The organism is Herbaspirillum hiltneri N3 (genome assembly GCF_001267925.1).
GTDB lineage: Bacteria > Pseudomonadota > Gammaproteobacteria > Burkholderiales > Burkholderiaceae_D > Herbaspirillum > Herbaspirillum hiltneri.
Genome location: NZ_CP011409.1, coordinates 3,263,430 through 3,318,518, shown reverse-complemented (window position 1 = coordinate 3,318,518; position 55,089 = coordinate 3,263,430). Strand labels below are relative to the sequence as shown.

The 55,089-nt window shown below is 62.0% G+C and carries 55 protein-coding genes, 3 tRNA genes and 1 riboswitch (2 of these 59 running past the window's edge); of the genes, 27 read left to right on the top strand and 31 right to left on the bottom strand.

The annotated features are described in order from the left end of the window. Together F506_RS15150 and F506_RS15145 are read right to left on the bottom strand one after the other, a co-directional pair. Positions 1–382 carry the 5' portion of a MipA/OmpV family protein gene (locus tag F506_RS15150; RefSeq protein WP_053198750.1) on the bottom strand. Its footprint begins 365 nt before the window's first position, so 382 of the gene's 747 nt are visible here — the first part of the coding sequence; it begins with the start codon at positions 380–382; the stop codon falls past the left edge of the window. Positions 383–491: 109 nt separating this feature from the next. Continuing rightward, positions 492–944, bottom strand: a complete 453-nt coding sequence (locus tag F506_RS15145) for a winged helix-turn-helix transcriptional regulator (RefSeq protein WP_053198748.1) — start codon at positions 942–944, stop codon at positions 492–494. 114 nt (positions 945–1,058) lie between these two features. On the opposite strand from F506_RS15145, the gene F506_RS15140 reads away from it, so the two are divergent. Further along, positions 1,059–2,357, top strand: coding sequence for an MFS transporter (locus F506_RS15140; protein ID WP_083457916.1), 1,299 nt, complete (start codon positions 1,059–1,061; stop codon positions 2,355–2,357). Here the strand turns inward: F506_RS15140 and F506_RS15135 are convergent. Further along, complete coding sequence (locus F506_RS15135; protein WP_235471163.1) at positions 2,329–2,997, bottom strand: S24 family peptidase; 669 nt, start codon at positions 2,995–2,997, stop codon at positions 2,329–2,331. The two genes, F506_RS15140 and F506_RS15135, sit on opposite strands and share 29 nt — an antisense overlap. A 110-nt stretch (positions 2,998–3,107) precedes the next feature. Between F506_RS15135 and F506_RS15130 the strand changes: the two genes are divergently transcribed. Together F506_RS15130 and F506_RS15125 are read left to right on the top strand one after the other, a co-directional pair. After that, positions 3,108–3,341, top strand: a complete 234-nt coding sequence (locus F506_RS15130) for a transcriptional regulator (protein ID WP_053198744.1) — start codon at positions 3,108–3,110, stop codon at positions 3,339–3,341. Between the two features lie 11 nt (positions 3,342–3,352). Next, positions 3,353–4,003 carry a hypothetical protein gene (locus F506_RS15125; protein ID WP_144424065.1) on the top strand — a complete coding sequence of 217 codons (651 nt, stop codon included), beginning with the start codon at positions 3,353–3,355 and terminating at the stop codon, positions 4,001–4,003. An 81-nt stretch (positions 4,004–4,084) separates the two neighbouring features. On the opposite strand, the gene F506_RS15120 is transcribed toward F506_RS15125, so the two are convergent. Beyond that, positions 4,085–5,608 (bottom strand): leucyl aminopeptidase, encoded by a 1,524-nt coding sequence (locus tag F506_RS15120; protein ID WP_053198740.1) that lies wholly within the window; start codon positions 5,606–5,608, stop codon positions 4,085–4,087. Between the two features lie 75 nt (positions 5,609–5,683). Here F506_RS15120 and lptF point away from each other — a divergent pair, with 75 nt between their 5' ends. From lptF to F506_RS15105, 3 genes are read left to right on the top strand one after another with little or no spacing between them, the layout of a single operon-like run. Beyond that, the gene (gene lptF, locus F506_RS15115) at positions 5,684–6,811 is read left to right on the top strand and encodes an LPS export ABC transporter permease LptF (RefSeq protein ID WP_053198738.1); all 1,128 of its coding nucleotides are present in this window, start codon (positions 5,684–5,686) and stop codon (positions 6,809–6,811) included. Next, positions 6,811–7,944: an LPS export ABC transporter permease LptG gene (gene lptG, locus F506_RS15110; RefSeq protein ID WP_053198737.1), complete on the top strand. Its 1,134-nt coding sequence runs from the start codon at positions 6,811–6,813 to the stop codon at positions 7,942–7,944. The genes lptF and lptG overlap by 1 nt, the downstream gene beginning before the upstream one ends. Positions 7,945–7,946: 2 nt before the next feature. Then, on the top strand, positions 7,947–8,321 hold the full coding sequence (locus F506_RS15105; RefSeq protein ID WP_053198735.1) for a sirohydrochlorin chelatase: 375 nt from the start codon (positions 7,947–7,949) through the stop codon (positions 8,319–8,321). A 6-nt stretch (positions 8,322–8,327) separates the two neighbouring features. On the opposite strand, the gene F506_RS15100 is transcribed toward F506_RS15105, so the two are convergent. The 8 genes from F506_RS15100 to F506_RS15065 all read right to left on the bottom strand — a co-directional run bounded on the left by F506_RS15100 (position 8,328) and on the right by F506_RS15065 (position 15,806). Continuing rightward, positions 8,328–8,699, bottom strand: coding sequence for a tRNA-binding protein (locus F506_RS15100; protein WP_053198733.1), 372 nt, complete (start codon positions 8,697–8,699; stop codon positions 8,328–8,330). 55 nt (positions 8,700–8,754) lie between these two features. Then, the gene (gene cobA, locus F506_RS15095) at positions 8,755–9,498 is read right to left on the bottom strand and encodes a uroporphyrinogen-III C-methyltransferase (protein WP_053198731.1); all 744 of its coding nucleotides are present in this window, start codon (positions 9,496–9,498) and stop codon (positions 8,755–8,757) included. A gap of 91 nt (positions 9,499–9,589) precedes the next feature. Further along, entirely contained in the window at positions 9,590–10,927 is a 1,338-nt protein-coding gene (locus F506_RS15090) for a sulfate adenylyltransferase subunit 1 (RefSeq protein ID WP_053198728.1), read from the bottom strand. Continuing rightward, positions 10,927–11,862: a sulfate adenylyltransferase subunit CysD gene (gene cysD, locus F506_RS15085; RefSeq protein ID WP_053198726.1), complete on the bottom strand. Its 936-nt coding sequence runs from the start codon at positions 11,860–11,862 to the stop codon at positions 10,927–10,929. Before cysD ends, F506_RS15090 begins: the two co-directional genes overlap by 1 nt. 110 nt (positions 11,863–11,972) lie before the next feature. Next, complete coding sequence (locus F506_RS15080; protein ID WP_053198725.1) at positions 11,973–12,707, bottom strand: phosphoadenylyl-sulfate reductase; 735 nt, start codon at positions 12,705–12,707, stop codon at positions 11,973–11,975. A 35-nt stretch (positions 12,708–12,742) separates the two neighbouring features. Then, on the bottom strand, positions 12,743–13,279 hold the full coding sequence (locus tag F506_RS15075; RefSeq protein WP_053198722.1) for a DUF934 domain-containing protein: 537 nt from the start codon (positions 13,277–13,279) through the stop codon (positions 12,743–12,745). Continuing rightward, entirely contained in the window at positions 13,272–14,966 is a 1,695-nt protein-coding gene (locus tag F506_RS15070; protein ID WP_053198720.1) for a nitrite/sulfite reductase, read from the bottom strand. Before F506_RS15070 ends, F506_RS15075 begins: the two co-directional genes overlap by 8 nt. A 66-nt stretch (positions 14,967–15,032) precedes the next feature. Then, positions 15,033–15,806 (bottom strand): sulfite exporter TauE/SafE family protein, encoded by a 774-nt coding sequence (locus F506_RS15065; protein ID WP_053198719.1) that lies wholly within the window; start codon positions 15,804–15,806, stop codon positions 15,033–15,035. A 129-nt stretch (positions 15,807–15,935) separates the two neighbouring features. Between F506_RS15065 and F506_RS15060 the strand changes: the two genes are divergently transcribed. Beyond that, complete coding sequence (locus F506_RS15060; protein WP_053198717.1) at positions 15,936–16,877, top strand: CysB family HTH-type transcriptional regulator; 942 nt, start codon at positions 15,936–15,938, stop codon at positions 16,875–16,877. A 41-nt stretch (positions 16,878–16,918) separates the two neighbouring features. Then, the gene (locus F506_RS15055) at positions 16,919–18,244 is read left to right on the top strand and encodes a chloride channel protein (RefSeq protein ID WP_053198715.1); all 1,326 of its coding nucleotides are present in this window, start codon (positions 16,919–16,921) and stop codon (positions 18,242–18,244) included. An 81-nt stretch (positions 18,245–18,325) separates the two neighbouring features. Here the strand turns inward: F506_RS15055 and F506_RS15050 are convergent, their stop codons facing one another. Then, positions 18,326–20,218, bottom strand: a complete 1,893-nt coding sequence (locus tag F506_RS15050; RefSeq protein ID WP_053198713.1) for a chemotaxis protein CheA — start codon at positions 20,216–20,218, stop codon at positions 18,326–18,328. Continuing rightward, positions 20,218–20,946, bottom strand: a complete 729-nt coding sequence (locus F506_RS15045; protein ID WP_053198711.1) for a protein phosphatase CheZ — start codon at positions 20,944–20,946, stop codon at positions 20,218–20,220. The genes F506_RS15050 and F506_RS15045 overlap by 1 nt, the downstream gene beginning before the upstream one ends. Positions 20,947–21,359: 413 nt before the next feature. After that, a riboswitch (cobalamin riboswitch) is annotated at positions 21,360–21,620 on the top strand. Positions 21,621–21,682: 62 nt separating this feature from the next. Here F506_RS15045 and F506_RS15040 point away from each other — a divergent pair. Genes F506_RS15040 through F506_RS15030 form a run of 3 tightly spaced genes read left to right on the top strand, consistent with a single transcriptional unit; the run spans position 21,683 to position 25,395 of the window. Then, positions 21,683–23,617, top strand: a complete 1,935-nt coding sequence (locus F506_RS15040; RefSeq protein WP_053198709.1) for a TonB-dependent receptor family protein — start codon at positions 21,683–21,685, stop codon at positions 23,615–23,617. 18 nt (positions 23,618–23,635) lie between these two features. After that, positions 23,636–24,628: a FecCD family ABC transporter permease gene (locus F506_RS15035; RefSeq protein WP_144424064.1), complete on the top strand. Its 993-nt coding sequence runs from the start codon at positions 23,636–23,638 to the stop codon at positions 24,626–24,628. After that, positions 24,625–25,395, top strand: coding sequence for an ABC transporter ATP-binding protein (locus F506_RS15030; protein ID WP_053198707.1), 771 nt, complete (start codon positions 24,625–24,627; stop codon positions 25,393–25,395). Before F506_RS15035 ends, F506_RS15030 begins: the two co-directional genes overlap by 4 nt. A gap of 13 nt (positions 25,396–25,408) precedes the next feature. On the opposite strand, the gene F506_RS15025 is transcribed toward F506_RS15030, so the two are convergent. The 4 genes from F506_RS15025 to F506_RS15010 all read right to left on the bottom strand — a co-directional run bounded on the left by F506_RS15025 (position 25,409) and on the right by F506_RS15010 (position 28,286). Beyond that, positions 25,409–26,299, bottom strand: a complete 891-nt coding sequence (locus F506_RS15025) for a cobalamin-binding protein (RefSeq protein ID WP_053198705.1) — start codon at positions 26,297–26,299, stop codon at positions 25,409–25,411. Next, the gene (gene panC, locus F506_RS15020; RefSeq protein WP_053198703.1) at positions 26,299–27,138 is read right to left on the bottom strand and encodes a pantoate--beta-alanine ligase; all 840 of its coding nucleotides are present in this window, start codon (positions 27,136–27,138) and stop codon (positions 26,299–26,301) included. Before panC ends, F506_RS15025 begins: the two co-directional genes overlap by 1 nt. A gap of 65 nt (positions 27,139–27,203) precedes the next feature. Continuing rightward, positions 27,204–28,070: a segregation and condensation protein A gene (locus F506_RS15015; RefSeq protein ID WP_053198701.1), complete on the bottom strand. Its 867-nt coding sequence runs from the start codon at positions 28,068–28,070 to the stop codon at positions 27,204–27,206. 9 nt (positions 28,071–28,079) lie between these two features. Beyond that, a complete protein-coding gene (locus F506_RS15010) occupies positions 28,080–28,286 on the bottom strand; it encodes a DUF3460 family protein (protein ID WP_053198698.1) in 207 nt (68 codons plus the stop codon). An 80-nt stretch (positions 28,287–28,366) separates the two neighbouring features. On the opposite strand from F506_RS15010, the gene F506_RS15005 reads away from it, so the two are divergent. Next, the gene (locus F506_RS15005) at positions 28,367–28,876 is read left to right on the top strand and encodes an outer membrane protein assembly factor BamE (RefSeq protein WP_053201677.1); all 510 of its coding nucleotides are present in this window, start codon (positions 28,367–28,369) and stop codon (positions 28,874–28,876) included. Between the two features lie 30 nt (positions 28,877–28,906). On the opposite strand, the gene F506_RS15000 is transcribed toward F506_RS15005, so the two are convergent. The 4 genes from F506_RS15000 to F506_RS14985 are packed head-to-tail and all read right to left on the bottom strand — an operon-like array spanning position 28,907 to position 33,987. After that, positions 28,907–30,607: a Na/Pi cotransporter family protein gene (locus tag F506_RS15000; protein ID WP_053198697.1), complete on the bottom strand. Its 1,701-nt coding sequence runs from the start codon at positions 30,605–30,607 to the stop codon at positions 28,907–28,909. After that, on the bottom strand, positions 30,604–31,401 hold the full coding sequence (locus tag F506_RS14995) for an HAD-IIB family hydrolase (protein WP_053198695.1): 798 nt from the start codon (positions 31,399–31,401) through the stop codon (positions 30,604–30,606). Before F506_RS14995 ends, F506_RS15000 begins: the two co-directional genes overlap by 4 nt. Position 31,402: 1 nt before the next feature. Next, positions 31,403–32,932 carry a glycerol-3-phosphate dehydrogenase gene (glpD, locus tag F506_RS14990; RefSeq protein ID WP_053201675.1) on the bottom strand — a complete coding sequence of 510 codons (1,530 nt, stop codon included), beginning with the start codon at positions 32,930–32,932 and terminating at the stop codon, positions 31,403–31,405. Positions 32,933–32,940: 8 nt separating this feature from the next. Next, positions 32,941–33,987, bottom strand: coding sequence for a sugar-binding transcriptional regulator (locus F506_RS14985; protein ID WP_053198693.1), 1,047 nt, complete (start codon positions 33,985–33,987; stop codon positions 32,941–32,943). A 4-nt stretch (positions 33,988–33,991) separates the two neighbouring features. Here F506_RS14985 and F506_RS14980 point away from each other — a divergent pair, with 4 nt between their 5' ends. Beyond that, positions 33,992–34,189 carry a hypothetical protein gene (locus F506_RS14980; protein ID WP_053198691.1) on the top strand — a complete coding sequence of 66 codons (198 nt, stop codon included), beginning with the start codon at positions 33,992–33,994 and terminating at the stop codon, positions 34,187–34,189. Here F506_RS14980 and F506_RS14975 read toward each other — a convergent pair. Both F506_RS14975 and metG read right to left on the bottom strand, forming a co-directional pair. Further along, entirely contained in the window at positions 34,186–34,674 is a 489-nt protein-coding gene (locus F506_RS14975; protein WP_053201673.1) for a GNAT family N-acetyltransferase, read from the bottom strand. The genes F506_RS14980 and F506_RS14975 overlap by 4 nt on opposite strands. Positions 34,675–34,697: 23 nt before the next feature. Next, the gene (gene metG / locus F506_RS14970; protein ID WP_053198688.1) at positions 34,698–36,773 is read right to left on the bottom strand and encodes a methionine--tRNA ligase; all 2,076 of its coding nucleotides are present in this window, start codon (positions 36,771–36,773) and stop codon (positions 34,698–34,700) included. 219 nt (positions 36,774–36,992) lie between these two features. Here metG and apbC point away from each other — a divergent pair, with 219 nt between their 5' ends. The 7 genes from apbC (at position 36,993) to F506_RS14930 (ending at position 41,759) form a co-directional block, all read left to right on the top strand. Next, on the top strand, positions 36,993–38,081 hold the full coding sequence (apbC, locus tag F506_RS14965; protein ID WP_053198686.1) for an iron-sulfur cluster carrier protein ApbC: 1,089 nt from the start codon (positions 36,993–36,995) through the stop codon (positions 38,079–38,081). A 63-nt stretch (positions 38,082–38,144) separates the two neighbouring features. Further along, entirely contained in the window at positions 38,145–38,591 is a 447-nt protein-coding gene (locus tag F506_RS14960; protein ID WP_053198685.1) for a DUF4399 domain-containing protein, read from the top strand. A 123-nt stretch (positions 38,592–38,714) separates the two neighbouring features. Next, on the top strand, positions 38,715–40,130 hold the full coding sequence (gltX, locus tag F506_RS14955; RefSeq protein ID WP_053198683.1) for a glutamate--tRNA ligase: 1,416 nt from the start codon (positions 38,715–38,717) through the stop codon (positions 40,128–40,130). A gap of 70 nt (positions 40,131–40,200) precedes the next feature. Then, positions 40,201–40,276 (top strand) — tRNA-Ala (locus tag F506_RS14950). A gap of 86 nt (positions 40,277–40,362) precedes the next feature. Continuing rightward, positions 40,363–40,438 (top strand) — tRNA-Glu (locus tag F506_RS14945). 46 nt (positions 40,439–40,484) lie between these two features. Next, a tRNA-Glu gene (locus F506_RS14940) sits at positions 40,485–40,560 on the top strand. A gap of 407 nt (positions 40,561–40,967) precedes the next feature. Continuing rightward, positions 40,968–41,759, top strand: coding sequence for an enoyl-CoA hydratase-related protein (locus tag F506_RS14930; protein WP_053198678.1), 792 nt, complete (start codon positions 40,968–40,970; stop codon positions 41,757–41,759). Positions 41,760–41,827: 68 nt separating this feature from the next. On the opposite strand, the gene F506_RS14925 is transcribed toward F506_RS14930, so the two are convergent. Both F506_RS14925 and F506_RS14920 read right to left on the bottom strand, forming a co-directional pair. Further along, positions 41,828–42,409, bottom strand: coding sequence for a DJ-1/PfpI family protein (locus F506_RS14925; RefSeq protein ID WP_053198677.1), 582 nt, complete (start codon positions 42,407–42,409; stop codon positions 41,828–41,830). Positions 42,410–42,487: 78 nt separating this feature from the next. Beyond that, positions 42,488–43,405, bottom strand: coding sequence for a LysR family transcriptional regulator (locus tag F506_RS14920; protein ID WP_053198674.1), 918 nt, complete (start codon positions 43,403–43,405; stop codon positions 42,488–42,490). A 152-nt stretch (positions 43,406–43,557) separates the two neighbouring features. Here F506_RS14920 and F506_RS14915 point away from each other — a divergent pair, with 152 nt between their 5' ends. The 3 genes from F506_RS14915 (at position 43,558) to mmsB (ending at position 47,302) form a co-directional block, all read left to right on the top strand. Then, on the top strand, positions 43,558–44,772 hold the full coding sequence (locus F506_RS14915) for an ABC transporter substrate-binding protein (RefSeq protein ID WP_053198672.1): 1,215 nt from the start codon (positions 43,558–43,560) through the stop codon (positions 44,770–44,772). A gap of 94 nt (positions 44,773–44,866) precedes the next feature. Then, a complete protein-coding gene (locus tag F506_RS14910; RefSeq protein WP_053198670.1) occupies positions 44,867–46,375 on the top strand; it encodes a CoA-acylating methylmalonate-semialdehyde dehydrogenase in 1,509 nt (502 codons plus the stop codon). Between the two features lie 33 nt (positions 46,376–46,408). Continuing rightward, entirely contained in the window at positions 46,409–47,302 is an 894-nt protein-coding gene (gene mmsB / locus F506_RS14905) for a 3-hydroxyisobutyrate dehydrogenase (protein WP_053198668.1), read from the top strand. A 209-nt stretch (positions 47,303–47,511) separates the two neighbouring features. Here the strand turns inward: mmsB and denD are convergent, their stop codons facing one another. After that, the gene (gene denD / locus F506_RS14900) at positions 47,512–48,486 is read right to left on the bottom strand and encodes a D-erythronate dehydrogenase (RefSeq protein WP_053198666.1); all 975 of its coding nucleotides are present in this window, start codon (positions 48,484–48,486) and stop codon (positions 47,512–47,514) included. Between the two features lie 121 nt (positions 48,487–48,607). Here denD and F506_RS14895 point away from each other — a divergent pair, with 121 nt between their 5' ends. Beyond that, positions 48,608–49,432, top strand: a complete 825-nt coding sequence (locus F506_RS14895; RefSeq protein WP_083457913.1) for a FadR/GntR family transcriptional regulator — start codon at positions 48,608–48,610, stop codon at positions 49,430–49,432. A gap of 129 nt (positions 49,433–49,561) precedes the next feature. Here the strand turns inward: F506_RS14895 and F506_RS14890 are convergent, their stop codons facing one another. The 3 genes from F506_RS14890 to F506_RS14880 all read right to left on the bottom strand — a co-directional run bounded on the left by F506_RS14890 (position 49,562) and on the right by F506_RS14880 (position 52,407). Further along, entirely contained in the window at positions 49,562–50,137 is a 576-nt protein-coding gene (locus F506_RS14890) for an elongation factor P (RefSeq protein WP_053198665.1), read from the bottom strand. A gap of 143 nt (positions 50,138–50,280) precedes the next feature. Continuing rightward, complete coding sequence (gene earP, locus F506_RS14885; protein ID WP_053198664.1) at positions 50,281–51,462, bottom strand: elongation factor P maturation arginine rhamnosyltransferase EarP; 1,182 nt, start codon at positions 51,460–51,462, stop codon at positions 50,281–50,283. A 153-nt stretch (positions 51,463–51,615) separates the two neighbouring features. Beyond that, positions 51,616–52,407, bottom strand: coding sequence for an SDR family NAD(P)-dependent oxidoreductase (locus tag F506_RS14880; RefSeq protein WP_053198662.1), 792 nt, complete (start codon positions 52,405–52,407; stop codon positions 51,616–51,618). Between the two features lie 93 nt (positions 52,408–52,500). Here F506_RS14880 and F506_RS14875 point away from each other — a divergent pair, with 93 nt between their 5' ends. From F506_RS14875 to F506_RS14865, 3 genes are all read left to right on the top strand, one after another. Beyond that, on the top strand, positions 52,501–53,478 hold the full coding sequence (locus tag F506_RS14875; RefSeq protein ID WP_053198660.1) for a bifunctional helix-turn-helix transcriptional regulator/GNAT family N-acetyltransferase: 978 nt from the start codon (positions 52,501–52,503) through the stop codon (positions 53,476–53,478). 146 nt (positions 53,479–53,624) lie between these two features. Continuing rightward, positions 53,625–54,050 carry a MarR family winged helix-turn-helix transcriptional regulator gene (locus F506_RS14870; RefSeq protein WP_327063277.1) on the top strand — a complete coding sequence of 142 codons (426 nt, stop codon included), beginning with the start codon at positions 53,625–53,627 and terminating at the stop codon, positions 54,048–54,050. Between the two features lie 237 nt (positions 54,051–54,287). Then, on the top strand, positions 54,288–54,713 hold the full coding sequence (locus tag F506_RS14865; protein WP_053198656.1) for an organic hydroperoxide resistance protein: 426 nt from the start codon (positions 54,288–54,290) through the stop codon (positions 54,711–54,713). A gap of 100 nt (positions 54,714–54,813) precedes the next feature. Here the strand turns inward: F506_RS14865 and F506_RS14860 are convergent, their stop codons facing one another. Next, positions 54,814–55,089, bottom strand: partial view of a DUF2867 domain-containing protein gene (locus tag F506_RS14860; RefSeq protein WP_053198653.1) — the 3' portion only. Its footprint extends 222 nt past the window's final position; only the last 276 of its 498 coding nucleotides appear in the window; its start codon lies beyond the right edge, outside the window; its stop codon occupies positions 54,814–54,816.

Here is a 55,089-nt window from a genome sequence, read left to right as displayed (position 1 = left end):
CGTTCAGGAAGAACGCACCGAAACGCGTTTCCTGCAAGGTGCCAATGCCGATCGGCACGGAGTTGGAGCGGCGATTCAGACCGCGCTCGGCGTCCATCTGGTCAAAGTTGACGCGCGCCGCCAGTTCCAGATAGCCGGCGCCCAACTTCACGGTCTTGACGCCGAAGGTATCCAGGCGTGCGAAGAAGCGGCCGTAGTCGAAATAAGCGTATGGCAGCACTTGGGTGACGTCGCTCTTTCCGAGGATGTTGCGCTCGAGGCGGAATACGCCAGGACCGATGTCGCCGCGCAGGTGGTCGGGGAAATCGGCTTCGGCTGTTTGCTGGGCCGCGGCGTGGCCGGCGAACGACAGGAGCAGGGCGCACAGCAGGGGTTTGTTCATGTTGGCTTTCGATGAGTGGTATGTGGGCTGAATACGGGTGAAACAGGAGGCAGCGGCAAGCCCGCCGGCATCGTTAAAGTGGCATCTTGCACGAATAGTGGTCCCGGCATCAAGCCCGGGCTTTTCTTTTGACGAAGGCGTTCTCCGGCTTGAGCGGTTTGCCTTCGCAGGTGTGCAAGGCAATTTTCGGGATCGGCTTGCCGCTGTCGCGGTCGACCATCGGCGCGATGGATTCGCCCTTTTTGAACAGATGGCCTTCGCCCCACTGACGCAGGCCCAGCACCACCGTGAACAATTCCTTGCCCTTGGCGGTGAGGATGTATTCCTGATAGGCGCTGCCGTCGGAGGCCGGGGCGACGTCGAGGATGCCGGCGTCGACCAGGTCGCGCAGCCGCGCCGACAGGATGTTCTTGGCCACGCCCAGGCTCTTCTGGAACTCGCCGAAGCGCCGCATGCCGTCGAAGGCGTCGCGAATGATCAGCAACGCCCAGCGGTCGCCGACCACGTCAATGGACCGCGCTACCGGGCAGGGATCGCTCATGAGACTTTTCCGCTTGGCCATCGTTATTGCCGCTTCCTCGTGCATGTCTGATGGTTGCATTTTAAAACTCGCTCGCCTACACTTCAACTGGTTTTAATTTGAAACCACATGTTCAGGATGAAAAGGAGCGGGGCGATGAGGCAAGGCGAGGGCGGGGCAGGGGCCTGCGGGTTGGAAGAAATGTGTGCGGAGCGCGTGTCGGCCGTGATGCCGCGCGCCATGGTGCTGTTGTTCGCGATAGCGTGCGGTGTCAGCGTCGCCAACGTCTACTACGCTCAACCCTTGCTGGACGCGCTGGCGGCGGAGTTCGGCTTCAGCCAGGCGGCGGTCGGTGTGGTGGTCACCGCAACCCAGGTCGGTTCTGCGCTGGCGCTGGTGCTGGTGGTGCCGCTGGGGGATTTGCTGGACCGGCGTCGCCTGACGCTGGCGCAGTTGCTGCTGTTGTTCGTCGCGCTGGTCGGGGTCGGGCTGGCGTCCTCGCCTGCCTGGCTGTTGCTCGGCATGCTGGCGGTGGGCATGCTCGGCACGGCCATGACGCAGGGGCTGATTTCCTATGCAGCGGCGCTGGCGGCGCCGCACGAACGCGGTCGCGTGGTCGGCACGGCCCAGGCGGGCGTGGTGATCGGCCTGTTGCTGGCGCGTACCCTGGCCGGACTGATCGCCGACATCGCCGGCTGGCGAATGGTGTACGCCGTGTCGGCCGTGCTGGCGCTGCTGATGTTGGCGCTGTTGCATGGCCGGCTGCCGCGGCGTCCTGCCGAAGCCGCGACAGCCGCGGCAGCCGGCCATGTGCGTTTGTCGTACGGACAACTGCTGGCGTCGATGGCGACGCTGATGTTGCATGACCGCGTGCTGCAAATTCGTGGCGTGATTGCGATGCTGATGTTCGCCGTGCTGAACATTTTCTGGAGCGCGCTGGTGCTGCCTCTGCGTGCGCCGCCGTATTCGTTGTCGCATGCGGCGATCGGTGCCTTCGGCCTGATCGGCGTGGTCGGCACGCTGGGCGCTGCCAAGGCCGGCAGCTGGGCTGACCGCGGGCGCGGGCAGTGGACCAGCGGCGTGGCGCTGGTGTTGCTGGCCGCGGCCTGGCTGCCGTTGTCGCTGCTGTCGTGGCGCCTGTGGTCGCTGGCGGCGGGAGTGCTGTTGCTGGACCTGGCGGCGCAGGCGATCCACGTCACCAACCAGAGCATGATCTTCCGCGCGAACGCGACGGCGCATAGCCGGCTGGTGGCTTGCTACATGATTTTTTATGCGGTCGGCAGCGGCGCCGGCGCGGTGTTGTCGACTTCGGCGTTCGCTGCGTGGGGATGGGGCGGCGTCTGTGTATTGGGTTCCGGCGTCAGCGTGCTCGGCTTGCTGTTCTGGGGCTGGAGCCTGCGGCACATGCCGCGCGCCGCAGGAGAAATCAGATCCGTTCGCTTGCCAGCACGATGACGCGCCCCAGCAGGACGCAGTCGGGGTGGTCGAATTCGAGACGGGGATAGTGTTTGCCGGCGTTGTTGTCGGAGGTCATGAACCAGCGCCCGAGGTCCAGCGCGAGGCGTTTGATGATGGCTTCGCCACGGTAGTTGATCAGATACACCGCGCCGTCCTGCAGTGCGGTGTCGCCGGCGTTGACCACCACCACGTCGCCCTCATGCAGTCGGGGCGCCATGCCGGCGCCGGTCACCGCGACGGCGAACAATTTGTCGGCATGCAGGCCGTGCGTGCTGAACCAGCTTTTCGGGAATTTCCACGAGCATAGCGTCGGCGCGATCTCATGCAGGGACGTCTGTGCCGAGCCGGCGGTCAGCTCGAGCAGGACCTGGCGGACGGTGACGGCGTCGTCTGCGTCCGTTTTCGGCGTTCGGAGTACGTCATAGGGTGTCGCCATCTCGCCTACTGCGAACTGGTCGAAATAGAGCGGGCCGAGGCGCAGGCGCTCTTCCAGCGCGCGGGCGGCCTTCTCGCCGAAGCCCTGGCCGTGCCGGTAACTCGACGAGAGCAATTGCGCCAGGCGCGATTCGCTCATGCCCGTGGCGTCGCAAACCTGTTGGCGGTCGCCGTCGTAGCGATCTGCGATCAACGCAAGCAAGCGTTTCCGTCGATGTTCATGCATGTTCATGCCCGCATTTGAACGCAAATTTAGCATTTGGTAAATTAGCTTTTGCTTGACTTGTATGTAGCAGATGCTAAATTGTCGTTATGACATTGATCGACTATCTCAATTCCGTTCCGATGGACAGGCGCGCCGCGCTTGCGGCGTACTGCGAGACCTCGTTCGACTACCTGCGCCAGATCGGTTATGGCAATCGTCCGTGCTCGCCGCTGATTGCGGTCTGCCTGGAACGCGCGTCACAGGGATTGATTACCCGCAAAGACCTGTTTCCCAACGACTGGGCCAGGCTGTGGCCGGAGCTGGACGACAAACAAGACTGATCTTCCGACCTATGCCACCGTTCAAGACATCGCTGTGCCGGATACCCGGCGGTTTTCTCTCGTTGCCGGATTTATCTGCGGCGCACGCCCAGGCGGCAAGCCTCGTGCAGTTTTCACTGATGGCGCTGCTGTTCGCCGTGCTGCCCGCGATGTTGTATTGGCAGCATCGCCGGCGCCGCTGGTGGACGATGGGCGCCGGGCTGACCGTGTTCATCCTGGCGCTCGATCACCTTATGCTGAAGGACCGCGGCAGCATGTGGCAGACCCTGGCCGCGACAGGCATCCTGTGGGGGCCGTCGTATCTTGCGCTGACGGTGCTGTGGGCCTCCCTGCGCGGGATGGGACGGGCCGTGAGCGGTGACGGCAGGGCAGCGGCGTTGTCCTGGTCCGACTGCGTCGTGATAGCGCTGCTGGCAATCATGGCGCACCTGTTGTTCTTCATCGCCGCGACGATTGCAGACGTCGCCGGCGCGGCGCTGCTCGGCGTCGTCGGTGATTTCGTCAATTGTCTGTACCAGCTGGCCCGCCCGGTCGATTTCCGGACCCATGGCGATCAGCTGAACATGCTGTTGGCGGCCTTGCCCACGCTGGTGCTGGCGACGTTGTTGCAAGCCTGGCTGCGCCGGCGCCGTGCCGTCATCCAGGGGACGCGGCCGCGATAAGCGACCGTTCATGATGCGCCAATAAAAAAGCCGCCACCCTGGGGGGATGACGGCTTCGGCTTCATCGCAGAGCGTGAAAAACTACGCGCGCGCTTTTTGCGACTTCTTCGCTTCATTCAGCAGGAAGGTCGTCAGCAGGGGAACAGGACGGCCGCTGGCGCCCTTGGTCGCGCCGCCGCGCCATGCAGTGCCGGCGATGTCCAGATGCGCCCAGGTGTATTTCTTGGTGAAGCGCTCGAGGAAGCACGCCGCGGTCACGCTGCCGGCCGGCTGGCCGCCGATGTTGGCGATGTCGGCGAAGTTCGATTTGAGCTGTTCCTGATAGACGTCCTGCACCGGCATGCGCCATGCAGTGTCGCCGCTGGTCTTGCCGGCTGCCAGCAGATCGGCGGCGAGCTGGTCGTGGGCGTCGTCTTCACGCGTGAACAGGCCGGTGTTGTGATGGCCCAGCGCCACCACGCAAGCGCCGGTCAGCGTCGCGATATCGACGACGGCGGCGGGCTTGAAGCGCTCGACATACGTCAGCGCGTCGCACAGGATCAGGCGGCCTTCGGCATCGGTGTTGAGCACTTCGATGGTCTGGCCCGACATCGAGGTGACGATATCGCCCGGCTTGGTGGCGCGGCCCGACGGCATGTTTTCGCAAGTCGGGATGACGCCGATGACGTTGAGCTTCAATTGCAGCTCGGCGATGGCGCGGAAAGTGCCCAGCACCGAGGCGGCGCCGCACATGTCGTATTTCATTTCATCCATGCCGGCGCCCGGCTTGAGCGAGATGCCGCCGGTGTCGAAGGTGATGCCCTTGCCGACCAGAACAATGGGCGCATCCTTGGATTTGCCGCCGAGATGCTTGAGGACGATGAATTTCGGGGGCTCGTCGCTGCCGTTGGTGACCGACAGGAAGCTGCCCATCTTGAGCGCTTCGAGTTGTTTGCGGTCCAGGACTTCGACGCCGAGCTTGTATTCCTTGGCCAGTTTCTTGGCGCTGTTGGCGAGATAGGTCGGCGTGCAGATGTTGCCCGGCAGGTTGGCCAGGTCCTTGCTCAGTTCCATGCCGTTGGCGAGTGCAACCGCTTCGGCCAGGCCGGTCTTGGCGGTAGCAGTGGCGGCGGTGGAGACCGCTACGGCGATCTTCTTCACGCCGGTCGGCGCGGGATCTTTTTTGCTCTTCAGGACGTCAGAGCGGTAATTGTTGTCGCGTGCAGCCAGTACCAGCGCGCGGATGGCCCAGGCCGCATCGCGGCCCTTGATTTTGTCCAGCGGCAGCGCCACCAGCGCATCGGCGGCGCCCACGGTCGCCAGCGCGCGCACGGCGCCTTGTGTTGCGGAGGAGAAACTCTTGTCGATGATCTCTTCATCGGCGCCGAGGCCGATCAGCAGCACGCGTTCGGCGGCGACTCCGGCCACGCCGCGCAGCAGCAGGGTGGAACCGGGTTTGCCGGTGATGTCGCCGGATTTCAGTGCGTCGCTGATCGCGCCCGATTTGTCCAGGGCTTGCGCAGCTTGCGTCAGTTTGCGGTTTTCAAAGACGCCCACGACCAGCACGCCGGTTTTTGCGGCGGTGACAGAGGTTTTTGCGTCCAATGTTTTTATGCTAAAGTCCATCGCTTGTCCTTAGTTTGCTAGTTTCTGTTTGCTTCAATTTACCTCTGCGATTTTACCTCTGTTTATAAGCCCCGAATGATTTTTGAGCGCGCTCTTCGACGCGAATTGATGAGCACCGCAGGCGCAGTGTTCACAACGCTATTTACGATCACCCTGACCGTGATGCTGATCAAGATCCTCGGTCAGGCGGCCGGCGGGCAGGTGAGCTCGCAGGATGTGCTCGCGCTGATCGGCTTCCAGGCGCTGAACTACATGCCGGTGATCCTGATCCTGACCGGCTTCATTTCCGTGCTGCTGGTGGTCACGCGCAGCTACCAGGATTCCGAAATGGTGGTGTGGTTCGCCTCGGGCCTGAGTCTGACGCGCTGGATCAGGCCGGTGTTGAACTTCGGCTGGCCGATCATCCTGCTGACCGCGGTGCTGAGCTTCATCGCCACGCCTTGGGCCAACCAGCAAAGCGCGCAATTCCGCGAACGCTTTGAAAAACGCGAAGACATCGCGCGCGTATCGCCCGGCAAGTTCCAGGAATCCGCCACCGCCAACCGCATCTTCTTCGTCGAAGGTATTTCCGGCGACGCCAACAAGGTCAAGAATGTCTTCGTCAATACTTTCCGCGATGGCAAGAACAGCATCGTGGTCGCCAAGGAAGGCGAAATGGACGTCGACAAGGACGGTGAGAAATTCGTCGTCATGAGCAAGGGCCGCCGCTATGACGGCATGCCGACTCAGCCTGATTTCCAGATGGTCGAATTCGAACGCTACGGCTTGCTGGTCGGTGGCCAGTCGCAAGCCGCTGCCGGCGACAAGTCGGCGCGCGCGCTGCAAACCTGGGAGTTGCTGGCGCAGGACACCCAGTTCACACGCGGTGAGCTGCTGTGGCGCATGGCCTTGCCGCTGATGGCGTCGACCCTGATGCTGCTGGCGATTCCGCTGTCCTTCGTCAATCCGCGCGTGGGCCGCTCGATGGGACTGCTGGTCGCGCTGCTGCTGTTCGTCGTGTACAGCAATACCGTCAGCGTGATGCAATCATCCGTGATCCAGAATCGCACCTCATTCCTGCTGGCCTGGTGGCCGGTGCATCTGGTGGTGGCCCTACTGGTGATCGGCCTGTTCTTCCTGCGGCTGAAGGTCAACAGCCGCTATCACCCCGCAGTCATCTGGTCTCGCCTGCGGCGTGCGCTTTTCTTGAAACGGCAAGCCTGATGAGAGTCCTGCAACGTTACATTACTACCGAGATCGTCCGTTCGGTTGCGTTCGCGCTGGCGGCCTTTCTTGCGCTGTTCGCATTTTTTGAAATGATGGGCCAGCTGGAGGCGGTCGGCCGCAACGGCTATCAATTGCAGAACGCCGTGCTCTACGTGATCATGGGTTTGCCCGGCAACGTGTATGAACTGATGCCGATCGCGGTGCTGATCGGCACCATTTATGCACTGGCGCAGTTTGCCGCAAGTTCCGAATTCACCATCATGCGCGTGTCCAGCATGTCGACTCGCATGACCGCCAAGGCACTGGCCAAGATCGGGCTCGGCTTTGCCATTGTCACCATCCTGTTCGGCGAACTGGTGGCGCCCAAGGCCACCGAGCTGGGCGAGAAGATCAAATTGCAGGCGCAGGGCGCGTCGCTGTCGCAGCAGTTCCGTTCCGGCCTGTGGGCCAAGGACGTGATCAAGAGCGACGGCCTGGTGGGCGACGTCATCGGCACGCGTTTCCTCAACATCCAGCGCATCCAGACCGACGGCCGTCTGGAGGGCGTGAAGATCTATGAGCTGGACAAGGATTTCCGTCTGTCCGATCTGATCGTCGCGGCGAGCGGCAGCTACCAAGGCAACCACACGTGGCAACTGGCAGACGTACAAAAGACCACGTTCATCATTGACGAGAAGGTCAGCGCGATCACCGCACCGATTGCCACCGAAAAGATCAAGACCGTCAATTTCGTCTCCGAAGTCACGCCGGAAATCCTGTCGGTGCTGTTCGCCGATCCGGATCGCATGTCGGCCTACGATTTGCGCGCCTACACCAAGCATCTGCAAGCCAACAACCAGCGCACCGAGCGCTATGAAATCGCGTTCTGGAAAAAGATCGTTTATCCCTTGTCGATCTTCGTGATGATGGGGTTGGCGCTGCCGTTCGCCTACCTGCATTTCCGTGCCGGCGGCGTCAGCCTGAAAATCTTTACCGGCATCATGATCGGCGTGAGCTTCCAGCTGATCAACAATTTGTTTTCTCACCTGGGCCTGCTCAACACCTGGCCGGCGCCGGTCACTGCAGCGCTGCCGAGTACGCTGTTCATGCTGATGGCGATCGTCGCCCTGCGCTGGGTCGAACGGCGCTGATCATGACGAAAAAATCGCTGATCCTGTTTGCGCACGGCGCGCGCGACCCCAACTGGGCCGAACCGTTCAGGCGCTTGCGCGCACTGACGCAGGCAGGCTTGCCGGACGTGGCGGTGGAACTGGCGTTCCTGGAGCTGATGACGCCGGACTTGCCGCAACTAGCGGCGCAGCAGATCGCCGACGGCGCGCAGCAGGTCACGATCGTGCCGGTATTTCTGGGACAGGGCGGACATGTCCGGCGCGATTTGCCGGTATTGATCGAACAGTTGCGCCGGGATCATCCCGGCGTGGCGTTTCAGGTCGCAGCGGCAGCCGGGGAAGACGACGGCGTGCTGCAGGCGCTGGCGCATTACTGCGTCAGCAGCTCGGGCAGATAGCGCACTTCAAAACAAGCGCCCGCCGTTCGGCGTAGCCCGATCCGGCGCGAACAGCACCACCTCTCCCTGCGCATCGGGGAATCCCAGCGTCAATACTTCCGACATGAATTTGCCGATCTGGCGCGGCGGGAAGTTGACCACTGCCGCCACTTGTTTCCCCATCAGTTCATCGAGCCGGTAGAGCGCCGTGATCTGCGCGCTGCTCTGCTTTACGCCGATGGTCGGACCGAAGTCGATTTTCAGTTTGTAGGCAGGTTTGCGGGCTTCCGGGAAGGCTTCCGCGGAGAGGATCGTGCCGATGCGGATATCCACCTTGAGGAAGTCGTCGAACGTGATCGCCGCCGCGGCCGGGGCGCTGGGGTCGTGTAACAGGTGCATGAAGTGTGCCCGGAAAAATCAGAGAAGAATCAGCGAAAAATGCGCGAGGAGGCAATCAGCCGCGGCCCGCCAGCGCCTCGCCGATCATCACCAGCACCGGGCCGCTGCACTGGGTCAGGCCCTGTTCCAGCGTGCCGAGTTCGAGATCGAGGATGCGTTCGTTGTCGCGGCTGCAATTTTCCACCACGACCACCGGTGTTGTGCGGGCATAGCCGAGCGACAACAAGCGCTGCGCCGTCACAGTGGCTTCGCGGCCGCCCATGTACTGCACCAGCGTGTCGCCGTTGGGCATGATGAATTCGCTGGGCTCGTCAGGGGCAGTGCTGGAGGTAAACAGCGAGACGCTGCGCGCGACGCCGCGCTTGGTCAGTGGCCGCTGCGCCGACGATGCCGCCGCCAGCGCGGCAGTGATGCCGGGGACGATTTCGTAGGAAATGCCGTGGCTGTCGAGCGCGCGCAATTCTTCGTCGGCGCGGCCGAACAGCATCGGGTCGCCGCCTTTGAGGCGCACCACCAGACGATATTGGTGCGCGCATTCGATCAGGCGTTCATTGATGACTTGCTGGGCGGTGGAGCGTTGGCCACTGCGTTTGCCGACCGAAATCTTGACGGCCTGCGGGCACAGCCCCAGCATTTCTTCAGTGACCAGCGCGTCGTGCAGGACGACGTCGGCTTGCGCCAGCAGGCGCGCACCGCGCACGGTAATCAGGTCGGCCGCGCCGGGACCGGCGCCGATCAGGTAGACCTTGCCTGTCGGCGTGGCGGAAGCGGCGGGCGTTGGCGAATTGGCTGGGCTCATACGAAGAAATGAAATGGATCGCAGCCCGGCTGTTGCCGGCTGCCGCGCGTTTCAACCCGTTGAGGCGGGTGAAACGGCACAGCAGCGATTATCAGGCATCCAGGCGGATCATGCCAGCGGCAACGGTCTGGTGCGTGACTTCATCGATCAGGATGAAGGCACCGGTAGCGCGGATCGCATCGTAGCTGTCGGCGGCGATGGCTTGCTGGACATTGATCGACACGCGGGCGATGTCGTTGAGCTTGAGCGACTCGGCCGGATGGCGTTGCTGCGTGTTGATGTCGAGCAAGGTGTCGATCTTCGCCACGCGCGCCGCCACTTGCTTGGTGGTGTGCTTGAGCCAGTATTTGCGGCGCGGATCGAGCGCATCTTCGGACAGCCAGCACAGGTCGGCGCTGACGGTCTTGAGCTGCGTCGGCGCCTGCTCTGCGGAGGCCAGCATGTCGCCGCGCGAAATGTCCAGATATTCGTCCAGCAAGATCGTCACCGACTGGCCGGCCGAGGCCGAGGCCAGCGAACCGTCCAGCGTCAGGATGTCCTTGACGGTCGCAGTCTGGCCGCTCGGCTGCACCAGCAGCTTGTCGCCCTTGCTCACCTTGCCGGCTTCGATGCGGCCCATGTAGCCGCGGAAGTCATTGGCTTCGTGGCCGTTGTGGCGCGCCACCAGTTGCACCGGAAAGCGGAATGGCTCTGCGTGCGCGTCTTCGTACACCGACAGCGACTCCAGCAGCGCGATCAGCGTCGGGCCCTTGTACCACGACAGCTTGTCGCTGGCGGTCACGACGTTGTCGCCTGCCAACGCCGACAGCGGGATCGGACGCACGTCCTTGAGCCCCAGTTGCGCAGCGAATTCACGATACGCGCCGACGATGCGGTCGTACACGGTCTGGTCATAATCGACCAGATCCATCTTGTTGACTGCAACGACGACGTGCTGGATTTGCAGCAGGTGGGCGATGGTCGAATGGCGCTTGGTCTGGGTAAGGAGCTCGACGCTGCCGTCGTCACCAAGTTTGACCTTGGACACGTCGATCAGGATGATCACGGCGTCCGCCGTCGACGCGCCGGTCACCATGTTGCGCGTGTACTGCTCGTGGCCCGGCGTATCGGCGATGATGAACTTGCGCTTGGGCGTGGCGAAATAGCGATACGCCACGTCGATGGTGATGCCTTGCTCGCGCTCGGCTTCGAGGCCGTCGGTGAGCAAGGACAAATCGATGGTGTCGCCCACGGTGCGCTTGTGCTTGGCGCGCGACATGGCGTCGAGCTGGTCGGCGAAGATGCCCTTGCTGTCGAACAGCAGGCGGCCGATCAGCGTGCTCTTGCCGTCATCGACCGAGCCGGCGGTAATGAAGCGCAGCAGGCCGCGTTCGTGCGCGTTGGCGTCGGAATTCGTGTTCAGGTTTTTTTCGGCAACAGCGGCATTCATCAGAAATATCCTTCTTTTTTACGTTTTTCCATCGACGCTTCGGAGGTCTGGTCGTCCATGCGCGTCGCGCCGCGTTCGGTGATCTGGGTGACGGCGGTTTCGGCGATGATGGCTTCGACGGAAGCGGCATCGGAGGCCACGGGGCAGGTGCATGAAATGTCGCCCACGGTGCGGAAGCGCACCACGCGGCTCTCGACGGTTTCTCCTTCCCGCGCCGGGGTGAGGTCGGTCAGCGGCACCAGCAGGCCGTTGCGCGGAATCACTTGGCGCTCGTGCGCAAAATAGATCGGCGGCAGCGCCAGTTTTTCGCGGGCGATGTATTGCCAGACGTCGAGTTCGGTCCAGTTCGAGATCGGGAACACGCGCATGTTTTCGCCGGGATGCACGCGGGTGTTGTACAGGTCCCAGAGCTCGGGACGTTGCGCCTTCGGATTCCATTGGCCGAACTCGTCGCGGAAGGAAAAGATGCGTTCCTTGGCGCGCGCCTTTTCTTCGTCGCGACGGGCGCCGCCGATACAGGCGTCGAACTTGAATTCGGCGATCGTTTCCAGCAGCGTCACGGCTTGCGCCGCATTGCGCGAATCGGTCAGCGGATTGCGCAGGCGCACGGTGCCGCGCTTGATCGAGTCTTCCACCGAACGCACCACCAGCTTTTCGCCGAGTTCGGCGGCGCGCTGGTCGCGGAAGGAAATGACTTCCGGGAAGTTGTGGCCGGTATCGATATGCACCAGCGGGAACGGGAACTTGCCCGGACGGAACGCCTTCTCGGCGATGCGCAGCAGCACCACGGAGTCCTTGCCGCCGGAAAACAGCAGGGCAGGGTTGCTGCACTCGGCTGCGACTTCGCGCATGATGTGGATGGCTTCGGATTCCAGCCAGTCGAGATGACGGCTGCTGGCGTTGTCCAGGAAGAGTTGTTCAACTGCTGTGTTCATACAATGACCTTCGGTTCAAGTCGGATGCAAATCGGATATCGGATATCGGATATAGGGTACGGCGATGGCGGCAATGGCCGCGCATCGGCATGTCGTTTGTCGTGAAAAAATCAGGCCGGCGCGGTCTGCGATTTGATGCGGATCAGCTTGCCGTCCACCACATGCAGGCCGCACTCCTTGGAGTCGGGGTTTTCCCACCACCAGCGGCCGGCGCGGACGTCTTCGCCCGGGTCGATGGCGCGGGTACAGGGCTCGCAGCCGATCGAGGGATAGCCCTGATCGTGCAGCGGGTTGTACGGCACCTGGTTGTCGCGGATGTATTGCCAGACGTCTTCTTCCGACCAGTCGGCCAGCGGGTTGAACTTGGCCATGCCGTGCGCCGGATCGTCTTCCTGCACGTCGAGCGCGGCGCGGGTGACCGACTGCGCACGGCGTTGGCCGGTGATCCAGGATTTGTTGCCGGCGAGCGCGCGGTTGAGCGGCTCGATCTTGCGGATGCGGCAGCATTCCTTGCGCATCTCGACGCTGTCGTAGAAGGCATTGAGACCGTTCTGCGCAACGTATTGTTCAACCGCCGCAGGTTCCGGACGATACGGCGTAACGTCGTAGCCGTAGGTCTCCCTGATGCGGTCGAGCATGCCCAGCGTCTCTTTGTGCAGGCGGCCGGTTTCCAGCGTGAAGATGCCGATTTTTTCCTGCAGCTTGCCGCGCAGGATGAGGTCGGTCAGCACCATGTCCTCCGCGGCCATGCTGGAAGCGAACACGGCCGGCGCGTAGTCGGCGGCGATCTTTTCCAGCGTGGCGCGGGTAGCTTCGATGAGCGCTTGCAAAGCTTGTTCGGACATGGCGTTACTTCCTTTTTCCTTGATCCCGGTGATTCTTAATCGCGGGTGGCGACCGTCTCGCGTTTGGCGCGACGGAACAGCGGATTCTTTTCATCCCACGAGGTCTGGTACTTTTCCGAAAAGTCGGTCAGGCCCTTCAACGCATCGTGGATGTCCTTGTCGGCGCGTACGGCGAAGGCGTTGAAACCGACGCGCTGCATGTAGAACAACTGGTCGCGCAGGACGTCGCCGATGGCGCGCAATTCGCCGGTGTAGCCGAGGCGGGCGCGCAGGTTGTAGGCGATCGAATAGCCGCGGCCGTCGGCGAACTTGGGGAAGTCCACGGCGACGACCTTGAACGGAGCAAGGTCGTCTTTGAGCGCTTCCGGACGCTCGTCGCTGGCGAACCAGACGCCGAGTTCCTGGTGGCCTTGCAGTGTGGCGCGTTGCGCCTGCCACACTTTCAGCGGCACGATGATCTTGCCTTCCGGGATGGCCACGCCTTCCGGCGTCTCGCCTTCGTTCAGGCGCAGTACGGTCCAGTCATCGCTGATGACGACTTTGTCTTTGATGATGTGAGTGGAATTAGGCACAGACGTCTTCTCCAGTGACTTGACCAGCTTTGATCGGGGTTGCATAGACGAAGTCCTTGAACGGCGTGACGCCGACGCGGCGTACCGTGTCGATGAAGCGCTCGTCTTCGATGCGTTGTTTGACATAGACCTGCAGCAGGCGGTCGATCACGGTCGGCATCTGGTGCGCCGAGAACGACGGGCCGATGATCTTGCCGATGCTCGAAGTGTTGCCTTGCGCGCCGCCCAGCGACACCTGGTACCACTCGGCGCCGTCCTTGTCGACTCCCAGGATGCCGATGTTGCCGACATGGTGGTGGCCGCAGGCGTTGATGCAACCCGAGATGTTCAGTTCGATGTCGCCGATGTCGTGCTGGAAGTCAATGTTGTCGAAACGTTCTGCGATCGCCTGCGCAATCGGGATCGACTTGGCGTTGGCCAGCGAGCAGAAGTCGCCGCCGGGGCAGCAGATGATGTCGGTCAGCAGGCCGATGTTCGGCGTTGCCAGTCCGTGTGCCTTGGCTTCTTTCCACAGTGCGTACAGTTCGCTTTTCTTGACGTCGGCCAGCACCAGGTTCTGCTCGTGCGTGACGCGCAGTTCCGAGAAGCTGTAGCGGTCGGCCAGGTCGGCGACGAAGTCGAGCTGGTCGGCGGTGATGTCGCCCGGCGGCACGCCGGTCTTCTTCAGCGACAGGATCGCGGCCGCATAGCCGGGTACCTTGTGTTCCTTGACGTTACGCTTGATCCAGTTGGCGAAGCCCTTGTCTTCTGCCTTCAGGCGCTCGTATTCGGCATCGGTGGCGGGCAGAGTTTCATACGCGGGCTCGGTGAAATAGTTCGCCACGCGTTGCAGTTCTTCTTCGGTCAGCGTCGACGGGCCGTCCTTGATGTCTTGCCATTCGGCTTCGACCTGGCGCGCGAATTCTTCAGGGCCGATGGCCTTGACCAGGATCTTGATGCGCGCCTTGTAGATGTTGTCGCGGCGGCCGTACTGGTTGTATACGCGCAGGATCGCTTCCAGGTAGGACATCGCGTGCTTCCATGGCAGGAAGTCGCGGATCTGGCTGCCGAGGATGGGCGTGCGGCCCATGCCGCCGCCGACCAGTACACGGAAACCGACTTCGCCGGCCTCGTTCTTGATCACGTGCAGACCGATGTCATGCACGGCGGTCGCGGCACGGTCCTGCTCGGAACCGCTGATGGCGATCTTGAATTTGCGCGGCAGGTAGGCGAACTCGGGATGGAAGGTGCTCCACTCGCGGATCAGTTCGGCGTAAGGACGCGGGTCGACGATCTCGTCGGCGGCGACGCCGGCCAGTTCGTCCGAGGTGGTGTTGCGGATGCAGTTGCCGGAAGTCTGGATGGCGTGCATTTCGACCGTAGCGAGCTCGGCAAGGATGTCCGGGGACTCTTCCAGCTTGATCCAGTTGAACTGGATGTTCTGGCGTGTGGTGAAGTGACCGTAGCCGCGATCGTACTTGCGCGCGATGTGGGCGAACATGCGGACCTGGCGCGATGCCAGCAGACCGTAGGGAACCGCGATGCGCAGCATGTAGGCATGGCGCTGCAGGTACAGGCCGTTTTGCAGGCGCAGGATGCGGAATTCGTCCTCGACCAGTTCATCGGAGAGGCGGCGGCGGACCTGGTCGCGGTACTGGGCAACTCGCTCTTTGACGATCAGGTGATCGTATTGGTCATAACGGTACATCTTGTCATCCCTGTTAACGTCTTGCAGAAGTCTTTCTTGGAGACTTCATGTGATAAAAAAAACAGCCTACCAAATCAGCTTCAAGGCAACGCTCGTCAGCGTAATCGCCAGCAGGCCACGCAAAAATTTCTCCGGCACCGCACGCGCGGCGAAGGAGCCGATGGTGATACCGGGCACCGAACCCAGCAGCAGCGCGCCGAGCAGGCTCCAGTCGATCGAACCCAGCCACCAGTGACCGAACGCCGCAATCGCCGTCAACGGCACCGCGTAAGCGATGTCGGTGCCGGCAACTTCCGCCGGCGACAGCCGCGGGTACAACAGCACCAGCAGGGTGGCGCCGACCGCACCGGCGCCGATCGAGGAGATCGTCACCAGCGTGCCGAGCACGGCGCCTGCCAGGATCGTCGCCCGCGACAGATCCAGGCCTTGCAACTGGCGTTCGGGATGGGCATTCAGCCAAGTCTGAAGTTTACTCTTAAACAGCAATGCGATCACCGTGAGGAAAACGGAGATAGCGATGGAATAGCGGATGACGAGGCTGATGCCGTCGCTGACCGCGCCGAAATGTTTCAGCAGCAGGGTGGTGATGACGGCTGCAGGCAAAGCGCCATAGGACAGGCGGCGCACGATGTCCCAGCGCACGGTGCCCTTGAAGCGATGCGCGAACGTGCCGGCCGTCTTCGTCGCCGAAGCAAAGGCCAGGTCGGTGCCGACCGCCACGCTGGGGTGGATGCCGAACAGCAGCGTCAGTAAGGGAGTCATCAGCGAGCCGCCGCCGACGCCGGTCAATCCGACCAGTACACCGACAGCAAATCCGCTGACTACATAAGAAACAGTCATAACACCTCGTCTATAACAGGTCGAATCGTAATAAACTTAGGCTTCAAACCAAACTACATACTATTTATTTGCTTATATGCACATTCGGCATATACAAATTCATTTGCTGAGCATATCGAAGGACAGGCCATGAATCTGCATCAGTTCCGCTTTGTCAGGGAAGCGGTCAGGCAAAACTACAATCTGACCGAAGCCGCCAAGGCGCTGTTTACGTCTCAACCCGGCGTATCGAAAGCGATTATCGAACTCGAAGAAGAACTCGGCGTCGACATCTTCACCCGCCACGGCAAGCGCATCCGCGGCCTGACCGAGCCGGGCCGCGCGGTGTTGCGCTCGGTCGAGCTGATCATGCAGGAAGTCGACGGCCTGAAGCGGATCGGCAAGGAATTCGCCGCCCACGACAGCGGCAGCTTCACGATCGCCACCACGCATACCCAGGCGCGCTATTCGCTGCCGAAGGTGGTGCAAGCCTTTACGCAGAGATATCCCAAGGTCAGGTTGTCATTGCTGCAAGGCAATCCCAAGCAGATTACCGAAATGGTGCGCAACGACCAGGCCGACATCGCGATCGCCACTGAGGCGCTGGCCTCAGGCGAGGGACTTGTCTCTTTGCCATGTTATCAGTGGGAACACGTGGTAGTAGTGCCGCCCGACCATCCCTTGCTCAAGTCCAGGAATCTGTCGCTGGAAGAAATCGCCGGCTATCCGCTGATCACTTACGACGCCGCCTTCAGCGGCCGCAGCAAGATTGACCACGCCTTCACGCTGCGCGACCTGAAACCGGACATCGTGCTCGAAGCCATCGACGCCGACGTCATCAAGACCTATGTCGAGCTGGGCATGGGCGTGGGCATCATCGCCGGCATGGCTTTCGACGCCGATCGCGATCGCGGGCTGCGCTCCCTGCCGGCCGGTCACCTGTTCGGCACCAACGTCTCGCGCGTGGCGCTCAAGCAGGGCGCTTATCTGCGCAGCTATGTCTACACCTTCATCGAATTGCTGGCGCCGACGCTCAACCGCAAGTTGATCGGCCAGGTCATGGAAGGCGAGAAGGACATGTACGAACTGTAAGTTGCCTGCGGGCAGCGGTATAACTGATTGGAACTGAAGCGATGATGTCGATGCTTGCCGGCCTGCATGGCCATACTCTGCGCCGGGCGCGCCGGCTGTGGCTGCAATACGGGATTCTTTGGCTGGGTGCCGTGCTGGTCGGCCTGGTGGCGGTGATGTACGCGTGGCTGATCGATTTCGGGTTCGAGATGTTCAGCGCGATGCGGCGCGGTCACGCCTGGTTGCCGCTGATCCTGACGCCGGCCATGAGCGCCTTGTGCGTGTGGCTGACGCGCCGCTTCTTTCCGGGCGCCGAGGGCAGCGGGATTCCGCAGGTGATCGCGTCGCTGGCCGAAGAAGACGAGCGCGGAGAGTTGCGTGTCAAGCGCGCCTCCGCATTGCTGACGCTGAAGATCCTGGCCGGCAAGATCGGCATTTCTTTCCTCGGCATCCTGGGCGGCTTCACCATCGGTCGCGAAGGACCGACGGTGCATGTAGGCGCCGCGCTGATGTACAACATGCGGCGCTTCTACCCGCGTCCCAGCGCCATCCTGGAACGGCGCCTGATCCTGGCCGGCGCAGCAGCCGGCTTGTCGGCCGCCTTCAATACGCCGCTGGCCGGCATCGTCTTTGCGATTGAAGAACTGTCGCGCAGCTTCGAGCAGCGCGCCAGCGGCATCGTCATCACCACCATCATCTTTGCCGGCATCGTCGCGCTCGGCCTGAACGGCAACTACACATACTTCGGCACCATTAATGCCGGCAATGACAGCGCGCGTGAATTGATCGTCGCGGTCATCGTCAGCGGCATCCTGATGGGTGTGGCCGGGGGTGTCTTTTGCTGGCTGCTGCTCAATACCCACAAGTGGATTCCGGCGCCGCTGCGCGTCTTGCGGGCCGAGCGCCCGGTGGTGTTCGGTGCGGTGTGCGGTCTGATCGTGGCGGTCATCGGCTTGTGCGCCGGCGGCATGACCTTCGGCAGCGGCTATGCGGAAGCCAAGGGCTTGCTGACCGGCCAGGCGCAATTGTCGGCGTGGTATCCGCTGGCCAAGATGGCCTCGATGGTGGGCTCTTACCTGCCGGGGATTCCGGGCGGCATCTTCGCGCCGTCGCTGTCGATCGGCGCCGGCTTCGGCAATCTGCTGCACATGGTGTTCGAGCACACCTCGCTGTCGATGCTGATCGCCCTGGCGATGGTCGGCTACCTGGCCGCAGTAACGCAATCGCCGATCACCGCCTTCGTGATCGTCATGGAAATGATCAACGGCCACGCGCTGGTGATTTCATTGATGGCGACGGCTTTGCTGGCGAGTCGCGTTTCGCGCTTCTTTGCGCCGCCCCTGTATGAGGCGCTGTCGGAGCGCTATGCGCATCCCGTCACGAAGTGATGGGATGAATTTGCTGAGGCCATAAAAAAAGCTGAGACCGCGAACGGGCTCAGCTTTTTTGCAGGTCTTGCAGCGGATTGCTTAGACTTGCGCGACAGCCTTCGCAGCGGCGCGGCAGCCTTCCAGCAGGAAGGACAGGCCGACCACCAGCACCAGTTCACCCTCCGCAGAGCGTGCAGTACCAGTAATGCCGTTGGTCTGGATGGCGGTCAACGGTTTGATCACCAGGTCGGCAGTGCCTTCCACGGCTTCGACGCCGAGGATGTACGGATGCGGTACGGCCATCACGATACCGACACGTTCATTGCCCGGTTCATAGCCGAGCACGCCGGCCAGCGAATGCACCGGCAACGGACGGCCCTGGTCGCGCAACACCGGCGCTCCGCCGACTTCATCGAACTCGTCCGGCAGTTCCACCACGCGTTCCACTACTGCCATCGGCAAGGCCAGCGCAGCGCCGGCGGTACGTACCAGCATGGTCGGGATGATCGACAGTTCGATCGGCAGACGGATCGAGAAGCGCGTGCCGACGCCCAGCGTCGAGTCGATACGGATGGTACCGCGATGCTTTTCCACCGCCGTCTTCACCACGTCCATGCCGACGCCGCGGCCGGATACGCTTGATGCCACTTCCTTGGTCGAGAAGCCCGGGAGGAACACCAGTTGCAGCGCTTCGTCGTGACTTTGCGCTTCGTGTTCGCCGATGAGGCCTTTGCCGATCGCCTTCTTGCGCAGGAAATCGGGATCCATGCCCTTGCCGTCGTCGAAAATTTCAATCATGACGCTGCTGGCTTCCTGCCATGCCTTGAGCGAAATGGTCGCCTTGTTGGGCTTGCCGGCAGCGCCGCGATCGGTTTCGATACCGTGGTCGAGCGAGTTGCGCAGCATGTGCACGAGCGGGTCGTACAGGCTGTCCACCACCACGCGGTCGACTTCGGTTTCGGCGCCGGAAATCGCCAGGTCAACGTCCTTGCCCAGATCCTTGGCAAGTTCGCGCACCAGGCGCGGGAATTTCTGGAACAGGCGTCCGACCGGCTGCATGCGCGTCGACAGTGTCGCGCGTTGCAGCTCGCTGGAGTAGCGCGAAGCGCGTCCCAGCGTTTCGGCCAAGGTCGACATCAGCGCAGCGGCAGTGCCTTCGAACTTGAACTGTTGCAGTTTTTCCAGCAACACGGCGGCCTGATTGGCTGCCTGCACCGATTCGCCGGCCACTTCGAGCAGCGCGTCGAGCTTGCCGGCATCGATACGGATGCTTTCTTCCTTGGCGTTGCCGGGTTGGTTGTCGGTGGCGCGGCGTGCTGGTACGGGAGCGGCCGCCGGCTTCGGTGTCGCCGAAGGCAGCGATTTCGGATGGCCGGAGCTGCTTTCCGCTTCCGCGGGTGCATCTTCGATGGCTGCGGCAGCAGCTGGCGCAACTTCGCCGGTGCCGCCCGAAACGGCCTGGTACAAGGCGTTCCAGTCGAGCGAGCCGTCCGGACCGAGCACGCTGGCGCCGCCGTTGGCCGAAGGCGTCGAGACGGCAGCCGGCGCAGCGGCAGGGGCGGCGGCACTGGGAGCAGGAGCTGCAGCGGCAGCCGGCGCCCCCGCATTGCCTTCAATGGCTTGCGTCAGAATGTCTTCAAGGTCCTGCGGCATTGACGCCAGGCTGGCCGGGTCGGCGCCGTTGGACAGCTCGTTGAGCTGGTCGGCGACGAAGCCGCTGGCTTGCAGCGCCGCTTCGATCGCCAGCGGCGTGACCGGCGCCTTGCCGGTGCGCAGCGCGTCGAACAGGTTTTCAGTCAGGTGGCAGGCCGATACCATGGCCGGCAAATTGACGAAACCCGCACCACCCTTAATGGTGTGGAAGGCGCGGAAAACCGCGTTCAGAATTTCCAGGTCGTCAGGATGTCGTTCAAGAGTCAGCAGATGCTCTTCAACGCTAGTCGCGAGGTCCAAGGCCTCGACGACAAAATCCTTGAGCATTTCATCATCCATTAGAACCCCAGATTAGCGAGTAAGTCATCCACATCATTCTGCGCCATGGCCGAGCCCGGGGCAGAAGGTCCGTTCAACAACTCAACCGGCTTGTCGGCCTGGATCGCCGCCTTGACTTCCGGCGGCGCGTTGTCGCGCAGCAGCTGCGCGAGTTCACGTTCCGCGATGGCGGTGATGCCGACGATCTTCTTGATCAGCTGGCCGGTGATGTCCTGGAAGTCCTGCGCCATCATGATTTCGAGCATGCGGGCCTTTTCGACCTCGGTGGCTTCGATGACGGCGGAAGAGAATTTCTTGGAATCGTTGGCCAGATTCTTGAATTCGTCGATGGTCATCTGGCCGGCGAACAGGCGCGCCCAGCGGTCATCGATGTCTTTGGCCTTGCTGGCGAGGGCGTCCTGGGCTGGCATGCCGGCGTCGATCGAATTGAGCACCTTGTTGGCGGCTTGTTCGGTCAGCGTGGCAACGTGCTCCAGGCGACCCTGGGCATCGCCGATCTGCGAAGCGACGTCCGACAGCGAACGGTCGTAGCCGAGTTCGCGCATGGAATCGTGCAACAGGCGAACGATGCCGCCCAAACGTTCGTACATGGGCTTGTCGGACTGGTCTTCGGGCGGAGCTGCTGGGTCCTCGGCGGCGGCCGCCGGCGCGGCTGCCGCGACCGAAGCCGGCAGAGTTTGCGCCGAAATCTCATCGAATAGTGCCTCTAAATCAACGTCGTCACTCATGATCTTGGTATCTCCATACAAATTTGATGCGTTATTTGCTTCCGCCGCAAGGCAGGTAATCTGTCACAACTGAATTACATGGTTCGACGAGATGGCTCGGTGATAGGAAGCTCCTGTTGCTGTAAATGCGCGGCAGCGGCCGCCGGATATTCATTGCATATCGGCAACAAATAAAAAATCTGTAGAGAGTTTGCCCCTGTTTTTGCCTGATCCCCGGGAAGCGGTCCCGGCGGGGACGGACTTCCGCTATTTGTTGAATTGATTATAAGCCCCTGTCAAGCGGCTCCATCGGCTAAAAAGCGATGAAAATTCCCCATTTAAATGGCGTTATGGCGACGCTGTTGATCTTCGGGCAATCATAATGCAAGCCCGCTTCGTTTGTCACGGATGATTGCCGCCTGTGGCATTGGCGCATACAATTGCGCCGTTTTGGTGCTCGCCGGCATGTTCATGCCGGTAGTTAAACGGGAAGCACGGCGCGGTGGCCTGGGAAACCGGATCGCCGCCAACGTGCGCTGCCCCCGCAACGGTAAGCAAGCGCCGTTCCTTATCGGGAACGGCAACCTGCCGACTTCGCCACTGTGATCGCCGCATATCTTGTTTGCGGTACGGCACGGGAAGGCGCGGCGGGCCAGGCTTGCAGCCCGGATACCGGCCATGACAGGGGAAGGCCCGGCCTTCCATTTCAATCCGGCTTGCGGGGAGGCAGGCCGGAGATCATTGCTACTACGACATCATGACATTCACAGTTCCAACCCGCCGCGCCGCAATCGCCTGCGCGGCATTCTCGCTCGCGAATTCGCTTGCCTGCTCCGTGGCGCAGGCCGCCGATGACCAGAACCTCGCTGCGCTGCTCGTCACGGCCTCGCGCTTTCCGAACGACCCGGCGTTTCCGCCCGTGGGCGCGACCGTGATCGGCGCCGAGGATATCCGCAATGCCGGCATCGACAACGTCAACGAAGCGATTCGCAAACTGGGTGGGGTGTATGGCCGCCAGAGCCTGGCGGGGCCGGGGGACTTCGCGCTCGACATGCGCGGCTTCGGCAGCAACGGCGACCAGAACATGGTGATCCTGATCGACGGCGTGCGCCTGTCGGAAAACGAATTGTCGACCGCCTTGCTGTCGTCGGTGCCGATCGATTCGGTCGAGCGCATCGAGATCGTGCGTGGCGGCAGCAGCGTCCTGTACGGCGACGGCGCCACCGGCGGCACGATTCAGATCATCACCAAGCGCCCGGCTGCGGATGCGATCCACGGCAGCGTGGTCGGCGAAGCCGGCAGCTATGGTTTGCGCAGCGGTCGCGCCAGCGTCGCCAAGGGCTGGGACGGTTTCGCATTGAACGCTGCGTACAGCAAGCAGCATGCGGACAATTATCGCGACAACAATGCTTCCAATCAGGAGAATTTCAGCGGTACGGCGCAATGGTTTTCCAACGAAGGCCGCTTCGGCCTGCGCGTGGATCTGGCGCGCGCCGACTATGGCCTGGCCGGTTCGCTGAGCATGGCGCAATTCCTGGCCAATCCGCGCCAGACCAGCAGCCCGAAGGACTACGGCGCCTATGACAGCGACCGCATCACCGCCTTCTTCGAGCGACGGTTCGGCGCGCTGGAAGCGGCGGCGGAGTTGTCGCATCGCGAAAAGATTTCCCGCGCCAGCTATGGCGGCGGCGCGGTCAGCGAAGTACATAGCCGCACTACGCAATTTTCTCCGCGCCTGCGCCACATCGCTGAAGTCGGCGCGTTGAAGAACGAGCTGGTGGCCGGCGTCGATTTTTCCGAATGGCAGATCGGCAACGTCGACGGCAGCGGCGATGCCGCACAGACTGCGCGCGCGGCATACGTGCGCGATGAACTGCAGATCGCTCGTAATACCCGTATCGCGGTGGGCGTGCGTCATGAAACGATCGACAAGCGCAGCACCGCCAACGCCTACGACAAGGCGCAGGGCGTCAACGCCTGGGATGTGCAGGCGAGCCATGCCGTGATCCCGTCGCTGCGCCTGTTCGGCAAAACCGGCCAAAGCTATCGGCTGCCGACTGCTGACGAAAACCGTAGCATCGTGCTGGCGGCCGGGCAGATCCTCAAGCCGCAGACCTCGCATGACCTCGAGTTCGGCGCGACCTGGGGCGGCGCCGACAACAACGCCACGCTGAGGTGGTTCCGCCATCGCATCAAGGATGAGTTGTTCTACGATCCCACCGTCGGCGCGTTCGGCGCCAACGTCAATCTCGATCCGACCAAACGGCAGGGCGTCGAACTGGAGGCCGCCGCGCGCCTGAACGCCGACTTCAGCCTCAAGGGGAATTTCCAGCATATCGCCGCGACCTTCACGGGCGGTCCGAACGCCGGCAAGGAAATGGTGCTGGTGCCGAAGAATACGGCCTCCGCTCGCCTGAACTGGCAGTCCGGAAATCAGACCGTCAACCTCGGCGTGCTGTGGGCCGACGCGCAGCGCTACGGCGGCGACTTCAGCAACACCTGCAATGCACGCATGCCGTCGTACACCACGGTCGACGCGCGCTATGCCGTGCGGGTGAGCGCATGGGAGCTGGCGCTGACCGGCAGCAACCTGGGCGACCGGCGTTACTTCTCGCAAGCTTTCGGCTGCGCCTCGGGCATCTATCCCGAAAGCGGCCGTGCAGTAAAATTCACCGCTCGTTACGACTTTTAAATTCATCACAAGGACTTCATGCGCAGAGCGATCCTGCTGCTTTCCTGCCTCGCCGCATTGGCCGCGCTGGCGCTCGTGCTGGCGGGGCTGTGCGGCAGCACCGGCTGTCTGCGCCTGAGCGGCGCCTCCGCCAACTCCGCCGACATCGCGATGCTCCTGCAGTTGCGCGTGCCGCGCGCGCTGACGGCGTTCACCGTCGGCGCCTTGCTGGCGATGGCGGGCGCGCTGATGCAGGTGCTGCTGCGCAATCCACTTGCCGAACCTTATGTGCTGGGCGTCTCCGGCGGATCCGCTGCGGGCGCCTTGCTGGCGATGTTGCTGGCCGCGTCGATCGGTTTGCAACGCCAGAATGTCGCCGCCGTCGGCGCCGTATTGGGCGCGGGCCTGGCGGTGCTGCTGCTGTTCGGTCTGGTCGGAAAATCGCTGCGGCGTCTGCCGCTGTCGCCGATGGCGGCCGGACATCGTTTGCTGCTGACCGGCATCATGCTCGCGGCCGGTTTCGGCGCCGTGATTACGCTGGTGCTGACGCTGGCGGGAGATACGCAATTGCGCGGCATGGTGTTCTGGCTCATGGGCGATCTCGAAGACAGCCGTTTCCTGCCGCTGGCCGCCGCCATCGCGGGCGCAGTCTTGCTGTGGTCGATATGGAATGCACCGCGCCTTAACCTGCTCGCACGAGGTGAAAGTTTTGCGCAGCTGCTCGGCGTGCCGGTGGTGCGTCTGCGCGTGGCGACCTTGTGCGCGGCGTCGCTGGCGACCGCTGCGGCGGTGACGCTGGCCGGCACCATCGGCTTCGTCGGCCTGGTGGTGCCGCACGGTTTGCGCCTGCTCGCGGGCAATGACCAGCGCGTGTTGCTGCCGGCTGCGGCGCTGGCCGGAGGCGCAGGTTTGACGCTGGCCGATCTGGCAGCGCGCACCATCGTCGCGCCGACGCAATTGCCGGTCGGCGTCATCACGGCGCTGATCGGCGTGCCGCTGTTTTTGTGGCTGCTGGCGCGGAGTCGCGCATGACGGCGGGCCTGCTGCTGCAAGTGGAAGGGCTGACGCTGCGCGTCGGCGACGCCACCTTGCTGAAGAACTTCGACTGGAAAGTGCACGCAGGGGAATTCTGGTGCGTACTCGGTAAAAACGGCATCGGAAAAAGCACCTTGCTGCATGCCATCGCCGGTCTGCTGCCGCCGGCGTCCGGGCGCATCGGTTCTCCCGTGGGCGAGGTCAGGCGGACAACGCCGCAGCAGCTGGCCTTGTGGCGTGGACTGCAGGCACAGCAGCAGTTCGATGCATTCTCCTGCAGCGTGCTGGACAGCGTGATGGCGGGTTTGCATCCGTATCGTCCGGGCTGGGGCTGGCCGGATGCGGCCGACCGGCGCGCCGCGCTGCATGTGCTGGAACGTCTGGACATGGCGTCTTACGCGGATGCCGACGTGATGCGTTTGTCGGGCGGCGAGCGCCAGCGTGTGGCGATGGCCACGCTGATGCTGCAGGCGCCGCAACTCTATCTGCTGGACGAGCCCGCCTCGCATCAGGATGTCGCCGCGCAGCTATTGGTGATGCGCACGCTGAAAGAATTGGCGGACGATGACCACGCGGTCGTCGCCACCATGCACGACATCAATCTGGCGGCGCGCTTTGCGTCGCACGTGCTGCTGATCGCAGAGGGAAAAGTCTGGCAGGGCCGGGCCGCGGATATCCTGCGTCCGGATCTGCTGGAAGCGGCCTACGGTTGCCGTTTCGAGGCGGTGGATTCTGCCGGCGGAAGATGGCTGATGCCGGCCTGAGTTTTAACAGGCCCTAGCGGCGCGAGCGCACCGTGTCGAGGATCTTGCAGACCTCTTCGGTCGCGTCGAGCACGCGTGGCCCCGGACGGTTGAGCCAGTCGGCGTTGACCGTGAACAGGTTGCCGGCGGCCACCGCCTTCATCTTGCTGAACTGGCGCCATTCGTCGAGCGGGTGATCCCTGGCGTCGTCGGGGGTGAGGATGGCTTCGGGATTGGCGGCGATCACCGACTCCAGGCTGACGTGCGGCGCCAGCTGCGGCAAGTCGCCGAAGATGTTGTTGCCGCCGCAGGTGCGTAGCACCGTCGATACCATGTGCTTGCCGTTGAGCGTCATCAGCGGGCGTCCCCAGATCTGATAGAACACGTTGACCGGCTTGCGGTCGCGATAGTTGCGGCTCAGCGCCTGCCAGCGCGCGCGGAAATCTGCGGCGGCTTTTTTTCCTTCCGCCTCGGTGCCGCTGAGCGCGCCCAACCGTTCCAGCGACGTCGCAATCGTCGCGTAGTCGGCCGGTTGGCTTTCAAACACGGGCAAACCGAATGAACGCAGTTGCTGCAATTGCGAGGCCGAATTGCCGCTGCGCCAGGCCAGCACCAGATCGGGTTTGAGGGTGAGGATTTTTTCGATGTCGACCGCGCCGATGCGGCCGACCGAGGTCACTTGCGACGCGGCCGGAGGATAGTTGCTGTAATTGCTGACGCCGATGACATACGGTCCAGCGCCGGCGGCATAGAGCAATTCGGTGGTGTGAGGCGACAAGCTGACGATGCGGCGCGCCGGTTTTTCCAGGCGGATGTCGTTGCCGAAATCGTCGGTGACGGTAATGTTTGCGGCGGCGTTGCCCGCATAAAGCAAAGCAAGCGCCGCCGGCAGAGCGGAACGCAGCGACGTCAGCCGATGGCGCATCAGACTTCGAGATTGTCGATCAGGCGCGTCTTGCCGAGCTTGGCGGCGGCGACCACGACCAGTTGTTCGCCTTGCGCCAGATCGCCGGCAGACGGCGGTTGCAGGTCGTTGCGTTTGCGGATCGACACGTAATCGGGTTGCCAGCCGCGCTGCGCCAGCGCATCCATGGCCTTGCGCTCGAGCTTGAAGACGTCGGGATGGCCGCCACGCACTTCGTCGGCGACCTGGTTGAGCACCTTGTACAGTTCGGGCGCTTCGGCGCGCTCGTCGGAGGACAGGTAGCCGTTGCGCGAGGACAGCGCCAGGCCGTCGTCGGCGCGCCAGGTTTCGGCAGCGATGATTTCGGTCGGCAGCGCGAACTGGCGCGCCATGTTGCGCACGATCATGAGCTGCTGGTAATCCTTCTTGCCGAACACTGCTACGCGCGGTTGCACGCACGAGAACAGCTTGAGCACGACGGTCGTTACGCCGGTGAAAAAGCCGGGACGGAATTCGCCTTCGAGGATATTGCCGAGGTCATCCGGCGGCTGCACGCGGTATTCCTGCGGTTCGGGATAGAGATCTCTTTCGGTCGGTGCGAACAGGACGTAGACACCTTCTTTTTCCAGTTTTTCGACGTCGGCCTGGAAGGTGCGCGGATACTTGTCGAAGTCTTCGTTCGGTCCGAACTGCAGGCGATTGACGAAAATCGACGCCACCACCGGATCGCCGTGGGTGCGGGCCAGGCGCATCAGCGACAAGTGGCCTTCGTGCAGGTTGCCCATGGTCGGGACGAAGGCGGTGCGCAATTGGCCGCGCAGCTGGTCGCGCAGTTCTTCGATGGACGAGATGATTTTCATGGCGTTATGTCGTGGATGGGGTACGGAAGCGGGCTGCGCTGTACTGGAACGGCCGGGCTGACGAATCAGCTCGGCGAGTACGACAGCCGCACGTAAATCGGCGCGAAGGCTTCGGCCTGGGTGATTTCGATCAGGGTTTCCTTGGCCAGCTCGAGCAGGGCGATGAAGTTCACCACCACCACCGGCACGCCGCGCGCCGGATCGAACAGTTCGGCGAACTCGACGAAGCGCGCCGAGCGCAGGCGGCGCAGGATGCCGGTCATGTGCTCGCGCACCGACAGTTCTTCGCGGCTGATGTGGTGATGCGCGGTCAGCTTGGCGCGGCGCATGATGTCGGTCCACACGGCTTGCAGGTCGTCGAGATTGACTTCGGGCCAGCGCGTGACCACGGTTTGCTCCACGTAGACCTGGGTGCGGACGTAGTCGCGGCCGACTTGCGGCAGCGAATCGAGTTCTTGCGCGGCCAGCTTCATCTGTTCGTACTCGAGCAGGCGGCGCACCAGCTCAGCACGCGGATCCTCGGCTTCTTCGCCGGAGTCGGCCTTCTTGACCGGCAGCAGCATGCGCGATTTGATCTCGATCAGCATCGCCGCCATCAGCAGGTATTCTGCGGCCAGCTCAAGGTTGTGTTTGCGGATCTGCTCGACGTATTCCAGATACTGCAGGGTGACCTGCGCCATCGGGATGTCGAGGATGTTGAAGTTCTGTTTGCGGATCAGGTACAGCAGCAGATCCAGCGGTCCCTGGAACGCTTCCAGGAAAATCTCCAGCGCGTCCGGCGGAATGTACAGATCGTTGGGCAGCTTGAACAGCGGCTCGCCGTACAGCTTGGCGAACGCAACGCCATCGACCACGTTGGGGGTCGAGTCCGGCTGGCCTTCCAGCGTCAGTTCGGCAGCGTCGGAGGATGGAGTCCCGGCGTTTTCGATCATGCTGACTGATTAATGGTTTTGGTAAACGTAAGGCTGTTGCTTGACGCGGGATTCGGTCTCGCGCGCGGTCTTGTCCAGATCCAGCGGCGTCTTGTCCCACAGCAAGGCACGGCCGGCGCGTTGCTGTTCTTCGAGGTCGGGATTCTTTTCCTTGAGTTCGGCGATGAACTTGGTGGCTTCCGACTCGTACGAGGTGAAAAGTTTGCTGAAGAACATGATTTATCCCGGGATTTCTTGTTAACTGGCTAATAACCGCTATTCTACCCTGTCTTGAAGCACGAACATCAAACATGACCATGATCAAAAACAAGTTGCTGGCCCGGCTGCTGGCCGTCTGCGCGACAGTGCTTGCGCTCGGTTGCGACCGCAACGGCAATCCGGTGGAGGAATTCGGTTTGGACAAGTTGAACAAAGGCGTATCGACCGAGGCCGACGTGCGCGGCGTGATGGGGCAGCCGGACAGCGTACGCGAGGAGAGCGACGGCGGCCGCACGCTGGAATATCCGAAGGGGCCGCAAGGCGTGCGGACCTGGATGTTCCGCATCGGCGCCGACGGAAAATTGTCGGATTATCAACAAGTGTTGACGGCAGAAAACTTCGACAAGGTGCAAAAGGGCATGAGCCGCGAAGAGGTGCGCAACATGCTCGGCCGCCCGCGCACCGTGGTGCCGTTCCCGCGCAAGAAGGAAGAAGTGTGGGACTGGAAATACCTGCACGTCCATGAAGAACGGCTGTTCAACGTGCATTTTGACATGGAGACCGGCAAGGTCGTGCGCATGTCGATTTCGGAGATTTCCGGGCACTGACCGGTGGTCGCTACCGGTCAGCGGGTTTGATCAGGGCGGATGCGAGTAGTCGCCGAACTCCTGGCGCTCCTGCACCACCACCGGATCGTCCCCGATGTCCATGCGGCTGCGGCGCAGCATGCCGGCTTCGTCCAGCACCGGATACGCGGTCGAGCAGAACAGCGAATGCATGCGGCGCATGTCGCTGATCAGGTCCAGGTGCAGGGAACTGGTTTCGATGCTTTGCTGGGTTTCGCCGGCCAGGCGGGTGAGGTGGGTCTTTGAGTAGGCCCGTTCGAGATCGCGGAAGGCTTCCTTCTCGGCCAGCAGTTTTTGCGCGCTCTTGAGGTCGCCGTCGAGGAAAACCGACAGGCCCAGTTGCAGGCTCGCCACCAGGCGCGCGTGCATTTCGCAGACCTCGTTCATGCCGGCCGCGGAGAAGCTGCGCTGCAGCGCAATCTTCTTGCTTTCGATGCCCTTGACGATGCGTTCGATGATGTCGCCGGCCTGTTCCAGGTTGATGGTCAGCGTGACGATATTGGTCCAGCGGCGCACTTCCTTCTCATTAAGCTCTTCGCGTGAGACGCGAGCGAGGTACATTTTCACCGCCGTGTACAACTTGTCGACGTCGTCGTCGAGCTTGCGGATCTGCTGCGCACGTTGCTGGTTGTTGTCGCGGATGACCGGCAACAGGCTCAGCAGCATCTTCTCGATCAGGTCGCCGATGCGCAGCACTTCACGCGAGGCATTGGCCAAGGCCAGCGAGGGGGTGTCGATGGCCGCGAGGTCAAGATGGCGCGCGACGGCGGCGTCTTCCTCGTCCTTCTGCGACTCGGGCAACAGTCGCACGCACAGGCGCGACATCGGTTCCACCAGCGGCAGCAGCAGGCCGCAGCGCACCGTGTTGTACAGCACGTGGAAGGCCACCACGCTCAGGCGCAGATCCTTGCCCAGCAGGGCGATCCACAACTCGATGTAATGGATGAAGGGCAGCACCACGATCGCGCCCGACAGGCGGAACAGCATGCTGCCCAGCGCTACCCGCCGGCCCGCGACGTTCTGGCTGGCCGCAGTCAGCAGCGCCAGGATGCCGCTGCCGAGATTGGCGCCGATCACGAGGCACAGCGCGACTTTCAGCGAAATGATGCCGGAGGTCGCCAGCGTCGCCGCCAGCAGCACGGCGGCCAGGCTGGAGTAGGTCAGCATCGCGAACACTGCGCCGATCAGCGCGTCGAGGATGATGTCGCCGGTCAGTGTGGAAAACAGCACCTTGATGCCGGCGCCCTGGATCATCGGCCGCGTCGCCGCCGTGATCATTTCCAGCGCCAGCAGGATCAGGCCGAGGCCGATCACGGCGCGGGCCAGTCGGCCGGTCGAGGTGTGACGGCGCGAGAGATAGACCACCACGCCGCCGAAAATCAGCAGCGGCGAAATCCACGACAGGTCGAAACTCAGCACGCCCGTCATCAGCGCGGTGCCGACGTCGGCGCCGAGCATGATGGTCAGCGCCGGCGTCAGTCCGACCAGGCCCTGGGCGACGAAGGAGCAGACGATGACGGCGGTGGCGTTGCTGCTCTGGACCAGGCTGGTGACGCCGACACCGGCCAGGAAGGCCAGGCTGCGGCGCTTGATGCTGGTGCTCAGGATGCGGCGCAGCTGCGCGCCGTAGACGCGCAGCACGTCGGTGCGCACGATGTGGGTGCCCCATACCAGCAGGGCCAATGCGGAAAGCAGGTTGAGAAGGGTGGTCATGGCTCCAGCAGGTGTTGCGTCAGTTCGGCAAATCCGGCGCCGCTGGCCCGGTGCGTGATGAAACGAGGCGGATGCGGCAGGCGATCGGCAAAATCGAGCACGTTGGCCACACCCACCGACAGCGGGAAATAGGCGAACATCGGCGCATCGTTGGGCGAGTCGCCGGCGAACACGCAACGATGGCGTTCGGCTTCGTCGTCCAGATCGATGTCGTAGCGCTCCTGCATCATCAGGCGCGCCATGCTGAGTTTGTCGTAGTCGCCGAACCAGCCGTTGACGTGAATCGAGCTGATTTTGGCGGTCATGCCTGCTTCTTCCATAATCCTTACGATGCAATCGATTACATCAAGTTCCAATGATGGCACGTCTTCGCAGAAATCGATGGCCAGATCGTACTGGCGGCAGAACTGATCCGAGGCGACCGCGCAGCCCGGGACTTCGCGCAGGATTTTTTCGCGCACCGCAGCCAGGCGGGCGGTGTTTTCACGGCGGATATCTTCTTCCAGCAGATGGCGCGTGTGCAGTTTGCCGCTGGCGCCGTCACGCCACATGTAGAGCGCGCCGTTTTCTCCGATGACGCCGTCGACCGGCCACATGCGCGCGATATGGTCGCACCAGCCGGCCGGACGTCCGGTCACGGGAATGACGCGCAAGCCGCTGCGCTGCAGCGATTCCAGCGCCTCATAGGCTTGAGCGCTGAGCTTGCCACCGGTGGTGAGGGTGTCGTCGATGTCGGTAAAGACGGTCGTGACTTGCCTGGCTTGTTCGCGTGGAAGCTGGTTCAGCGGCTTCATGTCAGCTCCGGCGCGGGCAGCGTTCGTTGAACCACGCGGCAAACTCGGCGCGCTGCTCTTGGCTCATGTGCAGGCCGCACTTGGTGCGGCGCCACAGGATGTCGTCCGGCTGGTAAGCCCATTCGTTCGTGATCAGGTAATCGACCTCGCGCTGCACCAGGCCGCCGCCGAAGTCGCGGCCCAGTTCGTCCGGCGTCTGCGCTTCCTTGAGGATGACGTGGGCGATGCGGCCGTGGCGACCGAACAGGCGCGTCAGGAAGTGGGCATCGAGCCCGGCGTATTTCTTTTTCAGGTAATCCAGTTCCTGGGCGCGGTCGGCGCGCTTGAACTTGCCGCCGGGCAGGGCTTCGTCCTTGCTCCATGAGCCGCGGCGGGTCCTGGTCCAGGGCGCCAGTTTTTCCAGTACCGATTCGGCCAGGCGGCGATAGGTGGTGATCTTGCCGCCGTAGACCGACACGCACGGAACGTTGTCGGCGTCATGCAGCATCAGCGTGTAGTCGCGCGTGACCGCCGACGGATTGTCGGACTCGTCGTCGAACAGCGGGCGCACGCCGGCGTAGCGCCAGACGATGTCGGCGTCGCTGATGGGCTTGGCGAGATACTGATTGACCGCGCGCAGCAGGTAGGCTTCTTCGTCGGTGCTGATCGTGGCGCCGTTGTCCATGTTCTCCTGCGGCACGTCGGTGGTGCCGATCAGCGTGAACTTGTCTTCGTAGGGAATCATGAAGACGATGCGCTTGTCGTCGTTTTGCAGGATGTAGGCGTGCTCGCCGGCAAACAGGCGCGGCACCACGATGTGGCTGCCGCGCACCAGCTTGACGGCGGCATGCACTTTGCCTTGCCGGGCCGGGTTGAGCAGCTGGTCTATCTTCGCCACCCACGGTCCGGCGGTGTTGACGACCGCACGCGCGGTGAGCTGCTCGCGTGTTCCGGTGACGGTGTTTTCGACTTCACATTGCCACAGGCCGTTGCTGCGCCTGGCGTCGACCAGGCGCGTGCGCGCGAAGATGTCGGCACCGTGTTCCTGGGCGCTCAGCAGGTTCAGGATCACCAGGCGGGCGTCATCGACCCAGGCGTCGGAATAGGCGAAGCCGCGCGTGATATCCATGCGCAGACCACTCGGCGCATTCATCTGATCGAGCTTGATGCCTGCCGAATGCGGCAGCGTGATGCGGCCGCCGATATGGTCGTACATCCACAAGCCGAGGCGGATCATCCAGCGTGGGCGCAGGCCCTTGACGTGCGGCATGACGAAGCGCAGCGGCCAGGCGATGTGCGGTGCGATGTTGAGCAGATGTTCGCGCTCGGCCAGCGCTTCGGCGACCAGGCGAAATTCATAGTATTCGAGATAGCGCAGCCCGCCGTGGATCAGCTTGGTGCTGGCCGACGAGGTCGCGCCGGCGAAATCGTTTTGCTCGCACAGGGCGACCTTGAGACCGCGTCCGGCGGCATCGCGCGCCACGCCGGCGCCGTTGATGCCGCCGCCGATGATCAGGAGATCGTAGGTTTCCGAAGTGGTCGCTGTACTCATTACGTTGCTCATTGCTTTGATTTCTTGCGGTTGGTCTTGTTGTTTGCGGTCTTGCCGGCGGGCGCTTCCGTTGCCGCCTCGCCTTCGTTTTCGTCCAGCTGTTGCACCAGCAGCCGGGCGGTGGGTTCGTCGATCACCAGTTCATTGATGAAGCCGCCCAGTAACGCTGCGCGCAGGCCGGGAATCTTGCCCTTGCCGGACACCACGCAGATCGAATGCGCGGCGCGCTGGAAGCGGTCGAGATCCGGACCGCTGCTGCGCGCATTGAGCGCGACGTCGCGCCAGCTGCCGTCATCGCGGAAGAACACGGTGGCGATGTCGCCGATCACGTCGTCGCGGCGGATGTCTTGCTGGTCCTGCTTGTCGAGGTAGCCGCCGGTGTGGATGTGGCTGCCGGTTTCGGCAGCGCCGATGCTGAACAGCAGGATCGACGCGTCGTTCTGCAGCGTGCGGATGGCCTTGATGCTGCGTTCGCGCCACAGCGCGGTGCGCGTGTCGGCATAGTCGAAGAACGCCGGCACCGGGAAGCTGTGGGCGCGGCCGCCATAGTTCTGGGCGAAGCGCGACACCAGCGATTCGCCGAAGGTGTTGACGATGTTGGCGCCGGCGCCGGAACCGTTGAGCTGCACCACGTCGACGTCGTGTACGGCCTTCGGACTCAGGTTGTCGGCGATGGCGGCGACGGTGTTGCCCCAGGCCAGGCCGATGACGGTGGACGGCTGCATCAGCGTATTCAGGTAGGCGGCGGTGTGCGCGGCGACGCGCTGCATGCTTTCGCGCTCGGTGGCGGCGGCCGGCACCGGCACTACCTGGATCGAGCGCAGCGGATGGTGTTTGGTGATGGCAGCTTCGAGATTGCCAGAGAGTTCCTGCGGATCGTGCACGCGGATCTCGACCAGGCCGTTTTCCATGGCGTAGGACAGCAGACGCGACACGGTCGCGCGCGAAGTGCCGATCTCTTCCGCGATGGCAGCCGTCGTCATGTTCTGGAAGTAGTACAGGCGTGCGACGCGCACGGCCGAATAAGCGATGTCCTGACGTTCCCCGGTAGCCATTTTTATGTTTGAACAGATGCTCAGTAGTATTGAACGTTTGTACAATAATCGAATTGATTCGATAAATCAAGTCCGGCGCCTGACGCCGTGCAGCATCGGCGTGCCGGTGCAAGCCGACGTGATGACGAGTGGAAACAGGGACGGGGAAGAAAAAGAAAAGCCGTCGCAGGCGACGGCTCTGAATGCGGAGAAGGTTTCTTAGTTGCGCAGCCAGCGACGCATCACGATGGGTGCAGGCTCCATCGGGTTGGCGCGGGTGTATTCCAGCTCGGGGGCGATTTCAAAGCCGAAGGCGGCGTAGACGTCGAGCAGTTGCTCCTGGTCGCTGCGGACCGCCAGGCGCAGCTCGCCGATGTCGGCGGCGAGGGCGCGATGAATCAGCGCTTCCATCAGATGCTGCGACAGCCGTTCGCCGCGATAGCCGGGCAGGATGCCCATGCGCAGGATTTCCCAGACGCCGAGTTCAGTGTCCAGCGGCAGCCAGCGCACCGAACCGGCCGGCACATCGTCGCGCAGCAGCACGAAACCGCCGCCGCGTTGCAGGTCTTCAGCAACGCGCTTGGGTTCTTCACGATGGCCGCTCGAGCTGGGCGCAACCTTGTTGGCCCAGCTGGCGCGCGTGAGTTCGGCGATCAGCTCCGCGTCGTCGACGGTGGCTTCGCGGATCAGAAGGTCGGTGTCTGCCATGAGCTTGTCCGTGTGACGCCGGATCAACGAACCCGCATGCCCGGCTCGGCGCCCGGCCACGGATTGAGCACATAGATGCCAGGCTTGGCTTTTTCATCCTTGGCCGAAGCGGCCAGCACCATGCCTTCGGAAATGCCGAACTTCATCTTGCGCGGCGCCAGGTTGGCGACCATCACGGTCAGCTTGCCGACCAGCTCTTCCGGCTTGTAGGCCGAAGCGATGCCGGAGAACACATTGCGCGTCTTGCCTTCGCCGGCGTCCAGCGTCAGCCGCAGCAGCTTGGTCGAGCCTTCGACGGCTTCGCAATTCACAATTTTGGCAATGCGCAAATCAATCTTGGCGAAATCGTCGATGCTGATTTCGGGCGCGAGTTCTTCGATGCCGGCGTCAGCGGTTTCGGCAGGTGCAGCAGCAACTTCCGGCGCATCGAACAGCGCATCCAGCATCTTGGGATCGACGCGTTGCATCAGGTGGGCGTAGGCGTTGATCACGTGGCCATCGGGCAGCGCGGTCTGGACGTCAGCCCAGGCGAACGGCGCGACATTGAGGAAGCCCTCGACCTGCGCGGCCAGTTGCGGCAGCACCGGTTTCAGGTAGACGGTCAGGATGCGGAAGGCCTCCAGCAGGCGGCTGCAGACTTCATGCAATTGCGCATCCTTGGCGGTGTCCTTGGCCAGTTCCCATGGCTTGTTGGCGTCAACGTAGGCGTTGATGACGTCGGCTTGCTCCATGATCGCGCGCAGGGCTTTGCCGTATTCGCGTTGCTCGTAGAGCGCCAGGATGTCCGGCGCGATGCCGCGCAGCTTCGCCAGGAAAGCGTCGTCGGCAGTCGCCCACGCGGTGGACAGCTTGCCGTCGAAACGCTTGGCGATGAAGCCGGCCGCGCGGCTGGCGATGTTGACGTATTTGCCGATCAGGTCGGCGTTGACGCGTGCCACAAAGTCGTCCGGGTTGAAGTCGACGTCTTCCACCTTGGCGTTGAGCTTGGCGGCGATGTAGTAGCGCAGCCATTCCGGGTTCATGCCGATGTCGAGGTAGCGCAGCGGCGAGATGCCGGTGCCGCGCGACTTCGACATTTTTTCGCCACTGACGGTGATGAAGCCGTGCGCGAATACGTTGGTCGGCGTCTTGCGGCCGGCGAACTTGAGCATGGCGGGCCAGAACAGCGTGTGGAAGTAGGTGATGTCCTTGCCGATGAAATGGTACTGCTCGGTCTTGTCGTCGGCCATGAAGGCGTCGAAATCGCGACCGGTCTTCTCGAAGTAATTTTTCAGCGAAGCCAGGTAACCGATCGGCGCATCCAGCCAGACATAGAAGTACTTGCCCGGCGCATCGGGAATTTCGATGCCGAAGTAAGGCGCGTCGCGGCTGATGTCCCAGTCGCCCAGGCCGGTGTTTTCTTCATCCTTGCCGTCCAGCCATTCACGGCACTTGTTGGCGACTTCCGGCTGCAGGCGGTTATTGTCCAGGGCCCATTCACGCAGGAAGGCCACGCACTTCGGATCCGACAGCTTGAAGAAGAAGTGCTCCGACGATTTCATTACCGGCGTCGCGCCCGACAGCGTCGAGTACGGATTCTTGAGGTCGGTCGGCGCATAGACGGCGCTGCAGTTTTCACAGGAGTCGCCGTACTGGTCCTTGGTGCCGCACTTCGGGCATTCGCCCTTGATGTAGCGGTCCGGCAGGAACATGTTCTTGACCGGGTCGAAGAACTGGTCGATGGTCTTGGTCGTGATCAGTTTGGCATCGTCGCGCAGGGCGCGGTAGATGTCTTGCGACAGCTGGTGGTTTTCCTTGCTGTCGGTCGAGCTCCAGTTGTCGAAGGCGATGTGGAAGCCGTCCAGGTATTGCTTGCGTCCGGCCGAGATGTCGGCGACGAACTGCTGCGGCGTCACGCCGGCTTTTTCAGCCGCGATCATGATCGGCGCACCGTGGGCATCGTCGGCGCCGACGAAATGGACTTCATGGCCCTGCATTCGTTGGAACCGGACCCAGATATCGGCCTGGATGTATTCCATGATGTGGCCGATGTGGAACGCGCCGTTGGCGTAGGGAAGGGCGGTGGTAACGAAAAGTTGGCGTGACGATGAAGTGCTCATTGGCAATGCTTGCTTTGGGTGGGTGATCGGAAAGAGGGCCATTTTAGCAGCCGCGAGGCTTTTGGCGCAGGGGTGATGGACAAACAAGGCGCAAGCCGCAGTCATCGGAACGCCGATTTGATGTCTGGAAGGCAATTTTTTGCCGATGATGCTTTGTCGATCCGCCTGTGGCGGCGGCCCGATTGGTTTAGACTTGCGCATGTCTATCAAGGAGAGGTAATGAGCATCACCGCAGAAGTCGTCAAAGCAGCGCTGTCCCAGGTTATCGACCCCAATACCGGCAAGGATCTGGTGGCGGGCAAGTCGGTCAGGAACATTCAGATCACCGGCGCCGATGTCGCCGTCGACGTCGAACTGGGCTATCCGGCCAACAGCCAGATCGAACCCATCCGCAGCGCCGCCGAGGCCGCCGTGCGCAGCGTGGCCGGCGTCGGCACGGTCAAGGCCAACGTCTATTTCAAGATCGTCGCGCATGCGGTGCAGCGCGGCATCAAGCTTAAATCCAACGTCAAGAACATCATCGCCGTGGCTTCGGGCAAGGGCGGTGTCGGCAAATCCACCACCGCCGCCAACCTGGCGCTGGCGCTGGCCGCCGAAGGTGCGCGGGTGGGCATCCTCGACGCCGACATCTACGGCCCGTCGCAGCCGATGATGCTGGGCATCGACGCCAAACCGGAAACCAAGGACGGCAAGACCATGGAGCCGCTGGAAAACCATGGCCTGCAAGTCTCCTCGATCGGCTTCATGATCGATCCGGACGAGCCGATGGTGTGGCGCGGCCCGATCGTCACGCAAGCCTTGCAGCAATTGCTGGACCAGACCAACTGGCGCGATCTTGATTATCTGATCGTCGACATGCCGCCGGGCACCGGCGACGTACAGCTGACGCTGTCGCAAAAGGTGCCGGTCACCGGTGCGGTGATCGTCACGACGCCGCAGGACATCGCCTTGCTGGATGCGCGCAAGGGCCTGAAGATGTTCGAGAAGGTGGGTATCCCCATCCTCGGCATCGTCGAGAACATGAGCACGCACATCTGCTCCAACTGCGGCCACGCTGAAGCGATCTTCGGCAGCGGCGGCGGCGAGAAGATGTGCGCCGACTTCGGCGTCGACTTCCTCGGCGCCTTGCCGCTGACGATGGAGATTCGCGAGCAGACCGATTCCGGCCGTCCGACGGTGGTGGCCGAGCCGAACGGCGCGGTGGCGGAGATTTACAAGAGCATCGCGCGCAAGGTTGCCGTCAAAGTGGCGGAAAAAGCCAAGGACATGACCAGCAAGTTTCCGAGCATCGTGATCCAGAACGATTGACCGGCTGATGCCGGCGGCGCCATGGGGGGAATCCGATTAACGAACGTAGCCAGGAGAACTGCAATGACATCCCTGATATCTGTGACATCCCGACCATCCCGACAGTCTCGACCATCCCGATTCATCAAGACCCTGCTTGCCGCATCCGTCCTGCTCGCCGCAACGGCGCAGGCGGCCGAGCCGTCGGTGTCGTTCACGGCGCCGATGGATGGTGCGGTCGTCACCAGTCCGTTCGACGCCAAGTTCGCCGTCACCGGCATGGAAGTCAAGCCGGCCGGCGAGATGGCGCCCAACACCGGCCATCATCACTTGCTGATCAATACCGGTCCGATCGCCAAGGGCGCGCCGATTCCGATGGACGACACTCACCTGCATTACGGCAAGGGCCAGACCGAAGCCAAGGTGACGCTGCCGCCCGGCAAGTACAAGCTGACCATGCAGTTCGCCGACGGCGCGCACCAGTCCTATGGTCCGGCCATGAGCAAGACCATCAACATCACCGTGAAGTAAAACCGGGGCGCCGCCCGCCGTCTGCCGCCGCTGCGTTCCATCGCGGCGGCCGACGCGGTAAAATGGCGTCTTTCCGATCAGACTGACAACGGCTTTGGCGTTCCAAGGCCGTTTTTATTTATCATGACATCCACAGCACCTACTACTCCCGTTCGCACCCGTTTTGCGCCCAGCCCGACTGGCTATCTTCACCTGGGCGGCGCACGTACGGCCTTGTTTTCGTGGGCCTATGCGCGCCGTTTTGGCGGCACCTTCATCCTGCGCATCGAAGACACCGACCTGGAGCGTTCCACCCCGGAAGCGGTGCAGGCCATCATCGACGGCATGCAGTGGCTGGGACTGAGCCATGACGAAGGTCCGTTCTATCAGATGAAGCGCATGGCCCGCTACCGCGAAGTGGTGGCGGAAATGCTGTTGCAGGGCACCGCCTATCATTGCTACTCCTCGCCGGAAGAAGTTGAAGCGATGCGCGAGCGTCAACGCGCCGCCGGTGAAAAGCCGCGTTACGACGGTACCTGGCGTCCGGAGCGCGGCAAGACCTTGCCGGCGATTCCGGAGGGGCGCAAGCCGGTAGTGCGTTTCCGCAATCCGCTCGACGGCGACGTCACTTGGGACGACGTGGTCAAGGGGCCTATCACGATTTCCAACCGCGAGCTGGATGACCTGGTGATCGCACGTCCGGACGGCACCCCGACCTACAACTTCTGCGTGGTGGTGGACGACTGGGACATGAAGATCACCCATGTGATCCGCGGCGACGACCATGTCAACAACACACCGCGCCAGATCAACATCCTCAAGGCGCTGGGCGGCACGCTGCCGCAATATGGCCACGTGCCGATGATCCTCGGCGCGGACGGCGAGAAGCTGTCCAAACGCCACGGTGCGGTCAGCGTGATGGATTATCCGGCGCAAGGTTTCTTGCCGGAAGCGATGCTGAATTACCTCGCGCGCCTGGGCTGGAGCCACGGCGACGAAGAGATTTTCTCGATGGAACAATTCTGCGGCTGGTTCGACCTCGACCACTTGTCGAAGTCGCCCGCGCAATTCAATCCGGAAAAACTGGCCTGGCTCAATAACCACTACATCAAGCTGGCCGACAACGAACGCCTGGCCGCGCTGGCGCGTCCGCTGCTGGAAAAAGAGGGGGCGCAATTCGACGGCGCGCCGCCGCTGGCGCAGACCATAGCACTGCTCAAGGAGCGCGCCAACACCGTTAATGAACTGGCGACCGCGGTGCAGATGTTCTACCGTCAGCCGGCTCCTGATGCAGCGCTGGTGGCGCAGCACATCACCGACGCGATCAAGCCGGCGCTGCAGGATTTCGCCGCACGCTGCGCCACGGTGGAATGGAACAAGGCCGCGCTGGGCGCCATGATCAAGGAAGTGCTGGCCGCCCACACGCTCAAGATGCCGCTGCTGGCGATGCCGTTGCGCCTGATCGTCGCAGGTCAGTTGCAGACCCCGGCGATCGACGCGGTGCTGGAATTGTTCGGGCGTGACGTTGTGTTGGCGCGCTTGCAAAACTATTTGTCATAAAAAGAGGGTCTTTTCTAAAAACCCGCTTGCTATTTACCCATGGGTATTGCATAATCTCGCTTCTTCGCAAGGGGGTATAGCTCAGCTGGGAGAGCGCTTGCATGGCATGCAAGAGGTCAGCGGTTCGATCCCGCTTACCTCCACCAGCGAACAAGCAGTAAGATGCAGGTAACAAACTGTGATGCCACACAGTCGTAGTACGGTAACAGCTGCGGGACATGATGTATGCGATGTCCCCATCGTCTAGAGGCCTAGGACATCACCCTTTCACGGTGAGTACGGGGGTTCGAATCCCCCTGGGGACGCCAGCTTTTGCAATGTGCTATTTGAACGGTTACTGCAGTACAGGACTTTGTCCCCATCGTCTAGAGGCCTAGGACATCACCCTTTCACGGTGAGTACGGGGGTTCGAATCCCCCTGGGGACGCCAAAACAAAAATGCCCGCTGATGCGGGCATTTTTATTTTGACGTCCCCAAGTGATGTGCCTGCGCACATCACTTGGGGGATTCGAAGGGTTTCGCTTGCAAGCGAAACCGCGGCCTGCCGAAGGTAGGCGAATCCCCGGACGCGCAGCGTTCGTTAGCCGGCTTCGAAGTTAACGCCGTAAAAAATAATCCCAAGAACAAAAAGCAATGTTTCGGCAAAGCCGAAACGCGCACGCCCGCAAAGCGGGCGAAACCCGCCGCAAATCCCGCCGCACTCACCTCCGCCTTTGTCCTCCCAAAGACAACCAATCTCCTCATTTCCGGCTAATCTCCTCCCGCACATCCCCTTGACCGCATTTTTCTTTTACCATCAGCCATCAAGTAATCAATAGAAGACAAAGGAGCACACCATGAGCCAAGCCGCCGATCTCGCCATCGACGCGCGCGGGGTAGCCACCATCACCCTGAACCGCCCCGAAGTCCACAACGCCTTCGACGACCTGTTGATCGCCCATCTGATCGACTTGATCGCGCAAGCGCGCGACAACCCGCAAGTCAAGGTGCTGGTGCTGGCCTCGACCGGCAAATCCTTTTCCGCCGGCGCCGATCTCGGCTGGATGCGCCGCATGGCCGACGCCACGCGCGAGGACAACATCAAGGACGCGCACCAGCTCGCCGCGCTGATGGAAAACCTCAACAATTTCCCATGCCCGACCGTGGCGCGTATCCAGGGCACGGTGATGGGCGGAGGCGTCGGCCTGGTGGCCTGTTGCGACGTCGCTATCGCCAGCGACCAGGCGTTTTTCGCGCTGTCGGAAGTCAAGCTCGGCCTGGCGCCTGCGGTCATCAGTCCGTACGTGATCGCCAAGATCGGCACGTCGCAGGCGCGCCGCTACTTCGTTACCGCCGAGCGCTTCACGGCCATCCGCGCCGCCGCCATCGACCTGGTGCATGAAGTGGTGCCGGCGGCGGAGCTGGAGGCAAAGACCGAACAAATCATCGCCACCTTGCTGGCCAACGGCCCGCAGGCCATGCGGCGAGCCAAGGAGCTGGCGCAGGTCGCCAATCCCTTGCCCGCCACGCCGGCGCTGCGCGACTACACCATCGGCGTGATCGCCGATCTGCGCGCGTCGGATGAGGGCAAGGAGGGCCTGCGCGCCTTCCTCGAAAAGGAATCGCCGGCCTGGATCGCCAGGCGTTGAGCAGCAAATGACGTAAAAAAGCCGCAGCCCATCACAGGCTGCGGCTTTTTTTCGGGCTAAGCAAAAGACTACAGCTTGATCTCCGTGCCCAGCACCTTGAGGAACTGCGCCAGCCACTCCGGATGCCCCGGCCATGCCGGCGAGGTGACGAAGTTGCCGTCGGTGACGGCGCTGTCGACGGCGATCTCGGCATAGTGGCCGCCGGCCAGTTTGACTTCCGGCGCGCAGGCCGGATAAGCCGAAATCTTCTTGCCCTCGATCACGCCCGCCGCCGCCAACAACTGCGCGCCGTGGCAGACCGCCGCGATCGGCTTCTTCGCTTCGGCGAAATGGCGCACGATGGCGATCACCTTGGCGTCCAGGCGCAGGTATTCCGGCGCGCGGCCGCCGGCAATGACAACGGCGTCGTATTTGGCCGGATCGACGTCGTCGAAGCTGGCATTGAGCGCGAACTGGTGGCCCGGCTTTTCGGTATAGGTCTGGTCGCCTTCAAAATCGTGGATGGCAGTCTTGATCTTGTCGCCGGCCTTCTTGCCGGGGCAGACGGCGTGCACCGTGTGACCGACCATTTGCAGCGCCTGGAAGGGCACCATGGTCTCGTAATCTTCGGCAAAGTCGCCGGTCAACAATAAAATCTTCTTTGCTGCCATGCTGATCTCCTGATGTGCGAGCCGGGAGGCTCTGGTGGGATTGCTGAAACACATACAATGCGCGCTGGTTGCGCGTTCTCATTTGATCCACGTCATCTGACGCGACTTCCCCATCAAAAATTCCTTGTTCGGCTCCATACAGTCGCGCAGGTAGCTCCATAAGGCCGACACCCGCGCCACGTGCCGCTGTTCACTGGCGGCCACCAGCCAGAACGAGCGCTTGATTTCGACTTCATCGGGCAGCACCGGCACCAGGTCGTCCGACTGCTGGGCCAGGAAGCAGGGCAGGATCGCCAGCGCCTGGCCGCTGCGTGCCGCCGTGTATTGCGCGATCACGCTGGTGCTGCGGAAGGCGCGAAAAGCCTCGGGCGCGATGTTCTCCTTGTAGCGCAGTTCTTCGCTGAACACCAGATCGTCAATATAGCCGATGAAGGCATGCGACTCGAGATCGTCCACGCTGCGCACGGGCGGATGGCCGTCGAGATAGGCCGGTGTGGCGTACAGCTTCAGGGCATAGTCCGCCAGTTTCGTGACAACGTAATTACCGCTGACCGGCCGCTCGATGGTCACGCTGATGTCGGCCTCGCGCTTGGACAGATTGACGAATCGCGGCATCGGCAGCATGTCCACCGAGATGTGCGGATTGCGCGCGCAGAAATGCGCGATGTGCGGCGCCAATACGAAGGTGCCGAAGCCCTCCGTCGCGCCCAGGCGCACCTGGCCCGACAGCAGCCTGTTATGGCCGCCCAGTTCTTCGGCGGCGGCGTAGACGGTGCTTTCTATCTTCTCCGCGTATTCCACCAGCCGGTAGCCGTCGGCGGTCAGGCTGTAGCCGTGATTGTTGCGGTCGAACAGCTGACTGCCGACCTGATCTTCGAAGCGCTTGATGCGCCGCGATACGGTCGAATGATCGATGCCGAGTTTCTTGGCGGCATCGACCAATCCCTGGCTGCGCGTAAGCTCGAGAAATACCCGCAGGTTGTCCCAATCCAGCATCTTGTCTCCATTGTGCATTTTTGTCATGTCTTTGCAATTATGCAAAAGGCTTTTGAATTATTGGTTATTGTAACGATATTAACGCACATGCAAAATGAACCTCGAAATCGCCACAGAGCAATTTCATAAAAATATATAAACGAGGAGACTCCATGCAAAAGAATATCCGCGCCGGCCTGGCCGTCGCAGCGCTTTCCCTGACCTGTATTTCCGGCGCCGTCCAGGCGCAAAACTCCGACACCGTCAAAATCGGCATCCTGACCGACATGTCCGGTCCGTACTCCGCCATGGGCGGCCAGGGTTCGGTGGTCGCAGCCAGGCTGGCGATCGAGGATTGCCTCAAGGCCGAATGCAAGGGCATGAAGATCGAAGTGCTGTCAGCCGACAACCAGAACAAGCCCGACGTCGGCGTGACGCGCGCACGTGAATGGCTGGACCGCGACAAGGTCGAGGCAATCGCCGACCTGACCAATTCGTCGGTGGCGCTGGCTGTGCAGAAGCTGATCAAGGAAAAGGGCGGCATCGCCATGTATAGCGGCCCGGCCACCGGCGCGCTGACCACTGCCGAATGCGCGTCCAATGGTTTCCACTGGATGTTCGACACCTATTCGCAAGCGGCCGGTGCGGCTGCTGCGCTGACCAAGCTGGGCAACAAGTCCTGGTATTTCGTCACGGTTGACTACGCCTTCGGCCACTCGCTGGAGAAGGACGCCTCCGACGTCGTCAAGGCCAACGGCGGCACCGTGCTGGGTTCGGTCCGTCATCCGCTGAACGCTTCCGACTTCTCGTCCTTCCTGCTGCAGGCGCAGGCTTCCAAGGCCCAGGTGATCGGCCTGGCTGACGGCGGCACCGACGTCGTCAACGCGATCAAGCAGGCGCGTTCGTTCGCCGTGGGCGGCAAGGATCAACGCCTGGTGGCGCTGCTGGTGTTCCTGTCCGATGTCCATGCACTCGGTCTCGATGCCGCCCAGGGCCTGGTCTACACCGACGGCTTCTACTGGGATTACGACGAACAGACGCGTGGTTTCTCCAAGCGTTTTGAAGCGCAGTTCAAGAACAACAAGCCGACCATGGTGCAGGCCGGCGTGTATTCCAGCGTGTACCACTTCCTGAAGGCGCGCGCCGCCGCCAAGACCGCCGACTGGAAAGTCGTCTCGCAAAAAATGCGCGAGATTCCGATCAGCGACGTCGTCATGCGCAATGCCTCGATCCGTCCTGATGGCCGCGTGATCCACGACATGTACCTGTACCAGGTCAAGTCGCCGGCTGAATCGAAGGCGCCCTGGGATTACCTGAAATTGCTGTCGACCATTCCTGCGCAACAAGCCTTCCGTCCGATGGACGCGGCTTGCCCGCTGGTCAAATAAGTTTTTCCGGGAGTCGTGTTTTACCTGCCAACCATCTCCGACGCGGGTTTGACACGATTGCCGGTTCCTTCTACATCACTATGGAAAATGCATCATGAGCCAAGCCAACATTCCTAACGTTCCCCTCTACATCAACGGCGAACACGTCCAGTCGACTTCGAAAGAATGGCGCGACGTGCTCAATCCGGCCACGCAGGAAGTCGTCGCGCGCGTGCCGTTCGCAACCAAGGAGGAAGTCGATCGTGCCGTCGCCAACGCCAAGGAGGCGTTCAAGACCTGGCGCAATACTTCGCTGGCGCAACGCATGCGCATCATGCTCAAGTTCCAGCAACTGCTGCGCGACAATATCGCGCCGCTGGCCGAACTGATCACGCGTGAGCACGGCAAGACTCTGCCGGACGCCGAAGGCGAAGTCATGCGCGGCCTCGAAGTGGTGGAGCACGCCTGTTCGATCACTTCGCTGCAACTGGGCGAGCTGGCCGAGAACGTGGCCGGCGGCGTCGACGTCTACACCATTCACCAGCCGATCGGCGTGGGCGCCGGCATCACCGCGTTCAACTTCCCGGTCATGCTGCCTTGCTTCATGTTCCCGATCGCGGTCGCCTGCGGCAACACCTTCGTGCTCAAGCCGTCCGAACAGGATCCGACCTCGTCGCTGTTCCTGGTCGAACTGGCCAACAAGGCCGGCCTGCCGCCGGGCGTGCTGAACGTGGTGCATGGCGGTCCTGACGTCGCCAACATGATCTGCGATCATCCCGATATCAAGGCCGTGTCCTTCATCGGTTCGACCAATGTCGGCACCCACGTCTACCGCCGCGCCAGCGAAGCCGGCAAGCGCGCACAGTGCATGATGGGCGCCAAGAACCACTGCATCGTGCTGCCTGACGCACCGAAGGATCAAGCCATCAACAACTTGCTGGGTGCAGCATTCGGCGCGGCCGGCCAGCGTTGCATGGCGAACTCGGTGGTGGTTCTGGTCGGCAAGACCAAGGAATGGATCCCGGAAATCGTCGAGCGCTCCAAGGCGATGAAAGTCGGTCCGGGCAGCGATCGCAAGGCCGATGTCGGCCCGCTGGTTTCCAAGGCCGCCAAGGAACGTGTCGAGCGCCTGATCGGCGTCGGCGTGGAGCAGGGCGCCAAGCTGCTGCTCGACGGCCGCAACTGCAAGGTGCCCGGCAACGAGTCCGGCAACTTCGTCGGCCCGACCGTGTTCACCGGCGTCAAGGCCGGCATGGACATCTACGAACAGGAGATCTTCGGACCGGCGATGTGCATCGTCGAAGTCGACACCCTGGACGACGCCATCGCTTTCATCAACGCCAATCCGAACGGCAACGGCACCTCGATCTTCACCTCGTCCGGTTGGGCGGCACGCAAGTTCCAGAACGAAATCGACGTCGGCCAGGTCGGCATCAACGTGCCGATCCCGGTGCCTGTGGCGTATTTCAGCTTTACCGGTTCGCGCGCTTCCAAGCTCGGCGATCTCGGCCCGAACGGCAAGCAGGCGGTACTGTTCTGGACGCAGACCAAGACCGTGACCGCGCGCTGGTATGCGCCGGATGAAGAGGCCGGCCAGGTCAACACGACCATCTCGCTGAAGTAAGCATCCGCCATTGAACAAGCAGAGGAGAACAACATGAGCGCCGATATCGTTTTCATTGGCCTGGGCAACATGGGCTTGCCCATGGCGCAGAACCTGGTCAAGGCGGGCTATGCGGTCAGCGGGCATGACCTGGTCAAGGCCAGCGTCGACAAGCTGGTCGAGTCCGGCGGCGTCACGGAAGCCGATGCCATGGCCGCCGTGACCAAGGCCAAGGTCGTTATCACCATGCTGCCGGCCAGCAAGCACGTCGAGTCGATCTACCTCGGTGACAAGGGCATCCTGGCTAACATCAGGCCCGGCACCCTGCTGATCGACTGCTCGACCATCGCTCCGGAAAGCGCCCGCAAGGTCGCCGCCGCCGCGCTGGAAAAAGGCTACACCATGCTGGACGCCCCGGTCTCCGGCGGCACCGGCGGCGCCACTGCCGGAACGCTGACCTTCATGGTCGGCGGCACCGACGACGGTTTCGCTCTCGCCCGGCCCTATCTCGAAAAGATGGGCAAGGCGATCTACCACGCCGGCGCCAGCGGCAGCGGCCAGACCGTCAAGGTGTGCAACAACATGCTGCTGGGCATCCTGATGATTGGCACCTCCGAAGCGATCCGCCTCGGCATCGCCAACGGCATGGACCCCAAGGTCTTGTCGGAAGTGATGTCCAAGAGCTCGGGCCGCAACTGGACGCTGGAAGTCTACAATCCTTGCCCCGGCGTGATGGAAAATGCGCCGGCATCGAAAGGCTACGCCGGCGGCTTCGGCGTCGACCTGATGCTCAAGGACCTGGGCCTGGCCGTCGAGAACGCGCTGGCTACCGGCAGCAGCGTGCCGATGGGCGCCTTGGCGCGCAATCTGTACGACATCCACAGCAAGTCGGGATCGGGCGGACTGGATTTTTCCAGCGTGTTCAACATGCTGGCGAAAGCGAAGTAGCGGATGTGAAGGGAAAGTTGTGGCGGGGGAACGGCACAACTTGCAGTCTCCAATTCAGCGCGGATTTATCCGCGCTTTTTTTATGGACGCATGGCAGGCAGCCGCGCGACCGATTCATTTTCTCCAGATTCATCTTCTCGCTTTGCGCCGGAAACAAAAACGGCGCCGTTGTATGAACCGGCGCCGTTTCCGCAGGAAGCAATCGCGGATTACTTCTTCACTTCATCCTCGATATGCGCCTTCACGATGCCGGCGAAATCGCTGTCCGCAGTGAAACCCAGCGCCTTGGCGCGCTTGGCTTCGAAGCTGCCGGGCCAGGAATTGACGATGCGCTTGATGGTTTCGTCTTCCTTCCATTCGATCAGCTTGACGACGTCGGCGCCGGCAACCTGTTCCAGCGCATCGACCATCTGGCGCACCGAGACCGACAGGCCATCGATGCTGAGGAAGCGCGCCAGGCCGAGATCGGCTCCATTGATTTCGTGACCGTGGATCAGGTTGTCGATGGCCTTGCGCGGCGACATCAGCCACATGCGCGTCTCGGGCGCGACCGGACAGACCGAAGGCTGGCCGTTGAGCGGTTCGCGGATGATGCCGCTGGCGAAGCTCGACGCGGCCTTGTTGGGCGCGCCGGGACGCACTGAAATGGTCGGCATGCGCAGCGCGCGGCCGTCGATGAAACCCTTGCGGCTGTAGTCGTTGACCAGCAATTCGCCCATCACCTTTTGTGCGCCGTAAGAACTTTGCGGCATCAGCAGCGCGTTGTCGGGAACTTGCGCCGGCAGGTCGCCGCCGAACACCGCCACCGAGCTGGTGAACACCACGCGCGGCTTGGTGCCGAGCGCACGGGCGCGTTCCAGGATGAGGCGGGTGGCGTCGAAGTTGATCTTCATGCCGAGTTCGAAATCGGCTTCGGCCTGGCCGCTGACAATGGCCGCCAGATGGAAGATCGATTGCGTGTCCCTGGTGATGGCGCGTTCGATCACCGCAGCGTCGGCGATGTCGCCGACCACCGCTTCAATGCGCGCATCGTCGAAGCCTTGCGCGGCCACGACGTCGAGCAGGGTGATGCGGCTGATGGTTTGCTGCTTGCCGTCGCTGCCGGTCAGCTGACCGCGCTTGAGCAATTGACGCGCCAGGCGACTGCCCAGGAAACCGGCGCCGCCGGTGATGACAATATGCATGTGTTCTCCTTTGACCTGCTCGTGCCCCTCGCTGCGGGCTATGAACAGATTGCTGTTTGATTGGGTGAAACTGTAAAGTTGTCATACAACTTTGCGATCAGTGTAAGAAGAAAGCGGTATCATGTCAATCAACATGAAAAATACTCAGCTTTCCAAAACTGTTTCCCGCACCGCACCGTCCGGCGCACCCGATTCCGCCAAGGGGACGCTGGCCGATCGCGTGACCGGCGCGCTGGTCGAGCAGATCCGCCAGGGCGATTTCGCACCGGGCGCGCGCATGCCTTCCGAGAATGAACTGACCGAACGTTTCCAGGTCAGCCGCACCGTCATCCGTGAAGCGATTTCGCGGCTCAAGTCGGAGGGCCTGGTCGGGTCGCGGCGCGGCAGCGGCACCGTGGTGCTGGAGCCGAACAACGCCACCCCGTTCCGGCTCGATATCGATGTGCACGACTCGATCCAGGCAGTGTTGCGCGTGATCGAATTGCGCCGCGGCGTCGAGGGCGAGATGGCGGCGCTGGCGGCACAGCGCCGCACCAAGGCGCAGAACCAACGCATCCGGCAGGCATTGAAGGATATCGACAAGGCGGTACTGGCGGGGCGCGACGGCGTGCCGGAAGACTTCGCTTTCCATGCGGCGATTTCCGAGGCGGCGCACAATCCGCTATACACCTCGCTGTTGCAGTTCCTGAGCCAGTTCCTGCAGGCGGCGATCCGGGTCGCGCGCATCAACGAGGCGCGCCGGGAGGATTTCGGCCAGCAGGTGCGCAACGAGCATGCCGTGATTGCGCAGGCGATCGACGACGGCGACGCCGATGCTGCGCGTGCGGCGGCCTTGCGTCACATGGAGAATTCGGCGCAGCGCATCCAGGCCGCCGATACGGCATTTTGGGCCAGCGAAGGCGGCAAGGCGGCGCGTCGCCTGGCGGAGGCCAAAGGCTTGGAGTAGACGGGAGAGGGGGACGTGGAAGTGAACCGCGCGGGGAATCGCGAGGACGAAAAAAACGCTGCGAAATTCGCAGCGTTTTTTATTGCAGCAAGTCAGGCAAGTGAAGCCTGCCGATGTATCTGACGTTGATCAGTTACGGACGACTTTCTTGTATTCGTTGGTGCGTGTATCGATTTCGATCTGGTCGTCCTGGCTGACGAACAGCGGAACCATCACGACGATCTGATTCGCTTCGATCGCGTTTTCGATCTTGGCTTCCTTCAGGACGTTGCCCGAAGTGTTGCCCTTGACGGCCGGTTCCGAGTACACAACCTGGCGAACGATGGTGGTCGGCAGTTCGACCGAAATTGCCTTGCCGTCGTAGAAGACCGCTTCGCATTCCATGCCGTCCTTCAGGTAGCCCAGGGCGTCGCCCAGGTTTTCGCCTTCGATTTCGAACTGGTTGTATTCGGAGTCCATGAACACGTACAGCGGATCGGCGAAGTAGGAATAAGTCACTGCCTTCTTGTCCAGCACGACCACGTCGAACTTGTCGTCGCCGCGGAAAACGTTTTCCTGCGGGCTGTTGGTCAGCAAGTTCTTCATCTTCCACTTGTAAGTGAAGCCGGTGCGGCTCGAACCGTTGACGTCGGAGCGCAGGACGATCATTGGCTTGCTGTCAACCATAATGATGTTGCCGACGCGAATTTCTTTTGCAAATTTCATAGCGAATATACGTAAAAAGTAGGTTGCGTAAAAATCTTCTGTAGCCTACTGGCAAAAAACACCGCAAGCCCACGTACGATTAGATTGTTGATGCATTGATGCGTAAAAATTAGCCCTATATTTTAACCTATATTTGCGTCGCTTCAGGCTCGTGGCGGAACTGTTTCTGCAAACTTCAGCAAATTCGTCGCCAAATCGCCGTTTTCCAGCAACGTCTGCTCCCATTTCGTGGACAGCCTGGCAATGTCGGGCAGCTCTGCCTCCATATCACGCCATAGCGCGGCAAGGTCGACCGCATCGACAACGTCGCCATCGCCGGCGGCGCCGTTCCAGGCCAGCGTCAGCGCCGTCAGGCTCGCAGTTGCCGCCAGGCAGGTGTTCAGGAAAGCCTTCAACTTGACGTGGTGCAGGTTCTCGTCTTGCGGGTAGATATGCCAGATGAACGGTTTGGCCGCCCATTGCGCGCGGACGAAGGAGTCTTCGCCGCGCACGAAATTGACGTCGCAGGCCCATAGCAGTTTGTCGTAATCGGGCTGCGGCACGAAGGGGATGACGCGCACGGTCAGGCTGCCGCGCGTGGCATGGGCGCCCGCCGTCGATTGCCGGCCGAGAAAATCCGTCACCGCATCGCCGCCGACGCCTTCCGGCACCAGGCAGACGACGGCGCGTTCGCCGGCTTGCCACGCCGCGAACAGCGCGGCGATCGGCGCTTGCGGATAGCAGAAGAGCGATACCTTGAGCGCGTCCATCCCGGTTTCGGTCACGCCGAATTGCGCCAGGAAATCGGCGGCGGCGCGCGGATCGGCCTGGAAGGCCTCGCGCCGCGCAATCAGGCCGGCTTCGACTTGCAGGCCGCCGGTGCGTTTGTTGAATCCCGGAAAGAAGAAATACTTCGTCAACGGCAATTGCGGATGCGGCGAAGGCAGCATGTGGCAGCCTTCCACCCAGGTTTCCGCCGTCAGGCCTTCCAGATTCAGCCACACCGGATGTGGAGTGCATTCGGACATTGCCTTGATATAGCCGGGCGGGATGTCGCAGGCGAAGAATTCAACGACGATGTCGGCCACGTCGCCGGCGGCAAAGACGCCGTTCTGATCGCGCCAGTGCCTGACGATGACGCCCTGAATTTCCTGCGTCTCGCAGTCGGTCGCGACTTCAGGGCAGATCCTGCGGAAGCTCTTCAGGTCGTCGACCCATAAAGTGAGAGCGACGCCGTGTTCCTTTTGCAATTGCCGCGCCAGCCGCCAGCAGATGCCGATATCGCCGTAGTTATCGACCACCTTGCAGAACAGGGCGAGCGAGATGGAGGATTTTGTCGAATGCATTTTTCGGAGGGGGCGGGATGATGGATGGCAAGAAGAAGCGGTATGCAATAAGCGGCATTTTTGCCGCCGCACTCATGCTGGTCCGCATGATACAGGGGATTGGCGGCAGCGAGTGATGGCCTGTTCACGCCGTCGCGTACCGGGACGCCGAGCTCATGATGCGAGGAACCCGCCATCTGCCGCCAGCACATGACCGACCACGTACGATGCCGCGCCGGACAGCAGCCAGAGCACGGCTTCGGCGACTTCCTCCGGTTGCCCCATGCGTTTGAGGGGCAGGCCTGCGGCCACCGCGGACATGTCGGCGATGCCCGATGCGAGCATCATGTCGGTCACCACTCTGCCCGGAGCAATCGCGTTGATGCGAATGCCGTGGGAGGCGTATTCCATGGCGGCCGACCGCATCAGTGAAATCGCGGCGGCCTTGGAGGCGGAGTAGAGCGCAAGCCCGGGATTGGGATTGCGCACGCCGCTGACGGACGTGTTGATGACGATGCTGCCCTTGCCGCGCGCCAGCATGGGCGGCAACTGATATTTCAGGCACAGGAACACGGCGCGGACATTGGCATCGAAGATGGCGTCGTAAACACCGGACTCCTGTGCGTGCAGGGAGGCCCGTCGTTCCTGGCGCCCGGCATTGTTGAATGCCGCATCCAGACGTCCGAATTGCGCCAGTACGGTGTCGATCAGGCGTTGAACCTCGCTTTCCTGCGTGACATCGGTTTGCACATAAAGGCTTTGCGCGCCGGCGGCGCGGCATTCGGCGGCGACGGCTTCTCCCTCCGGGCGACGCCGTCCGGCAATCACGACCGCAGCCGCACCCGCACTCGCCATGCGAATCGCTGCAGCGCGACCGATGCCGCTGCCGCCTCCGGTCACCAATGCGACTTGTCCGGCCATGTTGGAGGGGCTGGCGTGGCATTCCTTTTTCGGCATTGTTTCCATGGCGTTTTCTCCTGAGGGAAGCAAGTCAATCATGATGATTCATCTCGGCATATAGTTGTATAATACAACTATATGAAAAGAGGGACGGAAAATATGCAAAAAGCAGGCTCTTCACCGGATTTTTATTTTGTCGACGGCATCCGCACCGCTTCGCGCCGGATGGTGCGCGAGCTGGGCTTCATGAAATCCACGCTGGCGGCGACCGATTATCCGCCGTCCGCCGTGCACGCCATCATCGAGATCGGTTCGCGCAAATCGATGAGCGCCGCGCAGCTTGCCGAATTCCTCGATCTTGAAAAATCCAGCGTCAGCCGTATGGTGCGCAAGCTGATCGAGGCCGGGGAATTGCAGGAGCAGGCCAGCGACAGCGACGGCCGTGTCAAATGGCTGGCGCTGACACCGCAAGGCCGGCGCACACTGGCTGCCGTCCAAGCGTTCGGCCGCAAGCAGGTTGTCGGTGCGCTCGAACAATTGAGCGCAAATCAGCAGGACGCCGTGGCGCAAGGACTGGGTATCTATGCGCAGGCGCTGGAGGCGCGCCGCTCCGGCAAGGCAATGGAGCAGGCCGGCGAGATTCGCATCGTCGCCGGTTATCAGGCGGGCGTGATCGGCCGCATTGTCCAGATGCACGCCCTGTTCTATGCGCGCAGCGTCGGCTTCGGCAGCTTTTTCGAGAGCAAGGTGGCTGCCGGCATGGCGGAGTTCGTGCCGCGCCTGGATCATCCTCGCAATGGTTTGTGGCTGGCCGTGCAGGGGCAGCGCATCGTCGGATCGGTGGCCATCGACGGCCAGGACTTGGGCGACAACAAGGCGCACCTGCGCTGGTTCATCGTCGACGACGGCCTGCGCGGTGCGGGCGTAGGGCGCCGTTTGATGGATGCAGCGATGGCATTTTGCGATGCGCAGGGATTTGCCTCGGTACAGCTGTGGACTTTCCAGGGACTCGATGCGGCGCGCCGTCTGTATGAGGGCTGCGGATTCCAGCTCAAGGAAGAATGGCCGGGCGCGCAGTGGGGCAAGGAGATGGTGGAGCAGCGTTTCGAGCGCTTGGTCGCGCCGCCGGGCGACTGACTTGCCGATCGGCAAGTTTGTTGTATTTTTAAATCAATGCGGGTTTTTATTTAAATTGCTTGCAATTTAATTTTTGACTATGTATTATTCACTCCATGGCAAACGCAAACACATCGAAGAACGCAGCAGCAATTGATCAGGCCCTGATGCTTGAAAATCAATTGTGCTTCGCCATGTACTCGGCGTCGTTGGCGATGACCAAGGTCTACAAGAAGATTTTGAAAGACCTCGACATCACTTATCCGCAATATCTGGTGATGCTGGTGTTGTGGGAAAAGGACGAAGTCACCGTGTCGGATCTGGGCGGCAAGCTGTTCCTCGATTCGGGTACGCTGACACCGTTGCTCAAGCGCATGGAAGCGATGGGTTTGCTGCACCGCGCCCGCGACACCGAAGACGAGCGTCGCGTCGTGGTCCGGCTCAGCCAGGATGGACGCGCCCTGCGCAAGCGGGCAACGGCGGTGCCGGAACGGCTGATGTGCGCCTTGCCGCCGCTGGAACAAGTCGCCAGCCTGCGTGAGCAACTGAAAGACTTGCGCAAGGGCTTGCTGGAAGACGCTGAAGATTCCTGATTGTCGTTGCGTGATTTTGGTATTTGCAGGAGCGGTCGTATTACGTTTTACTCGTTTATTATTTATATTGTTAGCAATTTTATTGTTTAAAATTTAAATTCCTTGCAGTTTGCATGGTTTGGGATTTAAATGAATTCTTGCCCTGACTTATTTATTGATCCATTACTGATTCATTACTGATCTGATAACCCGATGCTCCCCCCGCATCTTCTTCTGAAACCACCGAAAGGAAACAAAATGAAAATCGAAAAAGCACTCTACCAAGCGACTGCAACTGCAACCGGCGGCCGTGAAGGCTCGGCCAAGTCGTCCGACGGCGTCCTGGACATCAAGCTGACCACGCCAAAAGAACTGGGTGGCGCAGGCGGCAACGGCACCAACCCTGAACAGCTGTTCGCTGCCGGGTATTCAGCCTGTTTCCTCGGTGCGATCAAGTTCGTCGGCGGCCAGGAAAAGATCGCCATTCCTGCTGACACCAGCATCACCGGCACCGTCGGCATCGGCACCATCCCAGGCGGCTTCGGCATCGAAGTGGCGCTGAACATTTCCCTGCCGGGCCTGGACCGCGCGGTTGCGCAATCGGTGATCGACAAGGCGCATCAAGTCTGCCCATACTCGAACGCCACACGCGGCAACATCAACGTGACGCTGACACTGGTTTAAGAACTGAAACAGGTCGCCGGCCGCGATGTGCGACCGACGATGTAAAAAAGCCCCGCCGATCAAACGGCGGGGCTTTTTGTTTTTGCAGGACAAGCGGCGTTCAGCTACGCAAGCTGTTCAGCATCGCCGGCACGATGCACCGGTGAAACGGCATGATCGCGCCGAGATAGGCGCGGCCCAGCAACTGGTTGGTGCGCACCACGGTGGTCAGCGTCAGCTGCGCCGGTGAAGTCGGCGTGGCCGCATCGCGCCGCACCCAGACGCGGAAATCCAGGTGCTTGTCGTCGAAGCCGAGCTGCACCAGATCATCGCTCTGGCTGATCATCGGAAACCCTCCTACGGCACGGCGTACCCCGTCGTCGATCTGCATGTCGGC

What these genes read in the sequence shown, in the direction of transcription:
- F506_RS14870 (WP_327063277.1), top strand. Translation starts at nt 53,625, where the DNA reads ATGCTTGAAAATCAATTGTGCTTCGCCATGTACTCGGCGTCGTTGGCG.
- cobA (WP_053198731.1), bottom strand. Translation starts at nt 9,498, where the DNA reads ATGAGCCCAGCCAATTCGCCAACGCCCGCCGCTTCCGCCACGCCGACA.
- F506_RS15045 (WP_053198711.1), bottom strand. Translation starts at nt 20,946, where the DNA reads ATGAGTGACGACGTTGATTTAGAGGCACTATTCGATGAGATTTCGGCG.
- F506_RS14920 (WP_053198674.1), bottom strand. Translation starts at nt 43,405, where the DNA reads ATGCTGGATTGGGACAACCTGCGGGTATTTCTCGAGCTTACGCGCAGC.
- F506_RS14915 (WP_053198672.1), top strand. Translation starts at nt 43,558, where the DNA reads ATGCAAAAGAATATCCGCGCCGGCCTGGCCGTCGCAGCGCTTTCCCTG.
- apbC (WP_053198686.1), top strand. Translation starts at nt 36,993, where the DNA reads ATGAGCATCACCGCAGAAGTCGTCAAAGCAGCGCTGTCCCAGGTTATC.
- F506_RS15140 (WP_083457916.1), top strand. Translation starts at nt 1,059, where the DNA reads ATGAGGCAAGGCGAGGGCGGGGCAGGGGCCTGCGGGTTGGAAGAAATG.
- F506_RS15070 (WP_053198720.1), bottom strand. Translation starts at nt 14,966, where the DNA reads ATGTACCGTTATGACCAATACGATCACCTGATCGTCAAAGAGCGAGTT.
- F506_RS15130 (WP_053198744.1), top strand. Translation starts at nt 3,108, where the DNA reads ATGACATTGATCGACTATCTCAATTCCGTTCCGATGGACAGGCGCGCC.
- denD (WP_053198666.1), bottom strand. Translation starts at nt 48,486, where the DNA reads ATGCATATTGTCATCACCGGCGGCGCCGGTTTCCTGGGCAGTCGCCTG.
- F506_RS14960 (WP_053198685.1), top strand. Translation starts at nt 38,145, where the DNA reads ATGACATCCCTGATATCTGTGACATCCCGACCATCCCGACAGTCTCGA.
- F506_RS14980 (WP_053198691.1), top strand. Translation starts at nt 33,992, where the DNA reads ATGTTTGAACAGATGCTCAGTAGTATTGAACGTTTGTACAATAATCGA.
- F506_RS15120 (WP_053198740.1), bottom strand. Translation starts at nt 5,608, where the DNA reads ATGGACTTTAGCATAAAAACATTGGACGCAAAAACCTCTGTCACCGCC.
- F506_RS15080 (WP_053198725.1), bottom strand. Translation starts at nt 12,707, where the DNA reads ATGTCCGAACAAGCTTTGCAAGCGCTCATCGAAGCTACCCGCGCCACG.
- gltX (WP_053198683.1), top strand. Translation starts at nt 38,715, where the DNA reads ATGACATCCACAGCACCTACTACTCCCGTTCGCACCCGTTTTGCGCCC.
- F506_RS15105 (WP_053198735.1), top strand. Translation starts at nt 7,947, where the DNA reads ATGACGAAAAAATCGCTGATCCTGTTTGCGCACGGCGCGCGCGACCCC.
- F506_RS15065 (WP_053198719.1), bottom strand. Translation starts at nt 15,806, where the DNA reads ATGACTGTTTCTTATGTAGTCAGCGGATTTGCTGTCGGTGTACTGGTC.
- mmsB (WP_053198668.1), top strand. Translation starts at nt 46,409, where the DNA reads ATGAGCGCCGATATCGTTTTCATTGGCCTGGGCAACATGGGCTTGCCC.
- F506_RS15035 (WP_144424064.1), top strand. Translation starts at nt 23,636, where the DNA reads ATGCGCAGAGCGATCCTGCTGCTTTCCTGCCTCGCCGCATTGGCCGCG.
- lptG (WP_053198737.1), top strand. Translation starts at nt 6,811, where the DNA reads ATGAGAGTCCTGCAACGTTACATTACTACCGAGATCGTCCGTTCGGTT.
- metG (WP_053198688.1), bottom strand. Translation starts at nt 36,773, where the DNA reads ATGAGCACTTCATCGTCACGCCAACTTTTCGTTACCACCGCCCTTCCC.
- F506_RS14895 (WP_083457913.1), top strand. Translation starts at nt 48,608, where the DNA reads ATGTCAATCAACATGAAAAATACTCAGCTTTCCAAAACTGTTTCCCGC.
- F506_RS14880 (WP_053198662.1), bottom strand. Translation starts at nt 52,407, where the DNA reads ATGGAAACAATGCCGAAAAAGGAATGCCACGCCAGCCCCTCCAACATG.
- F506_RS15055 (WP_053198715.1), top strand. Translation starts at nt 16,919, where the DNA reads ATGATGTCGATGCTTGCCGGCCTGCATGGCCATACTCTGCGCCGGGCG.
- F506_RS15090 (WP_053198728.1), bottom strand. Translation starts at nt 10,927, where the DNA reads ATGAATGCCGCTGTTGCCGAAAAAAACCTGAACACGAATTCCGACGCC.
- F506_RS15145 (WP_053198748.1), bottom strand. Translation starts at nt 944, where the DNA reads ATGGCCAAGCGGAAAAGTCTCATGAGCGATCCCTGCCCGGTAGCGCGG.
- F506_RS14865 (WP_053198656.1), top strand. Translation starts at nt 54,288, where the DNA reads ATGAAAATCGAAAAAGCACTCTACCAAGCGACTGCAACTGCAACCGGC.
- F506_RS15010 (WP_053198698.1), bottom strand. Translation starts at nt 28,286, where the DNA reads ATGTTCTTCAGCAAACTTTTCACCTCGTACGAGTCGGAAGCCACCAAG.
- F506_RS15060 (WP_053198717.1), top strand. Translation starts at nt 15,936, where the DNA reads ATGAATCTGCATCAGTTCCGCTTTGTCAGGGAAGCGGTCAGGCAAAAC.
- F506_RS15000 (WP_053198697.1), bottom strand. Translation starts at nt 30,607, where the DNA reads ATGACCACCCTTCTCAACCTGCTTTCCGCATTGGCCCTGCTGGTATGG.
- F506_RS14985 (WP_053198693.1), bottom strand. Translation starts at nt 33,987, where the DNA reads ATGGCTACCGGGGAACGTCAGGACATCGCTTATTCGGCCGTGCGCGTC.
- F506_RS15025 (WP_053198705.1), bottom strand. Translation starts at nt 26,299, where the DNA reads ATGCGCCATCGGCTGACGTCGCTGCGTTCCGCTCTGCCGGCGGCGCTT.
- F506_RS15005 (WP_053201677.1), top strand. Translation starts at nt 28,367, where the DNA reads ATGATCAAAAACAAGTTGCTGGCCCGGCTGCTGGCCGTCTGCGCGACA.
- F506_RS14930 (WP_053198678.1), top strand. Translation starts at nt 40,968, where the DNA reads ATGAGCCAAGCCGCCGATCTCGCCATCGACGCGCGCGGGGTAGCCACC.
- glpD (WP_053201675.1), bottom strand. Translation starts at nt 32,932, where the DNA reads ATGAGTACAGCGACCACTTCGGAAACCTACGATCTCCTGATCATCGGC.
- F506_RS15015 (WP_053198701.1), bottom strand. Translation starts at nt 28,070, where the DNA reads ATGATCGAAAACGCCGGGACTCCATCCTCCGACGCTGCCGAACTGACG.
- earP (WP_053198664.1), bottom strand. Translation starts at nt 51,462, where the DNA reads ATGCATTCGACAAAATCCTCCATCTCGCTCGCCCTGTTCTGCAAGGTG.
- F506_RS14925 (WP_053198677.1), bottom strand. Translation starts at nt 42,409, where the DNA reads ATGGCAGCAAAGAAGATTTTATTGTTGACCGGCGACTTTGCCGAAGAT.
- F506_RS15040 (WP_053198709.1), top strand. Translation starts at nt 21,683, where the DNA reads ATGACATTCACAGTTCCAACCCGCCGCGCCGCAATCGCCTGCGCGGCA.
- F506_RS14910 (WP_053198670.1), top strand. Translation starts at nt 44,867, where the DNA reads ATGAGCCAAGCCAACATTCCTAACGTTCCCCTCTACATCAACGGCGAA.
- F506_RS14890 (WP_053198665.1), bottom strand. Translation starts at nt 50,137, where the DNA reads ATGAAATTTGCAAAAGAAATTCGCGTCGGCAACATCATTATGGTTGAC.
- F506_RS15100 (WP_053198733.1), bottom strand. Translation starts at nt 8,699, where the DNA reads ATGCACCTGTTACACGACCCCAGCGCCCCGGCCGCGGCGGCGATCACG.
- panC (WP_053198703.1), bottom strand. Translation starts at nt 27,138, where the DNA reads ATGAAAATCATCTCGTCCATCGAAGAACTGCGCGACCAGCTGCGCGGC.
- F506_RS15050 (WP_053198713.1), bottom strand. Translation starts at nt 20,218, where the DNA reads ATGGATGATGAAATGCTCAAGGATTTTGTCGTCGAGGCCTTGGACCTC.
- F506_RS15125 (WP_144424065.1), top strand. Translation starts at nt 3,353, where the DNA reads ATGCCACCGTTCAAGACATCGCTGTGCCGGATACCCGGCGGTTTTCTC.
- cysD (WP_053198726.1), bottom strand. Translation starts at nt 11,862, where the DNA reads ATGAACACAGCAGTTGAACAACTCTTCCTGGACAACGCCAGCAGCCGT.
- F506_RS14975 (WP_053201673.1), bottom strand. Translation starts at nt 34,674, where the DNA reads ATGGCAGACACCGACCTTCTGATCCGCGAAGCCACCGTCGACGACGCG.
- F506_RS14875 (WP_053198660.1), top strand. Translation starts at nt 52,501, where the DNA reads ATGCAAAAAGCAGGCTCTTCACCGGATTTTTATTTTGTCGACGGCATC.
- F506_RS14995 (WP_053198695.1), bottom strand. Translation starts at nt 31,401, where the DNA reads ATGAAGCCGCTGAACCAGCTTCCACGCGAACAAGCCAGGCAAGTCACG.
- F506_RS15030 (WP_053198707.1), top strand. Translation starts at nt 24,625, where the DNA reads ATGACGGCGGGCCTGCTGCTGCAAGTGGAAGGGCTGACGCTGCGCGTC.
- lptF (WP_053198738.1), top strand. Translation starts at nt 5,684, where the DNA reads ATGATTTTTGAGCGCGCTCTTCGACGCGAATTGATGAGCACCGCAGGC.